Source organism: Anoxybacillus sp. CHMUD (assembly GCF_013096965.1).
Lineage (GTDB): Bacteria > Bacillota > Bacilli > Bacillales > Anoxybacillaceae > Anoxybacillus > Anoxybacillus kestanbolensis_A.
Map to the genome: position 1 here is coordinate 1 of NZ_SDLG01000002.1, position 57,671 is coordinate 57,671.

A 57,671-nucleotide genomic window follows, 5' to 3' on the forward strand; every position below is an offset into this window, starting at 1 on the left:
TTTCACGGTCAAAGTAGTAGTTTCGCTTCACTTCCACCTCTCCAAATAGCGTTTGGAGTCGGATCGTCCGCTTATCTTTGAGCGCATATCGTTTCTTGTCCCGCTGTTCTGCCAATGTGCGGTCGATCTCCTCCAACACCTGTTGAAGGAGATGACCATATTGTTTTTGCATATGTCTAAATAAAGACTGTTCGATCTCTTTTAATGTCAAGCCGTTTGTGATATAATCCTGCATGGGCTCCACTCCTTTCTTTGGTTGTATTTTTTTCGCACTTACTACCTTACCAGGAGGAGAGCCCGTTTTTCATCTATTTTGCTTACATATCTGACAGGTTCCTTATTATACCAAATCAGGAACCTGTCTTTTTTTCTCCCACAAACATTTTACTCATACTTTTTGCTTAAAAATCAAAACGATTGCATATTTCTTCATTTATTGTTTGTGAAGGACTTTTCTTTATAAGTGAAGAATGATAAAAAGTAAAGGGGGAATGATGTGTGAACTGGAACACGAGAGTAACGGAGTTGTTAGGTATTCGTTATCCGATTATTCAAGGGGGGCTTGCGTATTTAGCATATGCCGATTTAGCGGCGGCGGTGTCGAATGCTGGGGGACTAGGGCAAATTACGGCGATGTCGCTTGAGACACCTGATGAGCTGCGAGAAGAAATTAAAAAAGTGCGCGAAAAAACGGACAAACCGTTTGGTGTGAATTTTGCGATCGGACAACATGGGCGTCCGTTTGCGCACATGCTTGAAGTAGCGATTGAAGAACAGGTGCCGGTCATTTCGATGACGGGCGGAAATCCTGCGCCTATTTTTGAACAGTTAAAAGGCGTATCTGTGAAAAAGCTTGTGCTCGTGGCGGCGGTACGCCAAGCAGTGAAAGCAGAGGAGCTTGGGGCAGATGCGGTTATGGTTGTCGGTCAAGAAGGAGGCGGACATCTCGGCAAGCACGATATCGGAACGTTTGTCCTAGTGCCGCGCGTCGTCGATTCCGTATCGATTCCTGTCATCGCGTCAGGTGGCATTGGCGACGGGCGCGGGCTGATGGCTGCCCTTGCGCTTGGAGCGGAAGGCATTGAAATGGGCACGCGCTTTATTGCGACGAAAGAATGCATTCATGCGCATCCTGTGTATAAACAAATGCTTGTGGAACGCACAGAAAGCGACACCGTCGTCATTAAACGATCGCTCGGTGCCCCTGCGCGCGCTTTGTTGAACGAATGGACAGAAAAAATTTTACAGTTTGAACAAGAAGGAAAAGGATACGAACAACTAAAAGAGTACATTAGCGGAAAAGCGAACAAACGATTTATTTACGACGGTCATACAGAAGAAGGATTTGCATGGGCGGGGCAAGTGATCGGACTTATTCACGATGTGCCGACCGTTAGCGAACTTTTTGCGCGCATCATTCAAGAGGCAGAACAAATTCGCGCACGTTGGGCAAACTAAAACGAAACAGCAAACAAAGAAAGGTGAACATCATGAAATATGCTTATCCGATTGATTACAGTTGGTCAACCGAAGAAATCATCGACGTTATTAAATTTTACGAAGGCGTTGAACAAGCGTACGAACAAGGGATTGAACGAGAGCAATTCATGAACTTATATCGCCGCTTTAAACAAATCGTTCCAAGCAAAGCGGAAGAGCGAAAACTATGCGATGAATTTGAAAAAGTAAGCGGCTATTCCTCTTACCAAACAGTTAAAAAAGGAAAAGAGTTGTCCAACGGAGAGATTGTGAAAATGTAAAGTTGCATATCCCCCTTTCGCTACATAGTATATAAAAAAGAATTTTCAGAAAAAATAAGAGCGGAAGGGGTGCACAAATGTGAGAAAAACAGCCGATGGATTTAGAAAAATGGATGGAGAACGCCGAATAAAAGTATTAAAGCTCGAAGTTGATTATGAACTAGCCACCCTTTATGAAGCGATGTTAGAAAATAATGAAGCGAAAAAAAATGAATGTAAACGAAAACTCGAAAGACTGCGCCAAGAACTTATTCGTCTGTCGAACTGAAAGGCGGCAAACGCCGCCTTTTCTACATAAATATATGCAGGAGGTTTTTTATGTGGAACGAAATTGATCAACATATGCAGCATTGGATTCGCGAAGCAGGGGAACGCATACGCGATGCGTTTCAAACGAAACTAAAAATCGAAACGAAATCAAGCCCGTCCGATTTAGTAACAAACGTCGATCGCGAAATTGAACAATTTTTTATTGAACGCATTCGCCAAACGTATCCGACGCATCGCATTTTAGGAGAAGAAGGGCTCGGCGATGAATTACAAGCGCTAGATGGTATCGTTTGGATTATCGACCCAATTGACGGGACGATGAATTTTATTCATCAACAGCGCCATTTTGCGATTTCTGTCGGGGTGTTTCAAGACGGTGTCGGCATGCTTGGCTACATATATGATGTGGCGTTTGACGAGCTATATTACGCCCAAAAAGGAAAAGGGGCGTTTTTAAACGGCACGCCGCTTCCACCACTTGAGAAAACGACGCTTGAACGTTCAATCATTTCGCTAAATGCAACGTGGGTGACAGAAAACCGTCGCATCGACCCACATGTGCTAGCCCCGCTTGTGAAAAAAGCGCGCGGCACGCGTTCATACGGTTCTGCGGCACTTGAGATGGCGTACATCGCATCAGGTAAACTAGATGCGTACATTACGCTTCGGTTGTCGCCGTGGGATATTGCTGGTGGGATGGTTATTGTTGAAGAAGTAGGCGGTGTGGTGACAAATTTGTACGGTGAGCCGCTCAATATGATTGAAAAAAGCTCGGTGTTTGTTTCAAAACCGGGATTGCATGAAGAAATACTTGCGATGATCAAGCGCTAACTATCGCTCGTTAGCGCTTTTTCTTTTTTTTTAGTGAAAAACTAAGCCCCATCACGCCAAAAAAGGCAATAAGAGAACCGACGATCGCTGGCACATGTCGATAAGCGATCGCAATGCCGGTGCCTATTAACGTTATCGTCGCAAGTAGCGCCATTATAAAAAAAAGCGGTTGAAATTTATTCATATGTTTTCCTCCTCTTTCCTTTAGATTACAACAAAACATTCCGCTTTTCTACTATGTTTGTGCTATAATAGACGCGCAATGTTGAAAAATAGGAGTTGAAACCATTGAGAAACGATATTCGCAACATCGCGATTATTGCGCACGTTGACCACGGAAAAACGACGTTAGTCGACCAATTGCTTCGCCAATCCGGCACGTTTCGGGCGAACGAACAAGTGGAAGAACGGGCGCTTGATCGCAACGATTTAGAGCGTGAACGAGGCATTACGATTTTAGCAAAAAATACAGCCATTCAATACAAAGGCACGCGCATTAACATTTTAGATACGCCGGGACATGCCGACTTCGGTGGAGAAGTCGAACGCATTATGCGGCTCGTTGATGGGGTGTTGCTCGTCGTCGATGCGTACGAAGGATGTATGCCACAAACGCGCTTCGTGTTAAAAAAAGCGTTAGAACAAAACTTAACGCCGATTGTTGTCGTTAATAAAATTGACCGCGAATTTGCGCGCCCACACGAAGTCGTCGATGAAGTGATCGATTTATTTATTGAGCTCGGGGCATCAGAAGACCAGCTTGAGTTTCCGGTCGTGTACGCTTCAGCGATTAACGGAACGGCAAGTTTAGATGCAGACAAACAAGACGCCGACATGACGGCGCTATTTGAAACGATTATTGAACATATTCCGGCTCCAATCGACAATAGCGATGAGCCGCTTCAATTTCAAGTCGCCCTTCTCGACTATAACGATTACGTCGGTCGCATTGGAATCGGCCGTATTTTCCGCGGGCGCATGCAAGTGGGACAACAAGTCGCCCTTATGAAGCTAGACGGCTCTGTGAAAACGTTTCGCGTCACAAAACTGTTTGGCTTCCTCGGATTAAAACGCATCGAAATTGAAGAAGCGAAAGCGGGCGATTTAGTGGCTGTTTCCGGCATGGAAGATATTAACGTAGGTGAAACAGTATGTCCGCTTGACGCGCAAGAAGCATTGCCTCCGCTTCGCATTGACGAACCGACGTTACAAATGACGTTTCTTGTGAACAATAGCCCGTTTGCAGGACGAGAAGGAAAACATGTGACCGCAAGAAAAATTGAAGAACGTCTTCGTTTACAGTTAGAAACAGACGTCTCGCTTCGCGTTGAGCCGACCGATTCGCCAGATGCATGGATCGTGTCAGGTCGTGGGGAGCTTCATTTATCGATTTTAATTGAAAATATGCGCCGTGAAGGTTTTGAACTGCAAGTATCAAAGCCAGAAGTCATTATGAAAGAAATCGATGGCGTCATGTGCGAGCCAGTTGAGCGTGTACAAATTGACATTCCAGAAGAATATACAGGGGCGATTATGGAGTCGCTTGGGGCGCGCAAAGGGGAAATGATCGATATGGTCAATAACGGAAACGGGCAAGTGCGCCTTATTTTCCTCGTGCCTGCGCGCGGATTAATCGGCTATCGGACGGAATTTATGTCGCTTACGCGCGGATACGGTATTTTAAACCATTCGTTCGACAGCTATCAACCTGTCATCCAAGGGCAAATTGGCGGCAGACATCAAGGGGTGCTCATTTCGATGGAGACAGGAAAAGCGACGGCTTATGGCATTATGCAAGTCGAAGACCGCGGCGTTATTTTCATCGAGCCGGGAACGGAAGTGTATGAAGGGATGATCGTTGGCGAACATAGCCGCGACAACGATTTAGTCGTGAACGTATGCAAAATGAAACATGTGACAAACGTTCGCTCATCGACAAAAGAACAAACGGTGACGATGAAAAAACCGCGTCTCATGACGTTAGAAGAAGCGCTCGAATATTTAAACGACGACGAATATTGCGAAGTGACGCCACAATCGATTCGCTTGCGCAAAAAAATATTAGATAAAAACGAACGCGAAAAAATTGCGAAAAAGAAAAAACTCGCTGAGCAAAAGAAATAGGGGGAAGTCGTCATGGATGTGATCGGTCGCCTGTCATTTTTCGCTTCGCTATACAACGTGCACGAACAGCCGATAACAGGGATGTGGTTGTTGTACGCGACGATCGTCGTGTTAGCGATCATTGTGTATCGTCTCGGCTTTGCGCGTAAATTACCGATGTTAAAAAACGTCGTCATTTATACGCTACTTGTGCTCGGCTGTACGATTTTAACGTTTTTTGCTGTCTTTTTACCTGTGGCGGAAGGATTGCTTGTCGCTGCCGTCGTATTAATCATTTATAAATGGCGTCTTCGTCGCGAGGGGGAAAATGCGTGAAATTACAAGATGCGGTATACAATTGGCTGACAATTAAAGTGGTTGCGCAGGCGCGCCCAGACGATACGGCAGCACAAGAGACGGAACAATTTTTTTCTGATTTGTTGCGTGAAGATCATGCGATTGAGGAAATCGCATATACAAAAGAAGATGACGTCTATACGGTCGCGTTTACTGTAAACAACGAATCACGCACGTTTCGCTTTCCAGCCGAGCTCGTCGAAACGATGCTCGATCAAATCAATCGCGAACCTGAAAAATATGTCAATTACGAATAAGCGCCCACGCTTCGTGCAGGGCGCTTTTCTTACCATTCTGTTTCATGTTTGCTCGTGCGGAAAAAGCGAAATTTGCCCGTTGCAAGCCGTTCTTTCGTTTTTTGCGCAATGCGCTCATGGCACGTTTCACACATATACGTATGAATCGGGCGATTGCGCAATCGTTTTGCAAGCAACGTTTCATCGTTTAACGTATCTATTTTTTCACAAAGAATGCATCGTACTCTCATCGTCAAACCTCACATGTTTTTTTAAAAATTAGTATATCATATCATTTGAAAGTGTGTGAAAAAAAGGTATGATAAAAATAAGGAGGGATACATATGCCAAATGCGGTAGAGCCAACATTAATTGAACCGTTGTTCCAAGCGTTACAAAAAGAACGATATGTCATTGTATGTACGATTGACCACGAAACAGGTGCACCAAATGCAAGTGCGATTTCATGGGTGTATGCGCCTGCCCCTGACAAAGTATATTTTGCGGTCGATCAACGTTCCCGCATCGTTGCGAACGTGAAAGCGAATCCAGCGATTTCGATCGTTTTAATCGCCAACGAATCGACGTACTCCATTAGCGGAAAAGCGCACGTGAAAGTTGAAAAATTAGAAAATGTTCCGTTGAAGCTTGCCGCGGTTCAAGTCGATATTGAAGAAGTGCGTGATGTCATGTTTTACGGAGCGAAAATTTCCGTTGAGCCGAAATATGAAAAAACGTACGATGCGCAAGCTGCTGCCAAGCTCGATCAACAAGTAATGAGCGCGTTAAAACAAGCATAAGCCGGGCGAGATCGCTCGGCTTATTTCATATGGTCGTTTGATTGTTTTTGTTGTTCGTTTTCGAGTTGCTGCTGTTCCCCTTCATTTAGCTGCTTATCGTTTTGTCTTGTTGAGCGCGGATTTGTCGTTTGTAAAAAGTCGCTTGGAATTTCAGGCATGACCCGTCCGACGATGGCGGCGAGTTCATCCATAAATCCTTGAATCGGCTTTCCTTTCTCCACTTGTTTTTGAATGGCTTTTAACCTCGTATTCAAATCCGCATCAGCGATGACGATCGCATTCGCCCCGTACGGATCTTTTTGTAAGCTCTCCACGACAGAATATTTCACCGTCCCCACCCGCGACGGATCGAGTTTAGCGTTGACGTCGATGCCGACTAACGCATATTTCCCGACAACTAATACGGTCGCATCGTTGACATTCGGCACGCTGCTCGCAAGATGGGCGAGATGACGGGCAATTTGTTGTCCTGATTTATTGACGATTTTTTCATTTGTCGTATTTTTCACATGAATGAGCGAATCGCGATCGTTCGGCTGTGCTTGTTGTCCGCAGGCGCTTATAAAAAGCAACATGAAGATGAAGATATATTTCAATCGTTCCACCCCTTTTCGTCTTTAACTTTATTTTGCAAAACTTCTTCTATCTTTATACGCCCGTTCATATATATAAACAACAATCCCGTCCAACGACGGTCGTCAAGGGGGAAAAAGCGTGAGCAAAAAAATATACGTATTAGATACAAACGTATTGTTACAAGATCCGTATTCCATTTTTTCCTTTCAAGATAATGAAGTTGTCATCCCGGCTGTCGTGTTAGAAGAAGTGGACTCAAAAAAGCGATATATGGACGAAGTAGGGAGAAACGCTCGACAAGTGTCGAAAATTATTGATAACTTAAGGAAAAACGGAAAATTGCATGAAAAAATCCCGCTTGATAACGGTGGGGTGTTGCGCATTGAATTAAACCATCGCTCCTTTCAGCAACTCCAAGAAATTTTTGTAGAAAAAACGAATGATAATCGCATTTTAGCTGTGGCGAAAAATTTATCGTTGGAAGAACAAACGAAAGAAAATGGACGTCCGGTCATTTTAGTGAGCAAAGATGCGCTCGTGCGCGTCAAAGCTGATGCGATTGGGCTTGAGGCGGAAGATTTTTTAAGCGACCGCGTCGTGGAAATTGACCATATTTACACCGGCTTTTTAGATTTGTACATAAGTCCAGAACATTTGGCGCGCTTTTATGAAAAAGGTGAGCTTGTGCTAGCGGAAATTACAAACCACCCGTTTTATCCGAATCAGTTTATTATTATGAAAGATGCGCTTGGCGGTTCGTCATCAGCGCTTGGGATGGTTGATCATACCGGGAAAAAAGTGCGCAAACTCATCTTTCACTACGATCACATTTGGGGCATTCGTCCGCGCAACGTGCAACAAACGATGGCATGTGAACTGTTGCTTCGCACCGACATTCCGCTCGTGACGCTCATCGGAAAAGCAGGAACAGGAAAGACGTTGCTGGCGTTAGCGGCAGGATTGATGCAGACGGAAGATTTACGGCTATATAAAAAGCTGCTTGTCGCCCGCCCGATTGTACCGGTTGGAAAAGATATCGGCTATTTGCCGGGGGAAAAACAAGAGAAATTACGCCCGTGGATGCAACCGGTTTTTGATAACTTACATTTTTTATTTGATACGAAAAAGCCGGGTGAGCTTGATGCGATTTTATCAGGCATGGGGTCGATTGAAGTCGAGGCGCTTACGTATATACGCGGCAGAAGCATTCCAGAGCAGTTTATTATTATTGATGAGGCACAAAACTTAACGAAACATGAAGTGAAAACAATTTTAACGCGCGTAGGGGAACGAAGTAAAATTGTATTAATGGGTGATCCTGCCCAAATCGACCATCCGTATTTGGATGAATACAATAATGGGCTCACATACGTCGTTGAGAAATTTAAAGAACAAAAAGTCGCCGGGCACGTGCGGTTAATTAAAGGGGAGCGCTCGTCGCTGGCGCAGCTTGCTGCCGATCTTTTATAAGAAAAGAGGCGAAGCGCCTCTTTTCACTCGACGATAAACGCCCGCACGTGTGTGATCGGATTGTCGCGATTAGAGCCGTCGCCGAAATAAATATGGACAGGTCCATCTTCTTTGAGTGGTTTGCCTTCTTTTGCAAAACATAATAACAGCTCATATGCTTCCGTAAGTGGGATCGTCGTATCACCGTTTTCTGTGACGATAGTGACACGTGTTGCATCGTCGTTCGGTTCCGCGTTGCGCAAAAACGGGGCGAACGGCATGCCGAACGTGCCTGTTAATATTTTTTCTTTTTCAAATTGCTTTTCTGTTTGCAACGTTGGAGGGGACACAGCTCCTTCTTGAATTTCGCGATCCCAATATGCTGAAATTTTTTGAATGTCGTCGCTGTCTTCCCGTTGTTCTATTTCTGGATGGCGTGTAAAATAAGTATGTACATCTACTTTGCGATCGTCAAAAATCCACACGCTCGGGTCGAGTGTAATCGTAAACTTAACGTTCCCTTTGATGATCATGATCATTTTTATTCCCCCTATCTCGTTTCCATTATATGATGGAAGCGCTTATTTGTAAAACGAATCGTCCGAGGCGTGATGCTTGCATTTTTCTCGTATTCACGATAAGATGAAAAAACAGGAACGTACGGAACGGAGGGGTCAACGTGACGCCTGAAGTGGCGATAAACTTTCGAGAAAGAGCCTATTCGTTATTGCAAGCGGATGCGGAGAAAATTGTGAAGCTGATTCAAGTGCAAATGGATCATTTAACGATGCCGCAATGTCCGCTATATGAAGAAGTGCTAGATACGCAAATGTTCGGGCTATCCCGTGAAATTGACTTTGCGGTCCGCTTAGGGCTTGTCGATGAAAAAGACGGGAAGGCGATTTTAGACCGACTTGAGCGGGAGCTTTCGGCATTGCATGAAGCGTGCACGAAAAAGAAGAAAAAATGACAAAAACTCAAACGAATTTCGTTTGGGTTTTTTCTGTTTTGTAGTACAATGCAAGTAAGAAAGAGAAAAGGAAGATGGAGCAGATGCGCTTGAAAACGTTTTTGAAGTATCATGATTATCCATTAATCATCTCGGTGCTGTTATTATCGTTGTTCGGGCTTGTCATGGTATATAGCGCGAGCATGATTACTGCAGTCGTCCGCTTTCATACAACGAGCGATTATTTTTTCAAAAAACAAACATGGGCGTGGATGATTGGTGTCGTCGTTTTTTTATTGACTGCATTTGTTCCGTATAAACATTATGCGCGCAAAAAGTTTTTGCAATTCATTTTTTTCGTTATGCCTTTGCCGCTCATTTACGTTCTTTTACTTGGACATACAGTGAACAATGCGACAAGTTGGATCAAACTCGGTCCGGTGAACGTTCAGCCCGCAGAGTTTGCGAAAATCGGCTTAATTGTATATTTAAGCGGGGTGCTCGCAAACAAACAAAAAAAGCTACAAACATCGCCGCAAGAGGTGCTTTTTCCGATTTATTACATGCTGTTTATTTGCTTGCTTATTTTTTTACAGCCGGACGTTGGAACGATGGTGATTATCGGAGTCATTTGCGTGGCGATCATCTTTTCTTCTGCGGCAAGCAAACGGCTGTTAATGAAACAGTTTTTATTGTTCAGTTTGATCGTTGGACTCGTTGCACTCATTTCTGGTCCGTTTATATACGATCGAGTATTTACAAAAGAGCGACTATCACGCATCGACGGCTTTTTACATCCGTTTAAGTATGCAGATGATGAAGGATACCAACTGACCAACTCGTATATTGCGATCGGAAATGGAGGATTAAAAGGGTTTGGACTTGGACAAAGCATTCAAAAGTACGGCTATTTACCAGAGGCACACACCGACTTCATTATGGCGGTCATCGCGGAAGAGCTTGGGTTATTTGGTGTTTCGTTCGTCCTTCTTTTATTGTCGTTCATCGTCTTGCGTGGTTTTGTTATTGCGAGAAAATGTCACGATGCATTTGGCAGTTTATTAGCCATTGGCATCGCAACGATGATTGGCTTTCAAGCGTTCGTCAACCTTGGAGGGTTAACGGGCATTATTCCAATTACAGGGGTCACGCTCCCATTTGTGAGCTACGGCGGTTCTTCGCTCGTTTTACTTATGATGTCTGTGGGAGTGCTTGCCAACATTTCTGCTGTCGCAAACTACGAAAAATATAAAACAGAAAAACAAAACAATATTCAAAAAAATCACGTTTCTTTTTCGTAATCCTATTTACAAATACAGAAAATTCGTTATAGTTTTTATATAAAGAATAGGGGGAGGATTGCACATGAGGCGTATTGAAAAAGTACTTGTCGCTAACCGTGGCGAAATTGCGATTCGCGTCTTTCGTGCGTGCAACGAGCTCGGCATTCGTACCGTTGCCATTTACTCGCGCGAAGATGCCGGATCGTATCATCGCTACAAAGCGGATGAAGCGTATTTAGTTGGGGAAGGAAAAAAGCCGATTGAAGCGTATTTAGATATCGAAGGCATTATCGAAATTGCAAAAATGCATGATGTTGATGCAATTCATCCGGGATACGGATTTTTATCGGAAAACATCGAATTTGCGAAACGATGCGAAGAAGAAGGCATCATTTTTATCGGACCGCGAAAAGAGCATTTAAATATGTTTGGCGATAAAGTAAAAGCGCGCCACCAAGCGAAACAAGCGGGCATTCCGGTCATTCCGGGAAGCGATGGCCCTGTGCAAAGCTTGGAGGATGTCGTGCGCTTTGGTGAGACATACGGTTATCCGATGATCATTAAAGCGGCATTAGGCGGTGGTGGTCGCGGCATGCGCATCGTTCGCTCGCAAGCGGAAGTAAAAGAAGCGTATGAGCGCGCTAAATCGGAAGCGAAAGCCGCATTCGGTAGCGACGACGTGTATGTCGAAAAATTAATTGAAAAGCCAAAACATATTGAAGTGCAAATTTTAGGTGATGCATACGGCAACATCGTTCATTTATACGATCGCGACTGTTCCGTTCAGCGCCGTCATCAAAAAGTCGTGGAAGTCGCACCGAGCGTGTCGCTCTCGAAGGAGCTTCGCGAAGAAATTTGTGAAGCAGCAGTCAAACTTATGAAAAACGTGCAATATGTGAACGCAGGAACGGTCGAATTTCTCGTTTCTGGCGATGAATTTTACTTTATTGAAGTCAACCCGCGCATCCAAGTTGAACATACGATTACCGAGATGATTACCGGTATCGATATCGTTCAATCGCAAATTTTAATTGCGGAAGGGTATGCGCTACATAGCGAAAAGGTCGGCATTCCGAAGCAAGAAGACATTCATGTTCACGGATATGCAATTCAGTCACGCGTCACAACAGAAGATCCGCTAAATAACTTTATGCCAGATACAGGGAAAATTATGGCGTATCGCTCAGGTGGTGGTTTCGGTGTTCGCTTAGATACCGGAAATAGTTTTCAAGGAGCAGTCATTACCCCGTATTACGATTCGCTATTAGTGAAAGTGACGACATGGGCGTTAACGTTTGAACAAGCGGCGGCGAAAATGTTACGCAACTTGCGTGAGTTTCGTATTCGCGGCATTAAAACGAACATCCCGTTTTTAGAAAACGTCGTGCAACATCCGAAGTTTTTAACAGGGGAATATGATACATCGTTTATTGATACGACGCCAGAGCTGTTTATTTTCCCAAAACGAAAAGACCGTGGTACGAAATTGTTATCGTATATCGGAACAGTAACTGTAAACGGATTTCCGGGCATCGGAAAAAAGAAAAAGCCGGTCTTTGACCCGCCGCGCATCCCGAAAGTGAGCTATATCGAACCGATGCCGAAAGGGACGAAACATATTTTAGATGCGCATGGGGCCGACGGACTCGTTCAATGGATTAAACAACAAAACCGTGTATTGCTTACGGATACGACGTTTCGTGATGCCCATCAATCGCTTTTAGCGACGCGCGTGCGCACAAACGACTTGTTGCGCATCGCTGAGCCGACGGCGCGTTTATGGCCGCAGCTATTTTCGATGGAAATGTGGGGCGGGGCGACGTTTGATGTCGCATATCGCTTTTTAAAAGAAGACCCGTGGGAGCGCCTCATTCAATTGCGTGAAAAAATTCCGAATGTCCTGTTTCAAATGTTGCTTCGCGCTTCCAATGCCGTTGGGTATAAAAACTATCCAGATAACGTCATTCGCGAGTTCGTGGCGAAATCAGCCGAAGCAGGCATTGACGTATTCCGCATTTTCGACAGTTTAAACTGGGTGAAAGGGATGACTGTTGCCATTGATGCAGTACGTCAATCTGGAAAAGTGGCGGAGGCAGCCATTTGCTATACAGGCGATATTTTCGATCCTGCGCGCACGAAATATAATCTCGACTACTATAAAAACTTAGCGAAAGAGCTTGAACAAGCAGGTGCGCACATTTTAGCGATTAAAGACATGGCAGGGCTATTAAAGCCGCAAGCAGCGTATACGTTCATTTCCGCTTTAAAAGAAGTCGTCGACATTCCGATTCATTTGCATACGCACGACACGAGCGGAAACGGCATTTACACATACGCCAAAGCGATCGAAGCGGGAGTAGATATTGTAGACGTTGCGGTTAGCTCGATGGCTGGTTTAACGTCCCAACCGAGCGCCAACACGCTTTATTATGCGCTAGAAGGAACGGAACGTGCCCCGGAAGTCGATATTACATCGCTTGAAAAACTGTCGCGCTATTGGGAAGATGTGCGCCAATATTATGCTGACTTTGAAAGCGGCATGAACGCACCGCATACGGAAGTATATATGCACGAAATGCCGGGCGGACAATATAGCAACCTTCAACAACAAGCGAAAGCTGTCGGTTTAGGAGACCGCTGGGACGAAGTAAAAGAAATGTATCGCCGCGTCAACGATTTATTTGGCGATATTGTCAAAGTGACACCGTCATCGAAAGTTGTCGGTGATATGGCGCTATATATGGTACAAAACAATTTAACCGAGCAGGACATTTACGAACGCGGGGACACGCTTGACTTCCCTGATTCGGTTGTTGAACTGTTTGAAGGATATCTCGGTCAGCCGCACGGCGGATTCCCAGAAACGTTGCAGCGCATCATTTTAAAAGGGCGCGAACCGATTACTGTTCGTCCTGGAGAGCTGTTAGAGCCGGTCGACTTTGAGAAGTTGCGCGAAGAGTTATATCATATCGTTCAACGCGAAGTGACAGACTACGACGTGCTCGCTTATGCGCTATATCCGAAAGTGTTCGTTGAATATGCGCGCACCGTTGAGCAGTTTGGGGATGTATCTGTTTTGGATACGCCGACGTTTTTATACGGCATGCGCCTTGGTGAAGAAATTGAAGTTGAAATTGAGAAAGGGAAAACGTTAATCGTCAAACTCGTCTCCATCGGTCAGCCGCAAGCGGACGGTACGCGAATTGTATACTTTGAATTAAACGGTCAACCGCGCGAAATAGTCATTAAAGATGAAAGCATTAAAACAACAGTTGTCGCGCGCGTGAAAGCCGATCGCAACAATCCGAACCATATTGCTGCGACGATGCCGGGAACGGTCGTAAAAGTGCTCGTTGAAAAAGGGGAAAAGGTGAAAAAAGGCGATCATCTCATGATTACGGAAGCGATGAAAATGGAAACGACGGTGCAAGCGCCGTTTTCAGGTGTCGTTAAAGACATTTACGTTCAAGGCGGCGACGCCATTCAAACGGGCGATTTGTTAATTGAATTAGCGGAAAAATAAAAGAACGAGGCAAGCCTCGTTCTTTTATTTTAATACGGCAGACGGAATGACGTTCGATCGTTGCGGCGCATTTTTTTGTTTTTGACTGCGCGTTGCCAGTAGCACAAAGTAACTTAATACACCGAACAAACAGGAAATAAAAAACGCATGGGCTAAGGCGACGTATAAGTTCAACTCTGTAAAGACGACAAGCGCCCCTGTTGCGACTTGACAGCTGACAAGAACGAGCGCAATCAGCCAGCCCCAGTATATGACAGGCTGTTGTTTATACCGTTTCACAGCATATATCGTCGCTATGAAAATCCAAATAAATAATAATCCCGCAGCGAAGCGGTGACCCATTTGCACCCATTCATGTAATTGGGTTGGGAACAACCTTGTTTGTGCGCAAAACGGCCAGCTCGGGCACGCTAAACTCGCTTGTTTATGGCGCACGAGCGCGCCTGTATATACGACGATATAGCAATACGCAATAATGCCGTAAATATGAAATTTCATCGTACGATCAAGCACGACGGATGCGGCATCAAATTTTTTATCGACTTCAAAAATAAACAACGTCAATAAAAAGACGGCCGCAAATGAAATGAGCGAAATGCCAAAATGAAGCGCTAGCACAACGTCCGATTGGCCCCATACGACCGCGGCAGCGCCGATCAACCCTTGTAAGACGAGAAAAACAAACGACACGATCGCCAAAAACTTCGTTTCACGAATATGACCGATCGCTTTCCAAGCCCAAATCGATAAAATCAATACCATCAATCCAACGACGCCAGAGACAACACGGTGGCTTAATTCGATAAGCAATTCTACCGTAATGTTGGATGGGATGAGCTGTCCGTGACAAAGCGGCCACGAACGACCGCACCCCATGCCTGAGCCTGTTTTTGTGACGAGCGCGCCGCCAATTAAGACGAAAAGCATGCCGATTGTTGTCGCTACTGCAAACCATTTTAAAAGCCGCTGCAATGTATTCACTTCCTTAATGCGAAATTTGATCTAGCAAATGCCTAGTAAAAACTGTATAATAAATGTGAAATACGTGTGAAAAATTCTACTCTCATATTAGCGGAAAATGTCGAAAAGCGCAAAGTTTTATTATTTTACAATATAGCAATCGTTGCAAATATGGTTGAATATTTGTGCGGAGTTTGCTAGAAATATAAATGCGGTGTTTTTTCAATGTTCTCATCGTAACAATATCATTTTGACACAAATTCGACACAATTAAGACAAAAAAAGTTCACAAATTGACGAAGAAATGTGTTTTAATATACAGAGACGACATATCGTTATCGTGTATAGATTGGAAACGCCTTCAAAGGCATAAGGGAGGAGTGGTGGCACATGGCGGATGTAGTCGAAGATGTCAAACCGACAAAGCTACAATCAGGTGTGTTCAAAGATGTATTAGCTGTTGTAAAAATTGGTATCGTGAACTCGAATTTAATTACGACATTTACGGGACTTTGGTTAGCCCTTCATTTTACCGGAAAAGGATTTTTAAGCAATTTGCATATCGTGTTTTTCGCGCTTATTGGATCTGCCCTCGTCATTGCAGGTTCGTGCGCATTAAATAACTTTATTGATCGCGACATCGATCACTTAATGGAGCGGACGAAAAATCGTCCGACGGTAAGCGGAAGCGTAGAGCCGAAGCGCGTACTCTGGTTCGGCATTCTTCTTGTCGCGGTCGGTACGATCAGTTTGCTTATGACGACTGTCACCGCCGCCATCATTGGATTAGTTGGCGTTGTGACGTACGTCTTTTTATATACGATGTGGTCTAAGCGAAGCAATACGTTCAATACGGTCATCGGGAGCATTTCAGGTGCTGTTCCGCCCGTGATCGGTTGGACGGCGGTCGATGACTCTTTCCATATCGTTCCTATTATTTTGTTTCTGCTTATGTTTTTATGGCAGCCGCCGCACTTTTTGGCGCTGGCGATGAAGCGATGTGAAGAATATCGCGCAGCGGGCATTCCGATGTTGCCGGTCGTTCACGGATTTGAAGTGACAAAACGGCAAATCGTCATTTGGATCGTGGCGCTTTTACCACTTCCATTTTACTTATTTTCATTAGGCGTTCCGTTTTTAGTGATTGCCACGTTGTTGAACGTCGGTTGGCTAGCGCTCGGACTAGCTGGTTTTAAAATGAAAGACGATATGAAATGGGCGAAATGGATGTTTATTTATTCGCTCAACTATTTAACGATTTTGTTTGTCACAATGGTGATCGTAACAATTGATTAAAGAGGTTTACAATTCTTTCTTTTTGTAAAGAAAGAATGTATATATTTCACTTTACTTCATAATCGAAAGAGGGGTTTGATTAGGCTATGAAAAAGTGGCTACGAAATTGGCGCTTGGTTTCTCTTATCTCCGCCATGGCGCTTTTGCTAGCTGGTTGCGGCAAGCCGTTTTTATCGACGCTTCAACCAGCAGGAGAAGTAGCTGACATGCAGTACGACCTTATGCTGCTCAGCACGGCCATCATGGTCATCGTCATTGCGGTTGTAACGATCATCTTCCTTTACGTTGTGACTCGCTTCCGTCACCGTAAAGGGGAGGAAAACAAAATTCCAAAACAAGTGGAAGGAAGCCATACGCTTGAAATCATTTGGACAGTTATTCCGATTATTTTACTAATCATTCTAGCTGTTCCAACGGTTTTATACACGTTTAAGCTTGCGGATGTAAAACCGATGAACAAAAAAGAGCGCGACGTCGTTGTCGTCAACGTTCGTGCGAACTTGTACTGGTGGGAGTTTGAGTACCCGGATTATGGCATTATTACAAGCCAAGATTTAGTTGTTCCAACAGACGAACGCGTGTATTTCAACTTAAAAGCTTCCGACGTCAAGCACTCGTTCTGGATTCCAGCGGCTGGAGGAAAAATGGATACAAATACAGATAATACAAACCAATTTTTCCTCACATTTGATGAAAAACGCGCGGAAGAGGCAGGGCGTCTATTTTACGGGAAATGTGCGGAGCTTTGCGGCCCGTCACACGCATTAATGGACTTTAAAGTGAAGGCGCTTCCTCGCGATGAGTTTGATCAATGGGTAGAAAAAATGAAAAATGCAAAACCTGTTGCTTCAACAGATCCAGTTGTGCAACGAGGAGAAGAAATTTTCAATAAAAGCTGTATTGGCTGTCACGCTGTTACGCCAGTTGACGGTCGCTCTGAACAAGCTCGCCTTGCGCCAAACTTAGGCAACTTTGCGGATCGTGAACGCATTGCTGGCATTTTAGAACATAACGAAGAAAACTTAAAAGCTTGGTTAAAAGACCCAGAAAAAATTAAGCCAGGCAACAAAATGACAGGAACATATCCGTCATTATCTGACGAAGAGTTAGAAGCATTAACAAAATACTTAATGACATTATCTGTTGAGTAAGGGGATTATCGATAAAGGGAGGTTAAACTGTGAGTACGTTAGCTCGGAAAAAAGGTGTCGGCGCAGTCATTTGGGACTACTTAACGACGGTAGACCATAAAAAGATTGCGATTTTGTACTTAATCGCCGGCGGAGTCTTCTTCTTGCTTGGCGGTTTAGAAGCGATGATTATTCGCATTCAGCTCGCCGTGCCAAACAACGACTTCATTAGCGCAGGGTTTTACAATGAAGTGTTGACGATGCACGGAACGACAATGATTTTCCTTGCGGCGATGCCGCTCGTGTTTGCGATGATGAACGCCGTTGTACCGATTCAAATCGGTGCGCGTGACGTTGCGTTCCCATTTTTAAATTCGCTCGGTTTTTGGTTATTTTTCTTCGGTGGTGTGTTTTTAAACTTATCGTGGTTTTTAGGTGGAGCACCAGATGCGGGTTGGACATCTTACGCATCGTTGTCGCTTGCATCACCAACACACGGGATCGACTTTTACGTATTAGGTTTACAAATTTCCGGTTTAGGAACGTTAATCGGTGGAATTAACTTCCTCGTTACGATCATTAATATGCGTGCGCCAGGAATGACATATATGCGCATGCCGATGTTTACATGGGCGACGTTTGTCACATCTGCGCTTATTTTATTCGCGTTCCCACCATTAACAGTCGGTTTAATTTTCATGATGATGGACCGTTTGTTCGGTGGAAACTTCTTTGATCCAGCGCTTGGTGGAAATACGATCATTTGGGAGCACTTGTTCTGGATTTTCGGTCACCCAGAAGTATACATTCTCGTATTGCCAGCGTTCGGTATTTTCTCAGAAATTTTTGCGACGTTTTCACGTAAACGTTTATTCGGTTACTCTTCGATGGTATTTGCGACAGTATTAATCGGATTTTTAGGCTTCATGGTGTGGGCGCACCATATGTTTACGGTTGGTATGGGGCCAATTGCGAACGCTATCTTTGCGGTTGCGACAATGGCCATTGCGGTTCCAACGGGAATTAAAATTTTCAACTGGTTGTTTACGATGTGGGGCGGAAGCATTCGCTTTACAACGCCAATGATGTATGCCGTCGCGTTTATTCCGTCGTTCGTCATCGGTGGAGTGACAGGGGTAATGAACGCTGCAGCAGCGGCAGACTATCAATATCATGACAGTTATTTCGTCGTTGCGCACTTCCACTACGTTATTGTCGGCGGGGTTGTTTTGGCGCTACTAGCAGGTGCTCATTACTGGTGGCCAAAAATGTTTGGTAAAATGTTAGATGAAAAATTAGGAAAAGTGACATTCTGGTTGTTCTTTATCGGTTTCCATTTGACGTTCTTTATTCAACATTTCCTTGGCTTAATGGGTATGCCACGTCGCGTATTTACATTCTTGCCTGGTCAAGGACTTGAAACAGGGAACTTAATTAGTACAATCGGTGCGTTTTTCATGGCAGCAGGTACAATCGTGTTATTAGCAAACGTTGTCATCACCACAGTAAAAGGAAAACGAGTAGGCAACGATCCGTGGGAAGATGGACGTACGCTTGAATGGGCGGTATCTTCGCCAGCGCCAGAATACAACTTTGCGCAAACGCCGCTTGTGCGCGGATTAGATGCATATTGGATTGAAAAGATGGAAGGCAAAAAAGGCTTAACGCCAGCAGAGCCGCTTGGCGATATTCATATGCCAAACCCTACAATTTTGCCGTTCGTTATGTCATTAGGTCTATTCATTTCAGCGTTAGGCTTCTTATTCCATAACGACTACGGTTGGGGATTACCTGTTGGTATTATCGGGTTACTGATCACGCTAGTTGCCATGTTCTTCCGTTCAATTATTGATGACCACGGCTTCCACATTCCTAAAGAAGAAGTAATGGAAGCAGAGAAAAAGGGGGCTGGGGCATAATGCATGTGGAAGAAAAATTAACGCCGGAGACGTTCCCGGCAGAGCCAGAAAAAGCGACCCTTGAAGGGAAAAATAAGTTTTTAGGTTTTTGGTTTTTCCTCGGCGGAGAGACGGTATTGTTCGCCTCTCTCTTCGCCACATATTTAGCATTAAAAGATTCTGTGGCAGGCGGTCCATCTGCGAAGGAATTATTCCAAATGCCGATCGTCTTTTTAGCGACGATGTTGCTTTTAACGAGCAGTTTAACGAGCGTATATGCAATGCATCATATGCGCAACTTCGACTTCAAAAAAATGCAGCTTTGGCTCGGCATTACCGTATTGCTTGGTGCAGCCTTTTTAGCGCTTGAAATTTACGAGTTTACAGAGTATGTGCATGAAGGATTTACGTTCTCAACAAGTGCCTTTTCTTCAGCGTTTTATACGCTTGTCGGAACACACGGTGCCCACGTGGCGTTCGGTTTACTTTGGATTGTTACACTAATGATTCGTAACGCGAAACGTGGGTTAAACTTATATAATGCACCGAAGTTTTACGTCGCAAGCTTATATTGGCACTTTATCGACGTCGTTTGGGTGTTCATTTTCACGGTCGTATACTTAATGGGAATGGTGGGGTGATTGTATGGCAAATCATACACATGTACAAAACCCAAAAGTAGATGTAGCGTATCGTCGCAAAAAAAATGCGGAAGAGATGAAGCATCAAATTATCTCGTTTACGTTAATGATTTTCTTAACGCTCATCGCCTTTTTTGCGGTTGGATACGAAGGCTTTTCCGCTTGGTTTTCTGTACCGTTCATCTTATTGTTAGCGGTCGTGCAAGTCATTTTCCAGCTATATTACTTCATGCATATGAGCCATAAAGGGCATGAACTTCCAGCGCTTTTCTTGTACGGCGGGGTAGCCGTGGCGTTTATTACGATTTGGGCGTTTTTAACAATCGTCTGGATTTAAGAAGCTAGCATTGGCTAGCTTCTTTTCTTTTCACGTTTGTTATGTTTGTAGTATAATAAAGTTGGAAAAAAAGCGAGGTGAGTATGATGCCGTTAAGTATATTCGGTTTTGAAGCGATGTGGAGTCCGTACTTTTTCGTTTCTTTAGTCGCTGTAACGATCGTTTATTTTTGGCTCGTAAACCGTTCAAAACAGCCGACGACGACGAAACAAAAAACGTTGTTTGTGACTGCGATTGTTTTGCTTTATATTTGTAAAGGTTCTCCTGTCGATTTGTTAGGTCATTTAATGTTTAGTGCGCATATGACGCAAATGGCTGTTCTTTATTTAATCGTTCCACCACTTCTTATTAAAGGTATTCCTTCATGGATGTTTGAAGCGCTCTTTCGCCTTCGAACAATCCGCTCGAGCGTTACTTTTTTTACGAAACCGTTAATTGCGCTGTTTTTGTTTAATGGTATATTCTCGTTATACCATGTGCCGCTCATTTTCGATGCCGTGAAAACGAATATGTGGCTGCACGCGCTCATGACGACAGCTATTTTTATTGCGGCAATGATGATGTGGTGGCCACTTGTGAACGACGTTCATGGTTTTCCGAGATTATCGGGTGTGAAAAAAGTTGGTTATATTTTCGCTGATGGTGTATTGCTTACACCTGCTTGTGCGCTTATTATTTTCGCCGATACACCGTTGTATGCCACATATTACGACCCAGCGGCTTGGATGAACGCTTTGGCGCTTTGTGTGCCGCAAACGACATTAGCGTCACTTGAATTGAGCGGACCGGAAATGTTTAGCTCGATGTCTCTGTTACACGATCAACAGCTCGGTGGCGTTTTAATGAAAATTATTCAAGAAATTGTGTATGGGGTTATGTTATTTTTCATTTTTATTGAATGGTATCGAAAAGAAAGAGATGAAGAACACGTGGCTGTTCAGACGACAAAATGATCAAATAGGAGAGGGAATACGATGGGTTCGTTACCGATTTTACCTACGATTAGTACAAGCTTTATTGTCATTAGTGCGATACTTGTAGCAGTCGGTTGGTATTTTATTCGCCAAAAGCAAGTGAAGAAACATGAAAAAACGATGTGGCTTGCCGCAGCTTTTGCACTAGCATTTTTCATCATTTATTTATCACGTACGATTTTCATTGGAAATACAAGCTTTGGTGGACCGGATCATTTGAAAATTTACTACACACTCTTTTTGTTTTTTCACATTTTTTTAGCGACTGCCGGCGCGGTGTTCGGCATTGTCACGTTGCTTTCCGCGGTGAAAAAAAATTGGGTGCGACATAAAAAGCTCGGTCCAATCACAAGCGTTGTTTGGTTTTTCACCGCGACAACAGGCGTTGTTGTGTATTTGTTGTTATACGTATTTTACCGCGGCGGTGAAACGACATCGGTCATTAAAGCGATTTTAGGATTTTAAAAAGAGGGTGACAGTTCACCCTCTTTTACAATTTAAAGTTAAATTTAATGATGCCTGCTTCTTTCGCTGATTTTAGGGCGATGAGTAAAAGCGGGAATAAAATAAGCCCGAGTGCCCCCATCATTTTCACACCTAAATACATGGAAATAAGCGTTGCGAGTGGCGATAAACCGATATGCGCCCCCATCACTTTTGGCTCAATGGTTCGACGTAAAATAAGCAAAATGACGCCGAGAATCGATAGTTTAGTTGCTAGTACTGTATCGCCTGTGACAAAGTGGAAAATCGCCCAAGGTGCCATAATAATGATCGAGCCGATAATTGGAATAAAGTCGATCACCCAAATAATAAAGGCAGTAAATAACGCAACTTTCGGTGTAATCAACAACAATCCGACTAACGAAACGGCAAAAATAATTAAACTCACGAGAAATTGCGCTTTCCAAAAACCGAATACGACATACGATAGCCGCGACAACATAAAATACACTTTTTCTTTCGTTTCCTCTGTTAAATGTGAAAAAATCGCTTCGCGTATTTTCGGTAAGTCATGCATAAATAAAAATAAAGTAATTAAATACACGAGAAAGTTAATTAAAAACGTTGGAACATTCGCCACGAGCGCACTCACTTTATGAAAGCTGAGCGAAGCCGTTAGTTGCATCTTTAACTTTGTTAAAAATAAATCGACTTGTTGGCTCAGTTCTGCTACAACGAACGGCGGCAATTTTTCTGTCTGCTTGTACCAGCGTGCGACAAGTTCGTTCCAACCTGCAATCATTTCATTTAAGTATAGTGGTGAATGTCTAAAAAAATGAAACGCTTCCGTCACAATTTTTGTAATAATAAAGTAGCCGCCTAAAAGCATAAACAACGTAAATAAGCTAAATACAAGAAGCGTGGCAGACTGTCGTTTGAACCCGATCCGCTGTTGTGCCACTTTGACGGCAGGCTCTAAAAAAATAGCTGTAATAAACGCAAATAAAATCGGAACAGCAATTGGAGCGACCCAGTATGTCAATAAGACGATCGCAAGTAAAATAAGGACTATGTATACGGACCGCTTTGGAATTTTCTCAAACAACGAAACGACACCTGCTTTCATTTCATAAATCGTATGGAGGATGTATATGCATAAACCTATTATAACGATTGCTGCAATGAGCGTACAACTATTTGATGATGTCATATTAGAAGAAACGAAAGTATATGCCCTGCATAACGGACTGACGATTCATATGACCGTCTCTTTCAAAGTGTGCGATCATATGCTCACCTTATGTGAACGTATTCAAAAACAAGTGATCGATGACATATACGACATGACAGGAAAAGAGGTTGTTTCTGTTCACCTGTACGTCCGTCGTCTCGTTGACGGAAAAAACGCATGAGCGCGCTCATGCGTTTATAGTTGCAAGACCTTCTTTCACTTTTGCTAAAAGAGCTTCACATTGGTTTACTAATGATGAAGGGAAGTTCTCTCCCTCACCATATTCGACACCATGTGGATAATAATGCTTGCCAAGCAACGGCTTCATCAGTTTAATGACCGCATGGCGACCACCAACGTCTCCTTCAATCGCATAACCTTGCACACGTAAATAAAAGACGTCATTTTTAATTTCAAATTTGCGGTCATATGTGACACGATCGTAATCCCATTGACCGGCACGTACGAAGCCGAGGCTTTCCATTAAGTCATCTAAACGTGTTAATGGCGCTGTTTGATTTTCAATACCTGTATTTTCGAAGCGCATCGTTTAAGTCCCCCTTATGTAAAATAAAACATTCCTCCATTAATAATAGTACGAAAGCGCATAACTTTCAATGACGAGCTTTATAATTGTTCCGATTTTGGTGAAACTAATGTACGAAAGGAGAGATGCACATGCCAAAAGTAAAAGAAATGATGACAACAGAAGTCGAATGTTGTACACCGCTAGATAATATGTACGAAGCAGCGGTAAAAATGCGCGATTATAACGTCGGCGCTATTCCGATTACAGATGGAAATCGTCTCATCGGCATTGTGACGGACCGCGATTTAGTCATACGCGGTATCGCAGAAAAGAAACCAGGTTCAACAGCGGTGACAGAAGTGATGAGCGAACAGCTCGTGACGATTTCACCAAACGCGTCCGTAGAGGAAGCGGCTCGGTTGATGGCAAAACATCAAATTCGTCGTTTGCCTGTTGTCGAAGGCGAGACGTTAGTTGGCATGATGTCGCTTGGCGACTTAGCGATTCATGAAGCAAGCGACGAACAAGCAGGGGAAGCGTTATCTGAAATCTCACAATATCACTAAGCACGAAGGCTATGTTTTTTGCATAGCCTTTATTTTTTAGTGTTGCAATGTAGACAAGCTGTATATAATGGAAGTACATACAATAGCTAAGGGAGAATGATGAATGCGCTGGATCATTGCTCTAATTACGATCTTTATTTTTATTTTTTCTTTTTTCCCAACAGATGAACAAGCCCCTTTAAACGATACATCGATCATGAGTGAACAAACGAGCGAGAAAACTGTCGTACAAGGGCTTGGTACATGGATTGGAAAAACAGAAGAAGAAGTGAAACAAACATTCGGACAACCAGCACGTATCGATCCGTCCGCTTACGGTTACGTATGGTGGGTATATAACGACCCGAAAACGTATATGCAAATCGGTATTGTTGACGGACGGGTTGTCACAATTTATGCATGTGGACCGGAAGTCAACGTTGCCCCGTTTCAGTTCGATCGCTCGATTAACGAGCTATTACAAACGATGCCGCTTCACGATACAATTCATGTGCAACTGGACGATGGGGTATATCGCTTTCAACTGACAGAAGAAGATTTACTCATTCAACCGCTTCTTTCGTTTGACGACGTTTACGTACAATTGTATATTGATCGTTTTACCGGCAAATTATCAAGCATTCGCTGGGTCGACGGAGAAACGTTAGTGAAGCTTCGTCCATATGAACTTGAATATCGCGGTCCGTTACCGAGCATAGAAATGGATGAAACGCTCGAAAAACAAGTCGAGCAAGCAAATGCACAACAAATTTTTGAGATTACAAACGTCATGCGCATTCGTCACGGTGTTCCACCGCTTAAATGGGATGAGCGCGTGGCGGAAGTGGCGTACGGACATAGTAAAGATATGGCAGAAAATGATTTTTTTGCGCACGAATCGCCAACGAACGGAGATTTACAACAGCGGTTGACGAAAGCAAACGTTCGTTTTGAATTAGCGGGAGAAAATATCGCCTCGGAATATGTCGATGGACCGGCGGTTGTCGAAGCGTGGCTTAACAGCCGTAGTCATCGGCAAACGTTGTTAAATGCTGAGTTGACGCATTTAGGCGTTGGTGTATATAAACGTCATTATACGCAAAACTTTATTCGTCCTTTTTCTGAGCCAAAATAGGCGCACGCATTGGCTGTTCGGTCGTAATATATGATAGGCAAACAAACAAGGAAGGAGCGACCGATATGTCCATCGAACAATTTAAACAGTTTGTGAAAAACCATCCGAAACTGATTGAAGAGGTGCGCCAAGGGAAAAAGACGTGGAAAGAGTTATATAACGATTGGTATGTGTTTGGCGAAGACGATGACATGTGGGACGAATATCGCTCAAGCGATGTCAAACAAGATCAAGGGGATTTGATGCAAAAGCTAGCCAGTTACGTCAAACACCTTGATGTTAATGAACTTCAAACGTACATTACAAACGTTCAACAAGCGATTGCATCTATCCAAGAAGTCGTCCGCCAAATGCAACAGACGAAAAAAGATCCGTTTTCGTTTCGAAAAGATTAAGGAGATAGGCGATGAGAAAAGACGTATACGAATACATTGTAGCGAAGCCAAAGCTTCATCAATTTTTACGCGAGCAACCGATATGGTATCGCCGGCTAGCAAGACGCCCGCTGGATATAAAAGAGATGGAAAAACAAATGCGTCACTATTATAAACAAACGTTGCCGCATAAAGTCGAACAAGTCGTTCAAACGATCGAAATGGCAAACATGATGATGGCGATGATGAAACTGATGAAGGACACTCATAATTAAGCGAGAAACGCAAACACTATCACTATGAAAGGATGGTGAAAGTGTTGCGCTTCTTTTTTTTATGTATTGCGCTTTTGTTTTCTACGTATGTTCATCATGACAGCACAATCGTTTTTGCTGAGCAAAAACAAACGTTATTTGTGAAACATCTCGTCAAAGGAAATAACGTATTTGTCGAATGTATTGTCGATCAGTTTACGTTTACAAAAGGAACGCATCCGAAAAAAGACGGACAAGGACGCATATATATTTACGTGAACGGGAAACGAGTGGGCGAAACGACAACGGCGGCTTTTGTTATTCGTGGGTTGCCTGTTGGAAAACATGTGATTCGGTTGGAACTTGTCCATAACGATGCAAGTAAATATAACATCTCACATGAATTTACGGTGACGATTTCATAAGTCTGGGGCAACCAGACTTATTTGTTTTGTTGGCGAAATCATGTTATGATACCGTTGTGGAGGTGTTGCTCGTGATTGTAGCAACGATCGAACGATTACAGTTGTTAGACTTTGCTGAAGAGCTTGGCAAAATGATTGTCGAATCAGACGTGGCGGAGGAATACCGTCGCTGTTTTTATCATATGCAACAAGATGAAAAAGCGCAGCAACTTATTCGCCGATTCGTTCAGCTAAAAGAACGGTACGAAGAGGTGCAGCGTTTTGGCAAATATCATCCAGACTACAAAGAAGTCACAAAGCAAGTGCGTGAGGCAAAACGCGAACTGGATTTATACGGTCCGATTGCCGCGTTTAAACAAGCAGAAAAAGACATGCAGTCGCTGTTAGATGAAATTAGCACGATGATCGGTCGAGCCGTATCTGAAAACATTAAAGTGCCGACAGGAAATCCGTATTTCGATTCTTTATCTTGCGGTGGAGGATGCGGATCTGGTGGCGCGTGTGGCTGTCGGACGAAGTGAAAAAGGGGGATGGGACTTTTATGTTTCCAATGCGTCAAGGCATTATCGTTTGGCTGTATTCGTTAAAACATAGTAAACAGTTGCGGAAATACGGAAACGTTCATTACGTATCGAAACGGTTAAAATACGCCGTTTTATATTGCAACATGGACGAAGCAGAAGAGACGATGCGAAAACTCGCTTCGCTTCCGTTTGTTAAACGCGTCGAACCTTCATATCGCCCGTATGTGAAAGTTGAATTCGAATCAAAAGCAGACAAAGAGAGAGAATACGAATACGGCATATAAAAAAAGGATGTCAATCGCTGACATCCTTTTCGCTTTTCTTACTGTAGTGGCGGAATAAATCGATTCATGCGCATAATGCCGATTAAATGCTGATAGTACAATTGTAAGTCCGCAAAAAAGTTAGACGGTTTGACGTCCAAATGAATGATTTCTTGATTCAGTTCCTTCGCTAAATCGAGGAACAACTCATATCGTTTTGTCACTTTCACAGACGGGTGTGGAATGCCTTCACGGCAAATGTATAGCGGTTGAAAATCGCCAGGATCTGTCGGATGAAGCACGACGACGAACGACGTGAGCGCCTTGCCGTCTTTCATCGTATGAAAAGCAAACAAACCCGATAAACGATGACGGTTTGATTTCGCAATTTCAATTAACTCATAAATGTCAGAATATCCTTCCCCTAATTCAATAAAACGTTGAATCATCACCATTCCCTCACTTTATGTTGTATTCCCTCATTTACTTTAACACGTTCAACTTTTTTCGACAATTAGTGAAAACGGTATATGACAATGCAGCGAAATTTTGCTATTGTTATAATATAAACTGCTGAATGAGGAGCTATCGTATGTGGAAAGTAACTTTTATTTCAATGCTCCTTTTCCTTGGCGTTAGCGCAGGAGCTTTATATTACCAATGGGACGAATATCATACGGAAGCGACGAAACAATCAGTGTTGCAACATGATATTGAAGCAACATTTACTGGAAAAACGATCGAAGTCGTTCATCATATACGCGGTGCGGTTGCTGACACATATGAAGTGACGGTGCCAAAAGAAGTGACAAACATTTCTTGTGCGAAGAAAAAAACGTGCGTCGAACAAAAAAATGGGAAAACGATCGTCGACGCATCGAAAACAAATACACTTTCGCTCACTTATCGCGTGTCGATTGTTCCAAAAGAACCGCTTTTCATTCAACAATGGCTCGTTTATTTTCATACGACACAGCCGCAACAAACGAACGTATCGCTCACCGATGTTGTTCATCCGAAAGGGGTATGGGCAGCAGACGGAAAGCTCGTTGGTTACGTCTATAAACCGTCTTTTTCTTTTTTCATGTGGGAGAAAAAAGGCGGACAAACCGTTCCGCTTTATTTTCAATCGCAACCGTTGCAGCCAACGTTTAACGGTGATTTAGTCATATACGCGACAAAACCGCTTCACGAAACAGCGTTATCGTTTTGGAAAGAAAGCGATGTGCAAACGTTAATTGTTACTTCATCGCGTCTGCAATATATGACGCCGACGTTCGTCATTATCTCGGATACAGCTTCCGTTTCTGACACACAGCGCGCTTACGTTCGCGTGCAGTTACAGCATCGGTTTCCAAATAGCACTGTTCCCGATTGGATATGGGACTTGCTCGTTTCATATATGACGAAAACGGAGCCGATGACAAAAAGAGCGAAACTTGTTTTTCAGCAATTGCAACAAACGTTAACGAAAGAACAACAACAAACGTTTTGGACGCTAGTCACTAAAAATGACGGTCAGCCGTTGACGTTGAAAAAATTAGACGAATGGCTAGGCGAAGCATACGAAGGAAACACGACATTTTTTCAAAACGAGGAACCATACATGACGTTTACAGAGCGAAAAATGCTCGTCGTCAATGACGTGAAATTGCCAAACGCTCACGTTTTATTAAAAGACGATCAACAACTGTTTCCGTTTATTCCGATTATGCGCACGCTCGGCTATACTGTTCAACGTTCGGGAGAAGCGGTATTTATTGAAAAAGGGAATGCTCGTTGGAGATTTTTTACAAACAGCACAAATGCAGTCATTCGAGAATGGAACGGGACGCTATACATTGAACGGACGGAATTTCCGAAATGGTTTTCCGTCTACATTAGCGAAACGGCTGAAGAAATACACGTGGTTGGTCAGTAAGGCAAAAAAATGCCCTGTGGCATATGCCGCAGGGTCCCTTCCATTCTTTTTCGGACAAGCCGAAAAAGAGAAGGAAAAAAGGGAGAGGAGAAACCGGAGGAAGAACTTATGGGGAACGTAAGTCTTCTCCGTGGTTGGCAACAACATCATTAACGATGTTGTTACTAACAGTATGACCATTGTTTTTCATTGTATACATGATCATCATATTTTTCTTCTCTTCGGTTATGTTACGATAATAAGAAGTGAGGTGAAAGTGATGCGAGTCATATCAGGGAAGTGTAAAGGTAAATCGCTTCAAGCCGTTCCGGGAATGACGACACGTCCAACGACAGATAAAGTGAAAGAAGCGATGTTTAATATGATCGGTCCGTATTTTTCCGGCGGACTTGGGCTTGATTTATTTGGCGGAAGCGGTGGACTTGGCATCGAAGCGTTAAGTCGCGGATTAGATCGCGTTATTTTCGTCGATCATGACGCAAAAGCGGTGCAAACGATGAAAAAAAACGTCGCTGCCTGTTGTTTGACCGATCAAGCGGAAATTTATCGCAACGATGCCGAACGCGCGTTAAAGGCAATTATAAAAAGAGGGTTGACCTTTCGTTTAATTTTTCTTGATCCGCCTTATAAAAATAAACAGTTGGAAGCGCTTATCGCGATCGTTGATGCGCATCAGCTTTTACAACGAGACGGCTTTCTTGTTGCGGAACATGATGCGGAAGTCGAGCTTCCCATTCACATCGGTCGTTTAACAAAAGTGAAACACGAAACGTATGGCATTACGGCTGTATCGATTTACGCTTACGTAGATGAGGAAGGAGAATAAACGTGGCAAGTATTGCGGTATGCCCAGGAAGCTTTGATCCTGTCACATATGGACATTTAGATATTATTCGCCGCGGAGCGAAAGTGTTTGACAAAGTGTATGTTGTCGTATTAAACAATTCATCAAAAAAACCGTTATTTTCAGCAGAAGAGCGAGTGCAGCTGCTAGAAGAAGTAACAAAAGATTTACATAACGTCGTCGTTGACAGTTATCAAGGTTTGCTTGTTGACTATGCGAAAAGCAAACACGCAAGCGCCATTTTGCGCGGCTTGCGTGCTGTTTCCGATTTTGAATACGAAATGCAAATTACATCGATGAATCGCATATTAAATGAGCAAATTGAAACGTTTTTTATGATGACAAACAACCAATACTCCTTTTTAAGCTCAAGCATCGTGAAAGAAGTCGCGAAATATAACGGCAACATTTCCGAGCTTGTGCCAAAAGTTGTCGAAGAAGCGCTCCGAAAAAAGTTCGCTCATGCAGAAAACCACCTTTAAACAGGTGGTTTTTCACGTCGGAAAGCCGAAAAGACATATAGGAAACATGCGATTGCAGTCACAAAAAAGCCATATTGCTCGATCCAATGTATGTACAATATCGGCCAACGGATCGTCGCTTCCGGAAGCCAAACAGGCAACGTTTCTGCCGACTCAAGCGGCTGAACATATAGCGGTTTCCAAAGAATGAATGCGAAAAAAGCAGCGAAAAAACCGTGAAATATACGAGCGATAAAAAACGGTTGAAAGCGAATATGCGCTTCCGCTAAAATGCTTGCGACTTGAGCTTGGACGGAAAAACCACCAAAAGCAAGAATAAAGCTTGTAATAATGACTTTTTGTAATAACGTGGCGTTTGTTACCTCACTTGCCATTTGGCTGCCGAGCGTAATTTCAAACAACCCGGCGATGAATGGAACGCTTAATTCGCTAGGTAAGTGAAAGAATGCCAAGGCGTATTGTACGATGTCGGCTAGCCATTTCGTTATGTTTGTAATATAAAGTAGCTTATTCAAAACAGAAAATAAAATAATAAATCCACCGATCATTAAAAGCGTTTGAATGGAGGAACGAACCGCATCCCCAAGCAGCTTTCCGATGGCTTGGCTATGTTTTAAGCGCGTTTCATGCATGGCGCGAAACGCTTGGCCCAAAAGGCTTTTTGTTTGTTTTTGAACCGCGTTGCTTTCGTCTTTTCCGTAAAAGCGCATCATCAGCCCGACGCAAATGTTGCCGAGATAATGAGACAAAGCAAGAATGATGCCGATGTTCGGATTATGAAAAAAACCGACGGAAATCGCTCCGAAAATAAAGAGCGGATTAGATGAGTTTGTGAACGAAACGAGCCGTTCCGCCTCGATAGCGGAAAGCTGTTGTTGCTGTCTTAGGCGAGCAGTCAGTTTTGCACCGGCAGGGTATCCCGAAGCCATGCCCATCGCCCAAACAAATCCGCCGATGCCCGGCACTTTAAATAGCGGACGCATGAACGGCTCAAGCAATACGCCGAGAAAATGAACGACGCCAAAGCCGATCAAAATTTCTGATACAATAAAAAAAGGAAGAAGAGATGGGAAGACGACATCCCACCACATATGCAATCCACGCACCGCCGCTTCAAATGAATGTTGCGGATAGCGAAGTAATGCGATACATAAACAAATAATGATCGATGATAACAGCAATGTTTTCCATTTTTCTTTCATCGTTCGTTAGCCTCCTCATTTGCCGATCGTACTCGTTTTAATATACGAGTATATGTGGACATTTTAGACCATAGTATTGAACAGGAAGGGGGAGCAGGAATGAAAATCGGGTTGGCGTTAGGTTCGGGCGGTGCGCGCGGCTTTGCGCATGCCGGGGTCATTAAAGTGTTGGAAGAAGAAAACATTCCGATTCATATGATCGCCGGAAGTAGCATGGGGGCGCTCGTTGGTGCGTTGTACGCATCAGGCATGACAACGGAACGATTATATCGGCTCGCGACAGCGTTTCGACGCAACGATTACATCGATTGGACAGTCCCGAAAATGGGACTCGTTGCCGGGCGTCAAATTAAACATTTCATTTCGGTCATGACAAAACAAAAGCGTATTGAAGACGCCCGTATTCCGCTTGCGATCGTGGCGACCGATTTACAAAAAGGGGAGAAAGTTGTGTTTCGCAAAGGAAGTATAGCAGATGCGGTGCGCGCCAGCATTTCCATTCCGGGCATTTTCGTGCCAGAGCGATGGAACGGGCGTCTGCTCGTGGACGGCGGAGTGATCGATCGCGTACCAGCGGCCGTCGTACGCGACATGGGAGCTGACGTCGTCATCGCTGTCGACGTCGCTTCCGTGAAAAAAAACGATACGATCACCTCGATTTTTGATGTCATTTTACAAAGTTTAGATATTATTCAAGCTGAACTTGCTTCCCACCGTATCGCCCAAGCGGATGTCGTCATTCGTCCATCGCTTGAGCGTTATAGCTCGTATGCGTTTACCCATGCGAAAGAGATGATTCAAATGGGAGAAGAAGCAACGCGCCAACAGCTTCCGATCATTCGTCAATTGCTTGCAGAGAAGGGGTTTAAACAATGAATAAAAGACGGTATATTCGAATTACGATCATCGTTGCACTACTACTCGCTTTTGCGACTTTTTTTCACTTGCCGTATTACGTGACGATGCCTGGAACGGCGGAACCGTTACGTCCGCTCGTTGAAGTGCAAGGCGGCTATAAAGAAAAAGGACAATTTATGTTAACGACCGTTCGCATGGGGCAAGCCAATCTTTTTTCGTTTATGCTTGCGCATGTGAGTAAATATAACGAGTTGTACCGCATGGATGAAGTAAGACAAGAAGGGGAAAGCGACGAAGAATATACGCATCACCAATTAAAAATGATGGAAAATTCAAAAGAAACGGCGATTGCCGTTGCCTATAACAAAGCAAACAAATCGTTTTCGTATCGAAATAAAGGGGTGTATGTGTTATATGTCGTTGATGGCATGCCAGCTTCAAACGTGCTGAAAAGCGGCGATCAATTAGTTGCGATTGACGGGCAACGTCTCAACGACGCAGACGAATTTATTCAATACGTAAGCGGAAAGAAAAAAGGAGATCGCGTCCGAATTACGTATAAACGATCAGGAAAAGAAAAAACAGCAACGTTGACGCTTGCGCCGTTTCCAAAAGAAAAGCATCGCGTCGGTCTCGGACTTTCCGTCATGACCGACCGCGATATCGTTACCGATCCGCCTGTCCGCATTGAATCCGATCAAATTGGCGGACCGTCCGCTGGGCTTATGTTTGCGCTTGAAGTGTACAATCAATTGATCCGAGAAGATTTAACGAAAGGGTATCGCATCGCTGGTACCGGAACGATCAACATCGACGGCGAAGTCGGACCGATCGGCGGCATTTCTCAAAAAGTGATCGCTGCTCATAAAGCAGGAGCGGACATTTTTTTCGCGCCGAACGAACGCGGAGCGAAACATTCCAATTATAAAGAAGCGGTCAAAACAGCGAAAGATATTGGCACAAACATGAAAATTGTACCTGTTGATACGTTTGATGATGCCGTTCAATTTTTACAAAAATTATCGTAACGGCGGAGTTTTATACTCGCGCTGTAACGCTTCCGAACAAAGCGGCTCAGGCAAAATCGAAAAATACGCCTGCGTCGCTTTTTTTTCTATTTGATATATCGGATCGTGTCTCATTTGTTTGGCGCTTGTCACAAGCGGCAACGTCATGCGCTTTTTAACTTCTTGCAAATACGCTCTCCCTGTTTCGTTCATCGCTAGCGGACGAACGTATGTTGCACGCTTGTTTTCGATTGCTTTCGCTATTTCTTTTTTCGTGACGTTCGTTAATATATGGGTGCATATACGTTGCAATCGTGTCCACGTATATCGTTTCGTTTTGACAGCCGAAAGAAAATCGTGAAATGACGTGGCGTGAATGATTGCTTTTTTTAGTCGATATTCAATTCCTTCTTCCACTTCAGCAATTTGTTGAATGTCGTCTACTTCCATCGTCAATAGTCGGTATTTTAAAAACGGAAAATATTTTTTCCAATCGTGCCACGTCATATACGTATGGCGATACGTTTGTAACGTTTCATATGTTGTATGCGGAACGTAGCGTGCGACATCGTCATAACTAACCTGTAAAAAGCGACGAATGCTCGTTGCGCTCGCAATGTTATCGTTTGCTGGAAGCGTTTCATCGTGATAATGAGCAACCGTTCGTTGAATCGTTTCTGGCATCATCTTGCTTCGTTGTTCGATAATCGCCTTGACGTAATGTAACCCTAAAATGTTGTTCGGTTGTGAAACGTCAAGCGTATCGTGACCAATGTCATGAAGGGCCAGCGTATACGCTTTTGCATAGTTGATACCTTGTTGCATATATTGTTTTACTTTTTCGTTATGTTGCTCTTTTTCATAAACGAGAAGTTGAGCCGTTTTTATAAACGGTTCGATGCTTCCATCCTCGCTTCCGAAACATAATTGCTCGCAAAAAAGCGCATCGAGAATCGAAATAGCCCCTTGAGCGAACCATTCAGCTGTTTGAACAGCAAACGTATAAGGAAGTTCAACGACGAGATCGACGCCGCCTGCAAGCGCCATGCGAGCGCGCTCCCATTTCGGTACGATCGCCGGTTCGCCCCGTTGTGTAAATGAGCTACTCATGACGGCGACGACGCAATCTGCGCTCGTTTTTTTTCTCGTTTGTTGCACATGATATAAATGCCCGTTATGAAACGGATTGTATTCGACAACGATGCCGACCGCTTTCATGTATTGTCCACCTTTCTTTTTTATGTAAAACGTGATACAGTGGGTATAAGCTGATTATAATGGAAGTAGTGTAAAGAAAAAATATTGACAAAACCGTTGTTCAAACGTATAATTTTCTTTGTTGTCTTGAGGTGATTATCATTGAGATGGTCTATTCATCAACTTCATCAGTTGCAACATAAAGGGCTGACGATTGACGAAATGGCTGATGTGTCCGAATTGAAAGAAGTGGACGACTCGATTCGCGACATTTCCCCTGTGCGTGTGCACGGACGGGCAGATGTGAGCGCGAAAAAGTTCACGTTCCACTTAACGATCGAAGGGACGATGAAACTCCCTTGTTCTCGTACACTCGTGGACGTATCGTATCCATTCGCCATCGAAAGCACAGAAACGTTTTTTTTGAACGATTATGATGCAACCGATGAAGAGTCACATGTTGTTCAAGGAGATGCGATCGACTTAATGCCGATCGTCAAAGAACTTATTCTTCTTGAAGTGCCGATGCAAGTGTTTAGCGAGCAGCCGGATCATCCAGATGCCGTTCCACAATCAGGAAAAGGATGGACGGTCATTTCGGAAGAAGAACATGAAAACAAAATCGATCCGCGCCTTGCGAAGCTAGCAAAGTTTTTCGAAAACAAAAATGAATCTTAAGGGAAGATCCGGAACTACACCGGCCTCCATATTCGCCTAAATCTCTTTAAGGAGGTGGAAATGATGGCAGTACCTTTTAGAAGAACATCGAAAATGAAAAAGAGACTACGTCGTACGCACTTCAAATTGCGCGTACCTGGTATGGTAGAATGCCCAAACTGCGGTGAAATGAAACTTGCTCATCGCGTATGTAAAGTTTGTGGAACATACAAAGGAAAAGACGTTGTAAACAAATAAGAAAAGCGTAAGGGTCACTCCCTTGCGCTTTTCTTATTTGGAAGGAAAAAAGAACGGGAAAGCGAATAAAAAAGATGGAGATGCAGTAAAGGGGAGAGGGAAAATGATCGAAAAACAACATGGCATCGTCTCGTTTACCATTTGTCGTCCGGCAAGACGAAATGCGATTGATTATGCAGTCATGGATGAACTCGAGCAAGCGCTGACGCTCGTTGAACAAGATGATGAGGCGAAAGTGCTCGTCATTACAGGGGAAGGAGAAGAGGCGTTTTGCGCGGGTGGCGATTTACAAGTGTTTCATCAGCTGAAAACAAAAGAAGAAGCGCATGCGATGTTAGCGAAAATGGGAAACATTTTATATCGTTTATTGACGTTATCGAAGCCAACGGTTGCGTTAATCAATGGAACTGCGATCGGCGGAGGTTGCGAATTAGCGACCGCATGCGATTTTCGTTTCGCGCGTGCCGGGGTGCGCCTCGGATTTGTGCAAGCGAATTTAGCGATCACGACCGGCTGGGGCGGCGCGACGATGTTATTTGAAAAAATGCCGTACGATCAAGCGCTCAATATATTGTTGCGCGCGAAAACGATGACAGCGGAAGAAGCGGAGCATATCGGCTTTGTCCATCGCGTTTTTCCTGACTCGTTGCGCGAACGATGTGAAAAAGAGTTAAGGGAGTATACGAATAAATCAACGGCTGTATTGCGCGCTTATAAAGAAGCCGCGGTGGCACGTTGGAAAACAGAGCAGTTTCGCCAACGGTTTTTCGCTGAAATCGAACGATGTGCATATTTATGGGAAAGCGAAGAACACGATCAAGCGGTGCAATCATTTTTAATGAAACGAAACAAATAGTCTTCTATCTTCTCTATTAGCTGCATACTCATATAGTAAATGTAGCGAGGAGGGATAGAAATGACGCGCCAAGATGCATGGACAGAAGAAGAAGATGTATTGCTCGCTGAAACGGTGATAGCTTTTGTGCGCGAAGGAAGCACTCAATTACGCGCGTTTGAAGAAGTAGGGAAAAAACTATCACGAACGGCCGCCGCTTGTGGTTTTCGTTGGAACGCATATGTGCGGAAGCAATATGAAGAGGCGTTAGAGCTTGCTAAACAGCAACGAAAAAAGAAAAAAGAACCGCAACCAGCCGAGCGAAACATGACGTTGCAAGATGTGATCTCTTTTTTACAAACGTTACAACAACGCGGGGAAGGGCAACAAGAAATCGAACAGTTGCGCGAACAAGTACGGACGCTCCAAAAAGAAAAAGAAGAGCTTGAAAAGAAACTGCAAGCGGTGCAACAAGAATATCAGACGGTGATGCACATTTTAGAACGCGCACGTCAATTGTCTGTGTAGTAGCTGATAGACGCCAGCTACTTTTTTTTATACAATAAAACATAGGAAAAAAAGAGGAGGATCGCATTGTGCGCATCGGAATTATAGGGGGCGGAGCAGTCGGCTTATTGACGGCAGCGTATTTCAGTAACCACTATGACGTGACGGTTTATACGCGTCGGCAAGAACAAGCAGAACAATTATGTACGCATGGGCTGACGGTCATTTGTGGCGATGAACGGACGACGCATCGTGTTCATGCTGAACCGTTCGTTCGTGAAACGAATGTAGATGTGTTATTTATAGCGGTGAAACAATACGACTTAACAAACATATTGAAAACAAACATGCATATGCTTCGAGCGGACGCTGTGATGTTTTTGCAAAACGGCATGGGGCATGTGTCCCATTTACCGCACATGCCTCATCATCATATTGCGCTTGCGGTTGTTGAACATGGCGCGTTCAAAATCGACGATACGACGGTTTCCCATACGGGTGTCGGTAAAACGAAATGGAGCGTATGGCGCGGAAAAAAAGAAACGTTTTCTTTTCTATATACGACAGATGCCCGTTTTCCGTTCCAATATGTCGGCGATTGGGAAACGATGTTAATTGAAAAATTAATGGTGAACGTTGCTATTAATCCGCTTACCGCTCTATTGCAAGTACCAAACGGCATGTTAGTGACACATGCGCCGTATCGGCAAGCGATGGAACAGTTGTTTCATGAAGTCACATCTATTTTTCAGATTGAACAGCGAGAACGTATATGGCAGCATATTGAAACGGTTTGTCAACAAACGGCTGCCAATCGCTCATCGATGTTGCGTGACATCGAGGCGGGGCGAATGACGGAATTAGATGCGATTTTAGGCTATGTGATTGAGCGAGCGAACGAGCGATGCGTCCCAGCCCCAATTAGCGCGTTTTTATATGCGCTTATGAAAGGGAAACAATTAGAGGGGGAGACGGAGAGATGAAAGATATACTCACCTCTTTCATTGCTATCATGATTGTTATGCCGTTTTTGTCGTTTTTTTTTATATTTACACTTGCCAAAGCTATTTTTAAACGAAAAGGAAAACGGGCGTTTCATTTCGCTGTGAACGGATCGACCATTTTTTTTATTTTTGCTGTTCATGTTTTATTGCAAGCCGTTTTTCAACGATCGTATATCGTTGAATTGCTTATTTTTTTTATTGTAACATTTATGATTGGGATGATTTTATATTGGAAAAAAACGGGCGATGTATCGTTACAACGAACGTTTAAGTTATATTGGAGAATGCAATTTTTATTATTTGCAACTGCTTATATGGGATTATTTATATATGGGGTCATCCATCGTGTCATGATCGCATTTTCATCATGAATGAGAAAGGAAGTTTACAATGGAAGTTATCGAGCTGTCTTTGCCAGCAACGAACCGTTTAGCTACGGAATATATTGAAGGGACGTTTCCTGTTCACGAGGCGTTCCATCCTTGTTCTTTTGAAGAACGTTTGCATGAGTTACAAAAGCGGACGTATGCCCGCGATGCGCTCGTTCATCATTTACTTGCGTATCATAAACAGTTTCAAGCAAGTGAAGAAACGATTGCAAACATTGAAAAATTGCGTCATCGAGAAAGCGTCGTCGTCATCGGCGGGCAACAGGCAGGTCTTTTAACCGGACCGCTCTATACGATATATAAAATCATTTCCATCATTACATTAGCAAAACAGCAAGAACAACAGCTTCGTGTGCCGGTCGTTCCGGTATTTTGGATGGCATCTGAAGACCACGACATTGCAGAAATTAATTACGTCCATGTCGCACAACGTGGAAAAGTGAAAAAATATGTGTATTCGCCACTCGCGAAAGAAAAGCGAATGGCTGCTCGCATCGATCTTGATGCAGATACATTGAAACAATGGATAGATGACATATTCAAAACATTTGGCGAAACAAATGTAACAAACGAATTGCGTACGTACATATACGAATGCATGGCAACGTCAAAAACGGTGGCCGACTTTTTCGCGACGATCGTACTTAAGCTGTTTGCGAAAGAAGGAATCGTAATTGTCGATGCAGCACATCCGCATTTGCGGACGATTGAGCGCGAATGGTTTATGACGCTCGCTCGTGAACACGAAGCGATTACAACTGCGTTGCAAACTCAACAACGACATCTCGCCCAACTCGGCTATGAGCAAGCGATTGATGTATCGCCGATGTGCGCACATTTATTTTATGATGACGGTCAACGTCGCTTGCTATATTATGACGATGATCAACATTGTTTCTACACAAAAGATGGGGTGTATCGTTTCACGCGAGACGAATTAAGACAGCGAATCGAAAGTGAGCCGCAATCGTTTAGCAACAACGTTGTTACACGACCGCTTATGCAAGAATGGTTATTTCCGACGCTCGCTTTTATCGCTGGTCCGGGGGAAATTGCTTATTGGGCGGAATTAAAACGAGTATTTGAGCATTTCCATTGGCATATGCCGCCGATCGTGCCGCGCCTTTCGCTCACGCTTGTCGAGCGTCATATTGCTACGGACTTGGCGGATGTGCAAATGACAGTAGCAGAGGCGTTGACAAACGGCACGAAGCAAGCGTTAGAGGAATGGGTGCGCAACAATCAACCTGTGGCGTTTGATGAGACGTTTCATGAAGCGAAAAAACAGATAGCGCACATTCACGAGCAACTTCGCCAACTCGGCATGCAAGTCGATCCGCATCTTGAAAGAGTGATGTTGAAAAATGCCGAACGAGTCGAGACACAAATCGATTATCTTCAACAATTGATTACACGGCGCATGTTGCAAAAACATGACGTACATGTGCGCAAATATGAACGCATTGAACTGTCGCTTCGCCCGAACAATATGCCACAAGAGCGGGTTTGGAACGTGCTTTACTATATGAATCGCTACGGCTTAGACTTTGTTGACCGTCTTCTTCATGTCGATTATCGTTGGAACGGAATGCATAAAATTGTATATCTTTAACTATTTTCGTCGATAAAAAAATCCTGTCGCGTACAGGATTTTTTTTATGTACAATAGAATAGTTCGGAAGTAAGTAGTGAATTTTGTGAAATGATGGTACAATACAATTGCACTCATTTTTTATGTATATGTTGTTTAGGTAGGTGACATCATTGTTTCATCACGTAACCGTATTATTGAAGGAAACAGTTGACGGATTAAATATTAAAAAAGATGGCACATATGTAGATTGTACGCTCGGGGGAGCTGGACATAGCGAATATTTATTATCGCAATTATCGCCAGAAGGAAGACTATTTGCCTTTGATCAAGATGATATCGCGATTCGTCATGCGCAACAGCGACTTGAACGATATCGTGGTCAGTTTACGATCATTAAAAGCAACTTCCGCTATTTGAAACAACAGCTGGCGCTTTACGGTGTGCATGAAGTCGACGGCATTTTGTTCGATCTTGGTGTATCGTCCCCGCAGTTAGATATGCCTGAGCGTGGCTTTAGTTATCAACATGAAGCACCGCTCGACATGCGTATGGATCGTGACCAAACGTTGACAGCATACGACGTTGTCAACACATGGCCGTACGAACAGCTCGTGAAAATTTTTTTCCAATATGGTGAAGAAAAATTTTCAAAAGCGATCGCTCGTAAAATTGAGCAAACACGCAAGCAAAAGCCAATTGAAACGACAACAGAACTTGCGGAAGTCATTAAAGAAGCGATTCCCGCACCAGCGCGTCGAACAGGGGGACATCCAGCCAAACGTGTGTTCCAAGCGATTCGCATTGCAGTCAACGACGAATTGCGCGCGTTTGAAGAAGCGATTGAACAAGCAATTGATCTATTAAAGCCCGGAGGAAGAATTAGCGTCATTACGTTCCATTCACTAGAAGACCGCATTTGCAAAATCGCATTTAAACAAGCAAGTGAAACACCGCACTTGCCGCCAGGATTGCCGATCATTCCAGATGAATATAAGCCGAAATTAAAAATCATTACAAAAAAACCGATCGTCCCGTCTGAAGAAGAATTGCAACATAACCATCGTGCACGATCTGCAAAATTGCGCATTGCTGAAAAACTGTAAAAAGGGGGAAAATGTATGGCTGCTGTTCGCATTCAACAAAAAGTACAAAAAGTACAACAAGAACAACACGTCCAACGCGCGCCAAAGAAAAAGCGAAAACGAAATATACGTTGGACGATTGGGGAAAAAATGGTGTTCGTTTCGTTTTTTGCCTTCGCTTTATATAGTAGCGTCACAATCGTTTCGAATCAATTTACGATTTATCATGTCAATAAAGAAGTGCAACAATTACAAACAAGCATTGAGGAGCAAGAAAAACGAAACCGCGATTTATACGTACAAGTGCAAGAGTTAAGCACGTATGAGCGCATTTTAGCGAAAGCGAAAGAACTTGGCCTTACATTAAACGAAAATAACGTAAAAGTTGTGCAGGACTGATGCAAAATGAGAAAGCATAAACATACGCATAACGGAGCAGCTATATGTTTTGTTTTTTTTAGCTTGCTCTTTTTTATATTGTTTGTACGTTTCGTTTATTTACAAGCTACAGGTGTTGTAGATGGACAAGTGTTAGCGGTCGAGGCACAAAAACGTTATTTCAAAAAACAAACGCTTGAAGCGAAGCGTGGAACGATTTTCGACCGAAGCGGAGAAGTAATTGCTGAAGACATTCCTTCGTATACAGTGGCCGCCATTCTCGATCCGAACATGCCGCAACATGTGACCGATCCGGAAGAAACCGCACGTAAACTTGCGCCGCTATTAAACATGAATGTAGCGGATGTCGAGCGCATTTTAAAAAGGAAGGCGAAGCAAGTTGAGTTCGGCCCGAACGGCCGCGGCATTAGCCAAACGGTGAAACAAAAAATTGAGGCGTTACAGCTTCCAGGCATTACGTTTATACGCGATTCAAAACGATTTTATCCAAACGGTACGTTCGCGTCATACGTTGTCGGCTACGCCCAAAAAGATGAGACGCTGGAAGAAGTTGTTGGGAAAATGGGCATTGAAAAGCAGTTTAATGAGCAGCTGAAAGAAAAAGACGGAGAGATCACGTATGAAAGCGACCCAAAAGGATTTAAACTCCCATATGCAGATGAACAAATCGTTCCACCGCAAAACGGAAAAAACATTTATTTGACGATTGATAAACATATTCAAACGTTTTTAGAAGACGCGATGAATGCCGTCGAAAAACAATATACACCGAAAAAAATGATCGCCATTGTCGCTGACCCGAAAACTGGGGCGATTTTAGCGATGAGCACCCGTCCGAGTTTTGATCCGAACAAACGAAACATCGAAAACTATTTTAACGATGCGATTTCGTATCCGTATGAACCGGGATCGACGATGAAAATTTTCACGCTCGCCGCTGCGGTGAATGAAGGGGTGTTTGAGCCGAATGAAACGTATCAATCCGGTTCGTATCAAATCGGTCCTCATCGCGTTCGTGACCATAACAAAGTCGGGTGGGGGAAAATTACGTTTCTTGAGGGAGTACAGCGCTCGTCAAACGTCGCATTCGCAAAAATTGTGCGTGAAAAATTAGGGGAAGATCGCTTTTTACAATATTTGCATCGTTTCCGTTTTAACGAACCGACAGGCATTGAATTGCCGGGTGAAAAAGATGGAAACATTTTGTATCGTTATCCGATCGAAAAAGTGACGACAGGATTCGGACAAGGAACGTCAGTCACACCGATTCAACAAATTCAAGCAGCAACCGCCATCGCAAACGGTGGAAAAATGATGAAACCGTACGTTGTTGACCGCATTGTTGACGGAGATACAGGAAAAACAGTGATGAAGCACGAACCTGTTGTTGTCGATACACCGATTTCAAAAGAAACCGCTGAAAAAGTACTAGACATTTTAGAAACGGTCGTCACATCTGAAAAAGGAACAGGGCGTCCGTATCAAATTGAGGGTTATCGCGTCGCAGGAAAAACAGGAACAGCCCAAATCCCAGATCCAGAAGGCGGGTATTTAACTGGGCATCAAAACTACATTTTTTCATTTTTAGGGATGGCGCCGCGTGAAAATCCGCGCTTAATTATGTATGTTGCTGTGCAACAACCGAACATTTCATATACAGAAACAGGGGCAGCACCTGTATCGATGATTTTTAACTCGGTGATGAAAAATAGTTTACAATATTTAAACATTGAACCGACCGTTAAGAAAAAACAAGTGAAAAAAGAAAAAAGCATCGCTCTTCCTTCGTATATTGGTCAGTCGGTGGAGCAAGCAACACAGTCATTGAAAAAACAAGGATTACATGTGACGGTCATCGGAAAGGGAACGAAAGTGCGTGCCCAATTTCCACAAGCAGGCGAATACGTCGTTGCGCCGGATCGCGTGTTGTTGCAAACGGACGGAGATGCGATCATGCCGGATGTGACAGGCTGGTCGTTGCGCGATGTCATGAAGCTCGCTGAATTGTTGCAACTTAAACCGAGCTTTATCGGAAGCGGATACGTATTTAGGCAAAATATTACGCCGGGGGCAGTTATCAAACAAAACGACTATATGATTGTCGAGCTTGCGAAACCGTCAGACATCGATGAAAAACAACGAACAAGCAATGAACAGCAAGAGATAGACGGCCCAGTCGATTAGTTCTATATAAAACGGTACAAGCATATAGTGGAACGAGCCGAAATAGATGAAGGAGGTTCCGCTGTATGCGTGCAGTAACTGTTCGAAAGCGATTGACGGCTGTTTTATTGGTCGGATTTTTCATTTTTGCGATTATTGACATTCGTCTCGGTTATGTACAATTTGTTTTAGGAGATATGTTAACAGAACGAGCGAAAGATTTATGGAGTCGAAACATTCCGTTTGAACCAGAGCGTGGGGAAATCGTCGATCGTAACGGAGTGCCTCTCGCAACAAATATGAGTGCCCCATCCGTGCTCGTCGTTCCACGACAAATTGAAAACCCATCGGAAGTGGCGAAAGAGCTTGCGCGCATATTAAATATGCCGGTAGAAAAAGCGTATAAACATGTGACGAAAAAAACGTCGATTGAACGTATTCATCCAGAGGGGCGAAAAATTTCAAACGAACAAGCGAAACAAATTCGCGATTTAGGGATGAAAGGAGTATACATTGCGGAAGATTCGAAGCGTTATTATCCGTTCGGGAGCTATTTATCACATGTACTCGGCTTTGCAGGTATTGACAATCAAGGATTAATGGGACTTGAACTTTACTACGATAAACAGCTAAGCGGAAAACCGGGTTCCGTTCAATTTTATTCCGATGCGAAAGGAAAACGCATGCCTGGGATGGCGGATGCGTACACGCCACCCGTGGATGGACTTGATTTAAAATTGACGATCGATACACGTGTACAAACGATTTTAGAGCGCGAGCTAACGATTGCGGAAGCGACGTATCGCCCTGACGGAATTATTGCGATTGCGATGAATCCGAACAACGGAGAAATTTTAGGGATGGCAAGCCGTCCGGCATTTGATCCCGCTGATTTTCAAAACGTGCCACCTGAAATTTTTAACCGAAACTTACCGATTTGGAGCACGTATGAACCGGGATCCACGTTTAAAATTATTACGCTCGCGGCAGCGTTAGAAGAAAAAAAGGTCGATTTATTGAAAGAACATTTTTATGATCCAGGACATGTGAAAGTGGCAGGAGCGACGTTGCATTGTTGGAAGCGAGGAGGACATGGCGACCAAACGTTTTTAGAAGTAGTACAAAACTCGTGCAACCCGGGATTCGTTGAACTTGGTGATCGACTCGGCAAAGATAAACTATTCGAATATATTCGCGCGTTTGGTTTCGGTGAGAAAACGGGCATCGATTTGCAAGGGGAAGGAAAAGGAATTTTATTCCCACTTCATCGCGTTGGACCGGTCGAACAAGCAACGACTGCTTTCGGTCAAGGGGTAGCTGTTACACCGATTCAACAAGTGGTAGCGGTCGCTGCTGCGGTAAATGGAGGGATTTTATACCAACCATACATCGCAAAAGAATGGCTCGATCCGGTTACAGGAGAAGTAATTCAACGACAAACACCGAAAGCAAAAAGAAGGGTTATTTCCGAGGAAACGTCTAAACAAATTCGTTATGCCCTCGAAAGCGTGGTAGCCCAAGGAACAGGGAAGGGAGCGTTTGTCGACGGTTACCGCGTTGGCGGTAAAACCGGAACAGCTCAAAAAGCGAAAGACGGTCAATATTTAAAAGACAACCATATCGTTTCATTTATCGGTTTTGCGCCAGCAGACGATCCACAAATTGTTGTATACGTGGCGGTCGATAATCCGAAAGGCACAGTACAATTTGGTGGTGTCGTCGCCGCTCCGATTGTTGGAAACATTATGGAAGATAGCTTGCGCGCGCTCGGTGTCAAACCGCGCAAACAGCAAATTGAAAAAGAAACGACATGGCTCGACCCACGCTATGTAGAAGTGCCAAATTTAATCGGTTTAACAAAAAAAGATTTGCAACAGCAACTTTTTAACTTAAAATTAGATGGTAGTGGCGAAGGCGATACGGTTGTTGAACAGGCGCCGAAGCCTGGAGTCAAAGTGAAAGAAGGAGCGACGATCCGGGTTTATTTTGGAACGAAACGGTAAAGCCTAGAGGAAGTATCCTCATGGCTTCTTTTTCTGTTTAGATAAGAAAAAAAGAAAGGAACGATCGGTATGAAGTTACAAACGTTACTTCAACATTTACATAGCTTTACCCCACTTGCAACAGAAAATCCAACGATTACATCGATCGAAATGGATTCAAGGGAAGTCAAACAAGGTTCATTATTTGTTTGCATCAAAGGATTTACAGTAGACGGACACGATTTTGCGGAACAAGCTGTCGCGCGCGGAGCAGTTGCAGTCGTGGCAGAAAAACCGCTCACATTGCCTGTGCCGGTCATTTATGTGAACGATAGCCGACGTGCCCTCGCTGTATTAGCCGACGCCTTTTACGGTCAGCCGACGCACCACCTTCATTTAATTGGGGTAACAGGAACGAACGGAAAAACGACGACGACGCATCTTATCGAACGCATATGCCGTCACGCTGGAAAAAAAACCGGACTCATCGGTACGATTAACATGAAAATTGGCGATGATACGTATGATGTAAAAAATACAACACCTGAATCGCTTATTTTACAAAACATGTTTCGGAAAATGGTTGATGCGCACGTGGACGTCGTTGCGATGGAAGTATCGTCTCATGCGTTACATATGGGGAGAGTACACGGATGCGATTTTGATGTCGCGGTGTTTACAAACTTAACGCAAGACCATTTAGACTATCATCAAACGATGGACCATTATCGTTGGTCGAAAGGGCTGTTGTTTGCGCAACTCGGTAACCGTTTTGATCACCGACGTCCAAAATTTGCGATATTGAATGCAGACGATGCTGCCTCAGAAGAGTATAAAAAAAGTACGGCCGCAACAGTTGTGACGTACGGCATTCATCATAAAAGCGACATTATGGCGAAACAAATTGAAATAACTACAAGTGGTACGACATTCCAACTTGTTACCCCAATCGAAACGGTACAAGTGAGAACGAAGCTTATTGGCATGTTTAATGTTTATAATTTGTTAGCTGCAGTAGGCGCTTGTCTCGTTTCAAACATTCCGCTCTCTACGATTGTCGAAGCGATTGCCGATATCGAAGGTGTTCCCGGTCGCTTTGAAGTTGTCGATGCCGGACAACCGTTTACTGTCATCGTCGATTATGCACACACACCAGATAGTTTAGAAAACGTATTGCAGACGATTCGACAGTTTGCGAAAAAACGTGTATTTGTCGTCGTCGGCTGCGGTGGAGATCGCGATCGGACGAAGCGACCATTGATGGCGCAAATCGCAGTCAAATATAGCGACGTACCGATTTTTACATCCGACAATCCGCGTTCAGAAGATCCGCTCGTCATTTTAAACGATATGAAACAAGGGGTAGCCGAAGACGTCGTATGTATTGTCGATCGAAAAGAGGCGATTACATACGCCATTGAGCAAGCCGAAAAAGACGATATCATTTTAATCGCTGGAAAAGGACATGAGACGTATCAAATCATCGGGAAAGATGTGTTCCATTTTGATGATCGTGTCATCGCACGCGAAGCTATTCAACGAAGAAAAGATAAATAGGAAATGAGGAAGGTGCAACGATCATGAACGAGAAAGTCATTTTGTTCACGGCAGGGCTTGCCTTTATTATTACCGTTGTGTTATCGCCCATTTTCATTCCGTTTTTAAGACGATTAAAATTTGGGCAAAGCATCCGTGAAGAAGGACCACAATCTCATCAAAAAAAATCAGGTACGCCGACGATGGGCGGGTTAATGATTTTATTGTCGCTTTCTATCACCACATGGATCATGAGCGATATATTTTTTGAACGCACAGCGCACACATACATGTTGTTGTTCGTTACGGTTGGCTACGGCTTGCTCGGATTTATTGATGATTTCATTAAAGTCGTCATGAAGCGCAATCTCGGTTTGACGAGCAAACAAAAACTAGCTGGGCAATTGCTTATCGCGCTCGTATTTTACTTTTTCTTTCAACGTTACAACATGTCAACCGTCGTCTCCATTCCCGGAACAGACGTGTCCATTGATTTAGGTGTCGCTTATGTTTTGCTTATTATTTTTATGCTTGTTGGCGGTTCGAATGCAGTCAATTTAACGGACGGCTTAGACGGGTTATTAGCGGGAACAGCAGCGGTTGCGTTCGGTGCATATGCTGTCTTAGCATGGAACCAAGGGCAATATGACGTGGCTATTTTTAGCGTTGCGGTTGTCGGTGCGGTGCTTGGATTTCTCGTGTTCAACGCGCATCCTGCGAAAGTGTTTATGGGGGATACCGGTTCCCTTGCGCTTGGTGGGGCGATTGTGACGATTGCCATTTTGACGAAACTTGAAATATTATTAGTCATTATCGGTGGCGTATTCGTCATTGAAACATTATCTGTCATCATTCAAGTCATTTCGTTTAAAACGACAGGAAAACGCGTGTTTCGTATGAGCCCGCTTCATCATCATTACGAGTTAATCGGCTGGTCGGAGTGGCGTGTTGTCGTGACGTTTTGGGCAGTTGGCTTATTGTTTGCCATCTTAGGAATTTATATTGAGGTGTGGGTATAATGTACAACGGAAAAAAAGTGTTCGTATTAGGTTTAGCGAAAAGCGGATTGGCAGCAGCAAAACGACTTCGTGAACTCGGTGCGGATGTCGTTGTCAACGATCGCAACGAACCGAGCGAGCCAGAAAAGCAACAGTTAGAAGCGCTCGGCGTTCGTCTCGTATGCGGAGGACATCCGCTTGAGTTGCTTGATGAGCCGTTCGATTTCGTCGTAAAAAATCCGGGCATTCCATATACAAACGCGCTCGTTCAAAAAGCGCTCGTCAAACACATTCCGATTATTACGGAAGTCGAAATTGCGTATGAAACGTCAGAAGCGCCGATTATCGGCATTACAGGTTCAAACGGAAAAACGACGACAACGACCTTGATTTATCACATGTTACAAGAAGCGAAACGTCGTCCTTTGATCGCCGGAAATATCGGAACAGTTGCATGCGAAGTCGCGAAACAGGCGACAAAAGATGATGTTATCGTCATGGAATTATCTTCGTTCCAACTGCTCGGGACGATTCGCTTTCGTCCGCATATCGCCGTGTTGTTAAACATTTTTGATGCACATTTAGACTATCACGGAACGAAAGAAGCGTACGCAGAAGCGAAAGGAAACATTTTTAAAAACCAAACGGAAACGGACTACGCGGTCGTCAACGCCGATGATCCAATTGTCATGCAATTAGCGAAAAAGAGCCGTGCGCAACACGTGCCGTTTTCTGTGAAAACACCATTATCGTACGGAGCGACGGTGAAAGAAGGAGCCATTTATTTTCATGACAAGCGCATCATCGATATTACAGATGTAGCGCTACGTGGAACACACAATCTCGAAAACATATTGGCCGCTGTTGCGGCTGCAAAACTCGCAGGTGCAGACAACGAGGCGATTCGCCGTGTCTTAACGACGTTTACAGGCGTTCCTCATCGCTTGCAATTTGTCGCTGAAATCAACGGAAGAAAATTTTATAACGACTCAAAAGCGACAAACATATTAGCGACGCAAAAAGCGTTAAGCGCCTTTCATGAGCCGGTCATTTTACTTGCCGGTGGGTTAGACCGCGGCAACGAGTTTGATGAGTTATTGCCGTACTTCAAACATGTGAAAGCCGTCATTACATTCGGGCAGACGGCACCAAAAATTGAGCGCGTTGCGCGCGAAGCAGGAATACAGCAAGTGAAACGTGTCGATAATGTGGAACAAGCAGCTTTTGCCGCATATGAATGGTCGTCACCGGGCGATATTATTTTACTTTCCCCAGCGTGTGCAAGTTGGGATCAATATAAAACTTTCGAACAGCGTGGGGACATGTTTGTACATGCGGTGCATAAGCTTAAATAAGACGAATTTTAAGTAAATTGAGGTGTTCTGCATTGCATGGAAAAAAGTCTGCACCTGATTTTTTGTTAATGATCATCACGTTTTCGTTGTTGGCGATCGGGCTTGTTATGGTGTATAGCGCTAGCGCCATATGGGCGGATTACAAGTTTCATGATTCGTTTTTCTTTGCCAAACGCCAACTATTGTTCGCAGGGGTTGGCATCGTCGCAATGTTTTTTTTCATGAACATCGACTATTGGACGTGGCGGACGTGGGCGAAAGTGTTGCTTATCGTTTGTTTTATCCTTCTCATTCTCGTCTTAATTCCGGGCATCGGCATGGTGCGCAACGGCTCGCGTAGCTGGATTGGTGTTGGCGCGTTTTCCATTCAGCCATCTGAGTTTATGAAAATGGCGATGATCGCGTTTTTAGCGAAATATTTATCTGAAAACCAAAAAAAAATCGCGTCATTTAAACAAGGTTTACTTCCGTCTTTAACGCTCGTATTTATTGCGTTCGGAATGATTATGTTGCAGCCCGATTTAGGGACGGGAACGGTCATGGTCGGCACGTGTGTTGTTATGATTTTTGTCGCTGGTGCGCGTATGAGCCACTTTGTTCTTCTTGGCTTGCTTGGTTTGGCTGGTTTTGCTGGGCTTGTGTTATCCGCTCCGTATCGCATCAAGCGCATTACGTCATTTTTAAACCCGTGGGAAGATCCGTTAGGAAGCGGTTTTCAAATCATTCAATCGCTTTATGCGATCGGGCCGGGCGGGCTATTTGGGCTCGGGCTCGGACAAAGCCGCCAAAAGTTTTTTTACTTGCCTGAGCCACAAACGGACTTTATTTTTGCCATTTTAGCAGAAGAGCTTGGCTTTATTGGCGGCTCGCTCGTTTTGCTTCTTTTCAGTTTACTGCTTTGGCGTGGCATTCGTATCGCTTTAGGAGCACCGGATTTATACGGCAGTTTTTTAGCTGTCGGTATCATTGCGATGGTGGCCATCCAAGTGATGATCAATATCGGGGTCGTGACCGGACTTATGCCGGTAACGGGGATTACGTTGCCGTTTTTAAGTTATGGCGGCTCGTCATTGACGCTCATGCTTATGGCGATTGGCGTCTTACTAAACATTAGCCGTTATGCGCGATATTAAGGCTGACTTCCCGGAAGTCAGCTTCTTCTGTTACTTTCGATGAGGGGGAAAAACGATGAAAATTGTAGTAAGTGGTGGCGGAACAGGAGGTCATATTTATCCTGCGCTTGCATTTATTCATGAAGTAAAAAAACAACATAAAAATGTCGATGTATTATATATCGGGACAAAAAAAGGGTTAGAAAGCACGATCGTTCCAAGAGAAAACATCCCATTTCATGCGATCGACATTAGCGGATTGAAACGTAGCCTATCATTTGAAAACGTCAAAACGATCGTACGTTTTATAAAAAGTGTGCGCGCATGCAAAAAACTGTTGAAACAATACAAACCGGACGTTGTGCTCGGCACAGGGGGATACGTGTGCGCACCTGTCGTATATGCGGCAGCTAAACTAGGTATTCCAACGATCATTCATGAACAAAACAGCATTCCGGGGCTGACGAATACTTTTTTAAGCCGTTATGCCGATAAAGTCGCTATTTGCTTCGAAGAAACAAAACAATATTTCCCACAAGAAAAAGTGGTGTTAACAGGAAACCCGCGCGCTTCAGAAGTCGTAGGAAAAGACGGACGAGAAGCGAGACGGTCGCTCGGATTAGATGAGAAGAAAAAAACGGTGCTCATTGTCGGGGGGAGTCGCGGCGCACGCCCGATCAATGAGGCGTTTTTGCAAGTGCTACATGAAGTTGAACAAAAGCCGTATCAATGTTTATATGTTACAGGTGACGTTCATTATGATAAAGTAATAAAGGCGGTAAACGATGTCGGCAATCCTTCAAACGTCATCATCCGTCCGTTTATTCACAACATGCCGGAAGTATTGGCAGGGGTTGATGTCATCGTCGCTCGTGCAGGCGCAACGACACTCGCAGAAATTACAGCGCTCGGCATTCCAAGCATTTTAATTCCGAGCCCGTATGTGACAAATAATCACCAAGAAAAAAATGCGCGGGCGCTTGAAAAAAAGGGAGCAGCGATCGTTCGTTTAGAAAGCGAATTGACAGGCGGGCGCTTGCTTGATGATATCGACCGCATATTGTTAGACGAACAAACGTTGAAAAATATGAAAGAAGCAGCGTTTCAATTAGGCATTCGTGACGCGGCAGAGCGTTTATATCGCGTCATGGTGGAGATGATTTCATAAGTTGCATACGATATAGGAAAGAGGTAGAGGAGGTAGACCATTGGAAAAACTACGTGAAGAGCTCCTGCAAGCTAACGTGGGAACAGTAAAAGAAAACGAACGCATGGCTAGTCATACAACGATTAAAATCGGTGGGCCTGCTGATTTGTTTGTGGAACCGAAACATATAGATGGTTTAAAAAAGACGATAGAAATCGTACGAAAATATAATGTGCCTTGGCGTGCGATCGGTCGCGGCTCCAACTTACTTGTGCGAGACGGAGGCATTGAAGGGGTCGTCATTAAACTTGGCGAAGGATTAGATGATCTATACATTCATGATACAGAAGTGACAGTCGGCGGGGGATATTCGCTCATTAAACTAGCGACGGTCATTAGTAAGCAAGGATTGTCTGGGTTGGAGTTTGCAGGAGGCATTCCTGGCACAGTTGGCGGAGCGGTGTATATGAACGCTGGTGCTCACGGATCGGATATGTCGCGCATCGTAAAAAAAGCACAAATTTTATTTGAAGACGGAACGATTGAATGGTTAACGAATGAAGAGATGGAGTTTTCGTATCGCACATCCGTTTTACAAAAAAAGCGCAAAGGAATTTGCATTGCAGCAACGCTTGAAATGAAAAAAGGAAACCGTGATGAAATTGTCGCAGCGATGCAAAAAAATAAAGATTACCGCCGCGAGACGCAACCGTGGAACTACCCGTGTGCGGGAAGCATTTTCCGCAATCCGCTTCCGCAATACGCTGGGCAGTTAATTGAACAAGCAGGGTTAAAAGGATATACGATCGGCGGGGCGAAAATATCTGAACAGCATGCGAACTTTATTGTCAACGCAGGCGGGGCAACAGCAAACGACGTGCTCGAGCTCATCGATTATGTGAAAAAGACGATTCACGACTTATATGGCGTGTCGTTGCAAACAGAAGTTGAAATTGTTGGGCGGAAGTAATACATTTTCCCCATCCTAATTTTTCTATACTATGCTATAATAGAAATGGAGATGATGAACTAACGGTGGCTGACATGCGCCGTTAGTTTTCTTGTTATTTTGATTTGGTCCATCGACCGAGGTGGAGTGAATGGGAAAAGAAAAAGGAAAAGTTGTTGTTCTTGAAGAACGTGTACCAAAATTAAAGGAGCAGCGACGACAGCGTGCTAATCGCTTACTTGTTGCATATATCGCTTTATTTTTTATGCTTTTATTAGGCGTTGTTTATGCCCAGTCGCCACTTAGCAACGTCGCAGTCATCCACGTCGAAGGAAATCATCATATCGCTTCGCAACAGATCATCCAATTAAGCGGTATAACGAAACAAACGAGCTTTTGGAAAGTAAAAAAAGACGAGGTCGAACAGCGAGTGAAACAACATCCAGAAGTGAAAGACGTCAGTGTAAAAAAACGAATTCCGAATCGTATTGACATCGTGATCGTCGAGCGAAAGCGCATCGCTTACATTTTGGACAAGCATTCCTTTTTGCCGATTTTAGATAACGGAAAAGTGTTGACGCATGCGAAACAAGTGATTCCGAGTGATGCTCCGATTTTAGTCGGGTGGAAAGAAGGAGAGGCTATTCAAGACATGGCTGCCCAATTGGCGAATACGCCAAATTCGATTTTAAACCTTATCTCAGAAATTCATTATACCCCAAACGCATTGGATGCAAGGCATATTACTGTCTATATGAATGACGGCATCGAAGTGAGTGCTACAATCGATCGTTTTGCGAAAAAAATTGTGCATTATCCTTCGATTGTCAGTCAGTTACAGCCGGGGGTGAAAGGCGTCCTTCATTTAGAGATGAGCACATATTTCAAACCGTACAAAGCGGATGAAGGGGATGACAAAGACGATGAAAATGAACGGTAGCCACGTCATTTTGTCGTTCGTTTGTTTAGTTTTAGGATTTATGTTGGCTTTTTCTTATCAGATAACGAAAAAAGAGACGGCCAATCGCGAGCTAGAACGTCAATGGGATAAAGAGTACGAATATCGTCAACAGCTCATTGAACAACAAGAGCAAAACAAAAAGTTGCAAGCTGAATTGTTTAAAAAACAACAACGCGTACGCGAAATGGAAAAACAATTAGCAAGCGAAGAACAAATTTATTTTAACCTCGCTGAAGATGCAGAACGGTTGCGCATGTATCTTGGCAAAGTGAAAGTGAAAGGAAAAGGGGTCGAAGTGACGCTATCTGATGCTTCATACATTCCTTCAGAAGCGAACGCCACAAACTACATCGTCCATGAACAACATGTGTTTCAAGTTGTCAATGAACTATTGATTGCGGGGGCGTCTGCAATATCGATTAACGGACAGCGATTATCGCACCGATCGTATATTTTGTGCAATGGTCCGGTCATTGAAATCGACGGGACACAACATCCAGCCCCGTTCGTTATTCAAGCGATCGGCGACCCAAACGTACTTATTCCGGCGTTAACGATTGCTGGTGGGGTGAAAGATCAACTGACGAGCGACCGTATTATTGTTGACATTACGGAAAAATCGGAAATTACAATGGAACCGTTGATGCAAAAATAGAGGAGGAGCGATGTTGACGCAAAAAACGATATGGCATTTCACGCTTGTGTCGCTCATTATTGGCTTTATGTTAGCTGTCCAATTCCAGACGAACAACGAGCCAGATGTGCGCGATACACGTGACATATGGGAAATTAGACAAGATTTAAAAAAAGAACAAGAGCTACATAAACAACTATTAAACGAAATACGAAAATATGAAGAAACGTTAGAAAAATATGAACAGCAACGTTCAGAAAGCAAAGGAGCGATTCTTCGCCAAACGGTAGAAGAACTAAAAAAAGAAGCTGGGTTAACGGAAGTTGTCGGGGAAGGTGTCGTGCTTTATGTCGAACAAATGTATGATGAATCGTACGTTGGCCCGATTAGCGATACGGTGTCAGCAGAGTTGCTTCGCCGACTCATGAATGAATTAAACATGTATGGCGCCCAATATGTAGCGATTGCAGATCAGCGCGTCGTCAACACGACGGTCATTCGCGACATTAACGGTGTGACGAAAGTCGATTCGTATCCGCTTCGCTCTTCCCCATTTGAAATTAAAGTCATTGCAGCGGACGCCGAAAAAATGTACAACCGGTTAAAAGCTTCAACGATTGCCGATGACTTTGCCATTGAAAATTTACTTCTGACGATTTCAGAACCGCAACAACGTGTCGTCATTCCTCCGTACGATGGAGTAGTGCGTGTGAAACAAATGGAAGCAGTTGAAGAGGATAGGAGGTGAACGTGATGTGGCTTCCGTTGCTCGGCCTCGTCATTGGCATATTGCTCGGATTGTTGACAGATTGGCGCATTTCGAGCGAATATGCTAACTACTTATCGATCGCGGTGCTCGCAGCGTTTGATACGCTCATAGGTGGTATTCGCGCACATTTGCAAAATATTTACGATGAGCACGTGTTTGTATCTGGATTTTTTTTTAATATTATTTTAGCAACAAGTTTAGCTTTTCTCGGTGTGCATCTTGGTGTAGACTTGTATTTAGCAGCTGTATTTGCGTTCGGTGTGCGCCTGTTTCAAAACATCGCTGTCATCCGCCGAATTTTGCTAACGAAATGGTTAGAAAGCCGCCAAAAAAATCGTTTATAAAAAAGGGAATGCTGTTCGAATGTGGAATATAGTGTTGATATACATAGTAACGTTCATTTTGTAAAGGAGGTGCCACCAGAATGAACAGCAACGATTTTTATGTTAGTCTTGACATCGGTACATCGAGCGTGAAAGTGATCATTGGTGAAATGATGAACGATCAGCTAAGCATTATCGGTGTCGGCAATGTGAAATCGCAAGGGCTGAAAAAAGGCTCTATCATTGATATAGATGAAACAGTACAATCCATTAAACGAGCGGTTGACCAAGCGGAACGGATGGTCGGCGTAACGATTAAAGGCGCCATTGTCGGAGTAAACGGCAACCACATTCAACTTCAACCGTGCAATGGGATTGTCGCTGTATCAAGCGAAAATAAAGAAATTACAACTGAAGACGTCACACGCGTTATTGAAGCGGCACAAGTCGTCTCCATTCCACCAGAGCGCGAAATTATTGACGTCATTCCGAAACAGTTTATCGTTGACGGCCTTGATGGCATTAACGACCCGCGCGGTATGTTAGGTGTCCGATTGGAAATGGAAGGAACGATGATTACTGCATCGAAAACCGCTTTACATAACGTGCTTCGCTGTGTCGAACGAGCGGGGTTAGATGTGCTTGATGTGTGCCTTCAACCACTAGCGGCCGCCTCAATTGCATTATCGAAAGATGAAAAAAATTTAGGTGTGGCACTTATTGATATCGGTGGTGGTTCAACGACGGTCGCTGTGTTTGAACAAGGCTTTTTACAAGCAACGACCGTACTTCCGATCGGTGGTGAACATATTACAAAAGATTTATCGATCGGCATGCGTACGTCGACAGAAGATGCAGAGCGCATTAAACTTAAGCATGGACATGCTTTTTACGACCTCGCTTCTGACGAGGAAGTGTTTAGCGTTCCGATCATTGGCACCGACCAACAGCAACAGTTTAGTCAATTGGAAATTGCGGATATAATCGAAGCGCGTGTCGAAGAAATTTTACTCATGGCACAAACGGAAATTCGAAAACGCGGATTTCGCGATTTGCCTGGCGGATACGTGTTAACCGGTGGAACAGTCAATATGCCGGGTGTATTGGAACTTGCCGAAGCCATTTTTGAAAATACTGTACGCGTGGCGATGCCGGATTATATTGGCGTCCGCGATCCACGATATACAAACGGTGTTGGCTTAATTCAATTTGCTTATAAAAATGCGAAGCTACAAGGAAGACACGTTCCTGTTCTTACTTCGAGCGCGACAGACGATTTCCAATCGGAGAAAAAGGTGCATAAAGCGCCAGCAAAGCCAAAACAAAAAGAAGAACATTTAGGGCATAAAGTAAAGAAATTTTTCGGATACTTTTTTGAATGACAATTTGAATGGCTAGGAGGATTATCATGTTGGAGTTTGACACGACTGTTGATCAGTTAGCAACAATTAAAGTAATTGGTGTCGGCGGCGGCGGAAATAACGCTGTCAATCGCATGATTGAACATGGTGTACAAGGTGTTGAATTTATTGCGGTTAATACAGATGCTCAAGCGCTAAACTTATCCAAGGCGCCAACTAAACTACAAATTGGTGCAAAATTGACGCGCGGATTAGGTGCAGGAGCAAATCCAGAAGTAGGAAAAAAAGCGGCCGAAGAAAGTAAAGAACAAATTGAAGAAGCGCTCAAAGGTGCCGATATGGTATTCGTCACAGCCGGCATGGGTGGGGGCACAGGAACAGGAGCGGCGCCAGTTATTGCTCAAATTGCACGCGATTTAGGTGCGCTTACTGTCGGCGTCGTCACACGGCCGTTCACGTTTGAAGGAAGAAAGCGCGCGATGCAAGCGGCAAGCGGTATCGCAGCGATGAAAGAAGCCGTTGATACGCTCATCGTCATTCCGAACGACCGTCTATTAGAAATCGTTGATAAAAATACGCCGATGTTAGAAGCGTTCCGCGAAGCAGACAACGTGCTTCGTCAAGGGGTACAAGGCATCTCCGACTTAATTGCGGTGCCGGGATTAATTAACTTAGACTTTGCCGATGTGAAAACGATTATGTCGAACAAAGGTTCAGCCCTCATGGGAATCGGCGTAGCAACGGGGGAAAATCGCGCCGCGGAGGCAGCGAAAAAGGCGATCTCGAGCCCGCTATTAGAAACATCGATCGACGGTGCCCAAGGCGTATTAATGAACATTACAGGCGGTACGAACTTAAGCTTGTACGAAGTGCAAGAAGCAGCCGATATCGTCGCATCTGCTGCTGATCAAGACGTCAATATGATTTTCGGTTCGGTTATTAACGAAAACTTAAAAGACGAAATTGTCGTTACGGTTATCGCGACAGGATTTAACGAAGAAGTGAATCAAGCGAAAGCGACGCGACAAGCGGTTGTCAAACCGACAGT

66 protein-coding genes (1 of these 66 running past the window's edge) are annotated in these 57,671 nt (G+C 43.9%); 55 read left to right on the top strand and 11 right to left on the bottom strand.

The genetic code is table 11. The annotated features are described in order from the left end of the window. Positions 1–235: UPF0236 family transposase-like protein (locus tag ETB99_RS01255; protein ID WP_035019221.1), on the bottom strand; the 235-nt coding region annotated here is incomplete at its 3' end. A 263-nt stretch (positions 236–498) separates the two neighbouring features. Here ETB99_RS01255 and ETB99_RS01260 point away from each other — a divergent pair. The 4 genes from ETB99_RS01260 (at position 499) to ETB99_RS01275 (ending at position 2,861) form a co-directional block, all read left to right on the top strand. Further along, positions 499–1,458: an NAD(P)H-dependent flavin oxidoreductase gene (locus ETB99_RS01260; RefSeq protein WP_171699733.1), complete on the top strand. Its 960-nt coding sequence runs from the start codon at positions 499–501 to the stop codon at positions 1,456–1,458. Between the two features lie 32 nt (positions 1,459–1,490). Further along, on the top strand, positions 1,491–1,760 hold the full coding sequence (locus ETB99_RS01265) for a UPF0223 family protein (protein ID WP_035020273.1): 270 nt from the start codon (positions 1,491–1,493) through the stop codon (positions 1,758–1,760). Between the two features lie 79 nt (positions 1,761–1,839). Continuing rightward, on the top strand, positions 1,840–2,028 hold the full coding sequence (locus ETB99_RS01270; protein WP_077429533.1) for a hypothetical protein: 189 nt from the start codon (positions 1,840–1,842) through the stop codon (positions 2,026–2,028). Between the two features lie 50 nt (positions 2,029–2,078). Next, positions 2,079–2,861 (top strand): inositol monophosphatase family protein, encoded by a 783-nt coding sequence (locus tag ETB99_RS01275; protein ID WP_171699734.1) that lies wholly within the window; start codon positions 2,079–2,081, stop codon positions 2,859–2,861. 10 nt (positions 2,862–2,871) lie between these two features. Here the strand turns inward: ETB99_RS01275 and ETB99_RS01280 are convergent, their stop codons facing one another. Further along, a complete protein-coding gene (locus ETB99_RS01280; protein ID WP_171699735.1) occupies positions 2,872–3,045 on the bottom strand; it encodes a DUF5325 family protein in 174 nt (57 codons plus the stop codon). Positions 3,046–3,149: 104 nt separating this feature from the next. Between ETB99_RS01280 and typA the strand changes: the two genes are divergently transcribed. The 3 genes from typA to ETB99_RS01295 are packed head-to-tail and all read left to right on the top strand — an operon-like array spanning position 3,150 to position 5,578. After that, complete coding sequence (gene typA, locus ETB99_RS01285) at positions 3,150–4,985, top strand: translational GTPase TypA (RefSeq protein WP_004891288.1); 1,836 nt, start codon at positions 3,150–3,152, stop codon at positions 4,983–4,985. Between the two features lie 12 nt (positions 4,986–4,997). Continuing rightward, positions 4,998–5,300, top strand: coding sequence for a YlaH-like family protein (locus ETB99_RS01290; protein ID WP_006321349.1), 303 nt, complete (start codon positions 4,998–5,000; stop codon positions 5,298–5,300). Next, entirely contained in the window at positions 5,297–5,578 is a 282-nt protein-coding gene (locus ETB99_RS01295; RefSeq protein WP_004891286.1) for a hypothetical protein, read from the top strand. The genes ETB99_RS01290 and ETB99_RS01295 overlap by 4 nt, the downstream gene beginning before the upstream one ends. A 29-nt stretch (positions 5,579–5,607) precedes the next feature. On the opposite strand, the gene ETB99_RS01300 is transcribed toward ETB99_RS01295, so the two are convergent. Further along, positions 5,608–5,808, bottom strand: a complete 201-nt coding sequence (locus ETB99_RS01300; RefSeq protein ID WP_004891284.1) for a YlaI family protein — start codon at positions 5,806–5,808, stop codon at positions 5,608–5,610. Between the two features lie 93 nt (positions 5,809–5,901). Here ETB99_RS01300 and ETB99_RS01305 point away from each other — a divergent pair, with 93 nt between their 5' ends. Next, positions 5,902–6,357, top strand: coding sequence for a pyridoxamine 5'-phosphate oxidase family protein (locus ETB99_RS01305; protein ID WP_171699736.1), 456 nt, complete (start codon positions 5,902–5,904; stop codon positions 6,355–6,357). A 20-nt stretch (positions 6,358–6,377) separates the two neighbouring features. Here the strand turns inward: ETB99_RS01305 and ETB99_RS01310 are convergent, their stop codons facing one another. Next, positions 6,378–6,962 carry a YhcN/YlaJ family sporulation lipoprotein gene (locus tag ETB99_RS01310; protein WP_171699737.1) on the bottom strand — a complete coding sequence of 195 codons (585 nt, stop codon included), beginning with the start codon at positions 6,960–6,962 and terminating at the stop codon, positions 6,378–6,380. Between the two features lie 109 nt (positions 6,963–7,071). Between ETB99_RS01310 and ETB99_RS01315 the strand changes: the two genes are divergently transcribed. After that, the gene (locus tag ETB99_RS01315; RefSeq protein WP_171699738.1) at positions 7,072–8,403 is read left to right on the top strand and encodes a PhoH family protein; all 1,332 of its coding nucleotides are present in this window, start codon (positions 7,072–7,074) and stop codon (positions 8,401–8,403) included. Positions 8,404–8,426: 23 nt separating this feature from the next. On the opposite strand, the gene ETB99_RS01320 is transcribed toward ETB99_RS01315, so the two are convergent. Then, the gene (locus tag ETB99_RS01320; RefSeq protein WP_077429527.1) at positions 8,427–8,921 is read right to left on the bottom strand and encodes a molybdopterin-binding protein; all 495 of its coding nucleotides are present in this window, start codon (positions 8,919–8,921) and stop codon (positions 8,427–8,429) included. A gap of 140 nt (positions 8,922–9,061) precedes the next feature. On the opposite strand from ETB99_RS01320, the gene ETB99_RS01325 reads away from it, so the two are divergent. From ETB99_RS01325 to pyc, 3 genes are all read left to right on the top strand, one after another. Further along, positions 9,062–9,352 (top strand): Fpa/YlaN family protein, encoded by a 291-nt coding sequence (locus ETB99_RS01325; protein WP_004891276.1) that lies wholly within the window; start codon positions 9,062–9,064, stop codon positions 9,350–9,352. A gap of 74 nt (positions 9,353–9,426) precedes the next feature. Beyond that, positions 9,427–10,632, top strand: coding sequence for a putative lipid II flippase FtsW (gene ftsW / locus ETB99_RS01330; protein WP_171699739.1), 1,206 nt, complete (start codon positions 9,427–9,429; stop codon positions 10,630–10,632). Between the two features lie 64 nt (positions 10,633–10,696). Beyond that, positions 10,697–14,137 (top strand): pyruvate carboxylase, encoded by a 3,441-nt coding sequence (gene pyc / locus ETB99_RS01335; RefSeq protein WP_171699740.1) that lies wholly within the window; start codon positions 10,697–10,699, stop codon positions 14,135–14,137. Between the two features lie 24 nt (positions 14,138–14,161). On the opposite strand, the gene ETB99_RS01340 is transcribed toward pyc, so the two are convergent. Beyond that, entirely contained in the window at positions 14,162–15,109 is a 948-nt protein-coding gene (locus ETB99_RS01340) for a COX15/CtaA family protein (protein WP_164970104.1), read from the bottom strand. A gap of 378 nt (positions 15,110–15,487) precedes the next feature. Between ETB99_RS01340 and cyoE the strand changes: the two genes are divergently transcribed. From cyoE to ETB99_RS01375, 7 genes are all read left to right on the top strand, one after another. Further along, complete coding sequence (gene cyoE / locus ETB99_RS01345) at positions 15,488–16,393, top strand: heme o synthase (RefSeq protein WP_129000066.1); 906 nt, start codon at positions 15,488–15,490, stop codon at positions 16,391–16,393. 86 nt (positions 16,394–16,479) lie between these two features. Continuing rightward, positions 16,480–17,544 carry a cytochrome c oxidase subunit II gene (gene coxB / locus ETB99_RS01350; protein ID WP_171699741.1) on the top strand — a complete coding sequence of 355 codons (1,065 nt, stop codon included), beginning with the start codon at positions 16,480–16,482 and terminating at the stop codon, positions 17,542–17,544. 29 nt (positions 17,545–17,573) lie between these two features. Continuing rightward, positions 17,574–19,442, top strand: a complete 1,869-nt coding sequence (gene ctaD / locus ETB99_RS01355) for a cytochrome c oxidase subunit I (protein ID WP_171699742.1) — start codon at positions 17,574–17,576, stop codon at positions 19,440–19,442. Further along, entirely contained in the window at positions 19,442–20,062 is a 621-nt protein-coding gene (gene ctaE, locus ETB99_RS01360) for a cytochrome c oxidase subunit III (RefSeq protein ID WP_171699743.1), read from the top strand. The genes ctaD and ctaE overlap by 1 nt, the downstream gene beginning before the upstream one ends. Before the next feature lie 4 nt (positions 20,063–20,066). Further along, positions 20,067–20,399 (top strand): cytochrome c oxidase subunit IVB, encoded by a 333-nt coding sequence (gene ctaF, locus ETB99_RS01365; RefSeq protein WP_171699744.1) that lies wholly within the window; start codon positions 20,067–20,069, stop codon positions 20,397–20,399. Between the two features lie 83 nt (positions 20,400–20,482). Continuing rightward, entirely contained in the window at positions 20,483–21,352 is an 870-nt protein-coding gene (ctaG, locus tag ETB99_RS01370; protein WP_171699745.1) for a cytochrome c oxidase assembly factor CtaG, read from the top strand. 21 nt (positions 21,353–21,373) lie between these two features. Further along, entirely contained in the window at positions 21,374–21,838 is a 465-nt protein-coding gene (locus tag ETB99_RS01375; protein WP_171699746.1) for a DUF420 domain-containing protein, read from the top strand. Between the two features lie 25 nt (positions 21,839–21,863). Here the strand turns inward: ETB99_RS01375 and ytvI are convergent, their stop codons facing one another. Continuing rightward, positions 21,864–22,943 carry a sporulation integral membrane protein YtvI gene (gene ytvI / locus ETB99_RS01380; RefSeq protein ID WP_171699747.1) on the bottom strand — a complete coding sequence of 360 codons (1,080 nt, stop codon included), beginning with the start codon at positions 22,941–22,943 and terminating at the stop codon, positions 21,864–21,866. Positions 22,944–22,968: 25 nt separating this feature from the next. Here ytvI and ETB99_RS01385 point away from each other — a divergent pair, with 25 nt between their 5' ends. After that, positions 22,969–23,229, top strand: a complete 261-nt coding sequence (locus ETB99_RS01385; RefSeq protein ID WP_077429515.1) for a hypothetical protein — start codon at positions 22,969–22,971, stop codon at positions 23,227–23,229. A 6-nt stretch (positions 23,230–23,235) separates the two neighbouring features. Here ETB99_RS01385 and ETB99_RS01390 read toward each other — a convergent pair whose 3' ends face one another. Then, entirely contained in the window at positions 23,236–23,595 is a 360-nt protein-coding gene (locus tag ETB99_RS01390; protein ID WP_077429514.1) for a YugN family protein, read from the bottom strand. 131 nt (positions 23,596–23,726) lie between these two features. Here ETB99_RS01390 and ETB99_RS01395 point away from each other — a divergent pair, with 131 nt between their 5' ends. The 7 genes from ETB99_RS01395 to ETB99_RS01425 all read left to right on the top strand — a co-directional run bounded on the left by ETB99_RS01395 (position 23,727) and on the right by ETB99_RS01425 (position 27,118). Next, complete coding sequence (locus ETB99_RS01395) at positions 23,727–24,143, top strand: CBS domain-containing protein (RefSeq protein ID WP_077429513.1); 417 nt, start codon at positions 23,727–23,729, stop codon at positions 24,141–24,143. Between the two features lie 103 nt (positions 24,144–24,246). Continuing rightward, positions 24,247–25,257, top strand: coding sequence for a CAP domain-containing protein (locus ETB99_RS01400; protein WP_171699748.1), 1,011 nt, complete (start codon positions 24,247–24,249; stop codon positions 25,255–25,257). A 65-nt stretch (positions 25,258–25,322) separates the two neighbouring features. Beyond that, positions 25,323–25,652 (top strand): YlbD family protein, encoded by a 330-nt coding sequence (locus ETB99_RS01405; RefSeq protein WP_077429511.1) that lies wholly within the window; start codon positions 25,323–25,325, stop codon positions 25,650–25,652. Between the two features lie 11 nt (positions 25,653–25,663). Further along, entirely contained in the window at positions 25,664–25,906 is a 243-nt protein-coding gene (locus ETB99_RS01410) for a YlbE-like family protein (RefSeq protein WP_077429510.1), read from the top strand. Positions 25,907–25,941: 35 nt separating this feature from the next. Continuing rightward, a complete protein-coding gene (locus ETB99_RS01415) occupies positions 25,942–26,310 on the top strand; it encodes a hypothetical protein (protein WP_077429509.1) in 369 nt (122 codons plus the stop codon). A 71-nt stretch (positions 26,311–26,381) separates the two neighbouring features. Further along, the gene (locus ETB99_RS01420) at positions 26,382–26,831 is read left to right on the top strand and encodes a YlbF/YmcA family competence regulator (protein WP_035020289.1); all 450 of its coding nucleotides are present in this window, start codon (positions 26,382–26,384) and stop codon (positions 26,829–26,831) included. Between the two features lie 20 nt (positions 26,832–26,851). Continuing rightward, positions 26,852–27,118, top strand: coding sequence for a YlbG family protein (locus tag ETB99_RS01425; RefSeq protein ID WP_004891246.1), 267 nt, complete (start codon positions 26,852–26,854; stop codon positions 27,116–27,118). A gap of 38 nt (positions 27,119–27,156) precedes the next feature. Here ETB99_RS01425 and ETB99_RS01430 read toward each other — a convergent pair whose 3' ends face one another. Next, positions 27,157–27,546 (bottom strand): DUF7147 family protein, encoded by a 390-nt coding sequence (locus tag ETB99_RS01430; RefSeq protein WP_004891245.1) that lies wholly within the window; start codon positions 27,544–27,546, stop codon positions 27,157–27,159. A gap of 143 nt (positions 27,547–27,689) precedes the next feature. Between ETB99_RS01430 and ETB99_RS01435 the strand changes: the two genes are divergently transcribed. The 3 genes from ETB99_RS01435 (at position 27,690) to coaD (ending at position 30,344) form a co-directional block, all read left to right on the top strand. After that, a complete protein-coding gene (locus tag ETB99_RS01435; RefSeq protein ID WP_077429508.1) occupies positions 27,690–29,018 on the top strand; it encodes a hypothetical protein in 1,329 nt (442 codons plus the stop codon). A gap of 259 nt (positions 29,019–29,277) precedes the next feature. Next, the gene (rsmD, locus tag ETB99_RS01440) at positions 29,278–29,844 is read left to right on the top strand and encodes a 16S rRNA (guanine(966)-N(2))-methyltransferase RsmD (RefSeq protein WP_216366024.1); all 567 of its coding nucleotides are present in this window, start codon (positions 29,278–29,280) and stop codon (positions 29,842–29,844) included. Between the two features lie 2 nt (positions 29,845–29,846). Continuing rightward, positions 29,847–30,344 (top strand): pantetheine-phosphate adenylyltransferase, encoded by a 498-nt coding sequence (gene coaD, locus ETB99_RS01445; RefSeq protein WP_006321418.1) that lies wholly within the window; start codon positions 29,847–29,849, stop codon positions 30,342–30,344. Here the strand turns inward: coaD and ylbJ are convergent. Next, positions 30,341–31,546, bottom strand: a complete 1,206-nt coding sequence (ylbJ, locus tag ETB99_RS01450) for a sporulation integral membrane protein YlbJ (protein ID WP_171699749.1) — start codon at positions 31,544–31,546, stop codon at positions 30,341–30,343. The two genes, coaD and ylbJ, sit on opposite strands and share 4 nt — an antisense overlap. A 99-nt stretch (positions 31,547–31,645) precedes the next feature. On the opposite strand from ylbJ, the gene ETB99_RS01455 reads away from it, so the two are divergent. Beyond that, positions 31,646–32,422, top strand: a complete 777-nt coding sequence (locus tag ETB99_RS01455; RefSeq protein WP_035020294.1) for a patatin-like phospholipase family protein — start codon at positions 31,646–31,648, stop codon at positions 32,420–32,422. Beyond that, entirely contained in the window at positions 32,419–33,432 is a 1,014-nt protein-coding gene (locus tag ETB99_RS01460; protein ID WP_171699750.1) for a SepM family pheromone-processing serine protease, read from the top strand. The genes ETB99_RS01455 and ETB99_RS01460 overlap by 4 nt, the downstream gene beginning before the upstream one ends. On the opposite strand, the gene ETB99_RS01465 is transcribed toward ETB99_RS01460, so the two are convergent. Continuing rightward, positions 33,424–34,629, bottom strand: a complete 1,206-nt coding sequence (locus ETB99_RS01465) for a nucleotidyltransferase (protein ID WP_171699751.1) — start codon at positions 34,627–34,629, stop codon at positions 33,424–33,426. The two genes, ETB99_RS01460 and ETB99_RS01465, sit on opposite strands and share 9 nt — an antisense overlap. A 141-nt stretch (positions 34,630–34,770) precedes the next feature. Between ETB99_RS01465 and ETB99_RS01470 the strand changes: the two genes are divergently transcribed. From ETB99_RS01470 to ftsZ, 23 genes are all read left to right on the top strand, one after another. Beyond that, positions 34,771–35,286, top strand: a complete 516-nt coding sequence (locus tag ETB99_RS01470) for a YceD family protein (RefSeq protein ID WP_006321425.1) — start codon at positions 34,771–34,773, stop codon at positions 35,284–35,286. A 63-nt stretch (positions 35,287–35,349) separates the two neighbouring features. Then, positions 35,350–35,523 carry a 50S ribosomal protein L32 gene (rpmF, locus tag ETB99_RS01475; RefSeq protein WP_003395111.1) on the top strand — a complete coding sequence of 58 codons (174 nt, stop codon included), beginning with the start codon at positions 35,350–35,352 and terminating at the stop codon, positions 35,521–35,523. Positions 35,524–35,545: 22 nt separating this feature from the next. Continuing rightward, positions 35,546–36,379: an enoyl-CoA hydratase/isomerase family protein gene (locus ETB99_RS01480; protein WP_077429502.1), complete on the top strand. Its 834-nt coding sequence runs from the start codon at positions 35,546–35,548 to the stop codon at positions 36,377–36,379. Between the two features lie 60 nt (positions 36,380–36,439). Then, positions 36,440–36,886 carry an RsfA family transcriptional regulator gene (locus tag ETB99_RS01485; protein WP_077429501.1) on the top strand — a complete coding sequence of 149 codons (447 nt, stop codon included), beginning with the start codon at positions 36,440–36,442 and terminating at the stop codon, positions 36,884–36,886. A gap of 68 nt (positions 36,887–36,954) precedes the next feature. Continuing rightward, the gene (locus ETB99_RS01490) at positions 36,955–37,848 is read left to right on the top strand and encodes a 2-dehydropantoate 2-reductase (RefSeq protein ID WP_129000078.1); all 894 of its coding nucleotides are present in this window, start codon (positions 36,955–36,957) and stop codon (positions 37,846–37,848) included. Next, on the top strand, positions 37,845–38,240 hold the full coding sequence (locus ETB99_RS01495; RefSeq protein WP_077429499.1) for a DUF3397 domain-containing protein: 396 nt from the start codon (positions 37,845–37,847) through the stop codon (positions 38,238–38,240). Before ETB99_RS01490 ends, ETB99_RS01495 begins: the two co-directional genes overlap by 4 nt. Positions 38,241–38,259: 19 nt before the next feature. Then, positions 38,260–39,870 (top strand): bacillithiol biosynthesis cysteine-adding enzyme BshC, encoded by a 1,611-nt coding sequence (gene bshC / locus ETB99_RS01500; protein WP_129000079.1) that lies wholly within the window; start codon positions 38,260–38,262, stop codon positions 39,868–39,870. Positions 39,871–40,022: 152 nt separating this feature from the next. Continuing rightward, positions 40,023–40,955, top strand: a complete 933-nt coding sequence (gene rsmH / locus ETB99_RS01505) for a 16S rRNA (cytosine(1402)-N(4))-methyltransferase RsmH (protein WP_035020299.1) — start codon at positions 40,023–40,025, stop codon at positions 40,953–40,955. Positions 40,956–40,970: 15 nt separating this feature from the next. After that, positions 40,971–41,333, top strand: a complete 363-nt coding sequence (ftsL, locus tag ETB99_RS01510; protein ID WP_006321443.1) for a cell division protein FtsL — start codon at positions 40,971–40,973, stop codon at positions 41,331–41,333. A 6-nt stretch (positions 41,334–41,339) separates the two neighbouring features. Then, entirely contained in the window at positions 41,340–43,517 is a 2,178-nt protein-coding gene (locus tag ETB99_RS01515) for a penicillin-binding protein (RefSeq protein ID WP_171699752.1), read from the top strand. Positions 43,518–43,582: 65 nt separating this feature from the next. Continuing rightward, positions 43,583–45,499: a stage V sporulation protein D gene (locus tag ETB99_RS01520; RefSeq protein WP_077429496.1), complete on the top strand. Its 1,917-nt coding sequence runs from the start codon at positions 43,583–43,585 to the stop codon at positions 45,497–45,499. Between the two features lie 69 nt (positions 45,500–45,568). Next, the gene (locus ETB99_RS01525; RefSeq protein ID WP_077429495.1) at positions 45,569–47,035 is read left to right on the top strand and encodes a UDP-N-acetylmuramoyl-L-alanyl-D-glutamate--2,6-diaminopimelate ligase; all 1,467 of its coding nucleotides are present in this window, start codon (positions 45,569–45,571) and stop codon (positions 47,033–47,035) included. A 23-nt stretch (positions 47,036–47,058) separates the two neighbouring features. Next, positions 47,059–48,033, top strand: a complete 975-nt coding sequence (mraY, locus tag ETB99_RS01530) for a phospho-N-acetylmuramoyl-pentapeptide-transferase (protein ID WP_077429494.1) — start codon at positions 47,059–47,061, stop codon at positions 48,031–48,033. Then, on the top strand, positions 48,033–49,367 hold the full coding sequence (gene murD / locus ETB99_RS01535) for a UDP-N-acetylmuramoyl-L-alanine--D-glutamate ligase (RefSeq protein WP_171699753.1): 1,335 nt from the start codon (positions 48,033–48,035) through the stop codon (positions 49,365–49,367). Before mraY ends, murD begins: the two co-directional genes overlap by 1 nt. A gap of 68 nt (positions 49,368–49,435) precedes the next feature. Next, complete coding sequence (spoVE, locus tag ETB99_RS01540; RefSeq protein WP_049754165.1) at positions 49,436–50,500, top strand: stage V sporulation protein E; 1,065 nt, start codon at positions 49,436–49,438, stop codon at positions 50,498–50,500. A gap of 55 nt (positions 50,501–50,555) precedes the next feature. Next, positions 50,556–51,647: an undecaprenyldiphospho-muramoylpentapeptide beta-N-acetylglucosaminyltransferase gene (gene murG / locus ETB99_RS01545; protein ID WP_077429492.1), complete on the top strand. Its 1,092-nt coding sequence runs from the start codon at positions 50,556–50,558 to the stop codon at positions 51,645–51,647. A gap of 40 nt (positions 51,648–51,687) precedes the next feature. Continuing rightward, a complete protein-coding gene (gene murB, locus ETB99_RS01550; RefSeq protein WP_064220849.1) occupies positions 51,688–52,596 on the top strand; it encodes a UDP-N-acetylmuramate dehydrogenase in 909 nt (302 codons plus the stop codon). 130 nt (positions 52,597–52,726) lie between these two features. Beyond that, a complete protein-coding gene (locus tag ETB99_RS01555; RefSeq protein WP_171699754.1) occupies positions 52,727–53,515 on the top strand; it encodes a cell division protein FtsQ/DivIB in 789 nt (262 codons plus the stop codon). Next, positions 53,499–54,191, top strand: coding sequence for a DUF881 domain-containing protein (locus ETB99_RS01560; RefSeq protein WP_129000085.1), 693 nt, complete (start codon positions 53,499–53,501; stop codon positions 54,189–54,191). The genes ETB99_RS01555 and ETB99_RS01560 overlap by 17 nt, the downstream gene beginning before the upstream one ends. A gap of 10 nt (positions 54,192–54,201) precedes the next feature. Next, positions 54,202–54,918, top strand: coding sequence for a DUF881 domain-containing protein (locus ETB99_RS01565; protein WP_171699756.1), 717 nt, complete (start codon positions 54,202–54,204; stop codon positions 54,916–54,918). A gap of 5 nt (positions 54,919–54,923) precedes the next feature. After that, a complete protein-coding gene (locus ETB99_RS01570) occupies positions 54,924–55,283 on the top strand; it encodes a small basic family protein (RefSeq protein ID WP_004891201.1) in 360 nt (119 codons plus the stop codon). 80 nt (positions 55,284–55,363) lie between these two features. Further along, entirely contained in the window at positions 55,364–56,644 is a 1,281-nt protein-coding gene (ftsA, locus tag ETB99_RS01575) for a cell division protein FtsA (RefSeq protein WP_171699757.1), read from the top strand. Between the two features lie 26 nt (positions 56,645–56,670). After that, positions 56,671–57,671 carry the 5' portion of a cell division protein FtsZ gene (ftsZ, locus tag ETB99_RS01580; protein WP_077429487.1) on the top strand. It continues 118 nt past the right edge of the window, so 1,001 of the gene's 1,119 nt are visible here — the first part of the coding sequence; it begins with the start codon at positions 56,671–56,673; the stop codon falls past the right edge of the window.

Coding starts and splice junctions, on each gene's coding strand:
- ETB99_RS01265 (WP_035020273.1), top strand. CDS start 1,491: ATGAAATATGCTTATCCGATTGATTACAGTTGGTCAACCGAAGAAATC.
- ETB99_RS01275 (WP_171699734.1), top strand. CDS start 2,079: ATGTGGAACGAAATTGATCAACATATGCAGCATTGGATTCGCGAAGCA.
- ETB99_RS01280 (WP_171699735.1), bottom strand. CDS start 3,045: ATGAATAAATTTCAACCGCTTTTTTTTATAATGGCGCTACTTGCGACG.
- ETB99_RS01290 (WP_006321349.1), top strand. CDS start 4,998: ATGGATGTGATCGGTCGCCTGTCATTTTTCGCTTCGCTATACAACGTG.
- ETB99_RS01300 (WP_004891284.1), bottom strand. CDS start 5,808: ATGAGAGTACGATGCATTCTTTGTGAAAAAATAGATACGTTAAACGAT.
- ETB99_RS01305 (WP_171699736.1), top strand. CDS start 5,902: ATGCCAAATGCGGTAGAGCCAACATTAATTGAACCGTTGTTCCAAGCG.
- ETB99_RS01320 (WP_077429527.1), bottom strand. CDS start 8,921: ATGATCATGATCATCAAAGGGAACGTTAAGTTTACGATTACACTCGAC.
- ftsW (WP_171699739.1), top strand. CDS start 9,427: ATGGAGCAGATGCGCTTGAAAACGTTTTTGAAGTATCATGATTATCCA.
- pyc (WP_171699740.1), top strand. CDS start 10,697: ATGAGGCGTATTGAAAAAGTACTTGTCGCTAACCGTGGCGAAATTGCG.
- cyoE (WP_129000066.1), top strand. CDS start 15,488: ATGGCGGATGTAGTCGAAGATGTCAAACCGACAAAGCTACAATCAGGT.
- coxB (WP_171699741.1), top strand. CDS start 16,480: ATGAAAAAGTGGCTACGAAATTGGCGCTTGGTTTCTCTTATCTCCGCC.
- ctaE (WP_171699743.1), top strand. CDS start 19,442: ATGCATGTGGAAGAAAAATTAACGCCGGAGACGTTCCCGGCAGAGCCA.
- ctaF (WP_171699744.1), top strand. CDS start 20,067: ATGGCAAATCATACACATGTACAAAACCCAAAAGTAGATGTAGCGTAT.
- ctaG (WP_171699745.1), top strand. CDS start 20,483: ATGATGCCGTTAAGTATATTCGGTTTTGAAGCGATGTGGAGTCCGTAC.
- ETB99_RS01375 (WP_171699746.1), top strand. CDS start 21,374: ATGGGTTCGTTACCGATTTTACCTACGATTAGTACAAGCTTTATTGTC.
- ytvI (WP_171699747.1), bottom strand. CDS start 22,943: ATGAAAGCAGGTGTCGTTTCGTTGTTTGAGAAAATTCCAAAGCGGTCC.
- ETB99_RS01385 (WP_077429515.1), top strand. CDS start 22,969: ATGCATAAACCTATTATAACGATTGCTGCAATGAGCGTACAACTATTT.
- ETB99_RS01390 (WP_077429514.1), bottom strand. CDS start 23,595: ATGCGCTTCGAAAATACAGGTATTGAAAATCAAACAGCGCCATTAACA.
- ETB99_RS01395 (WP_077429513.1), top strand. CDS start 23,727: ATGCCAAAAGTAAAAGAAATGATGACAACAGAAGTCGAATGTTGTACA.
- ETB99_RS01400 (WP_171699748.1), top strand. CDS start 24,247: ATGCGCTGGATCATTGCTCTAATTACGATCTTTATTTTTATTTTTTCT.
- ETB99_RS01405 (WP_077429511.1), top strand. CDS start 25,323: ATGTCCATCGAACAATTTAAACAGTTTGTGAAAAACCATCCGAAACTG.
- ETB99_RS01410 (WP_077429510.1), top strand. CDS start 25,664: ATGAGAAAAGACGTATACGAATACATTGTAGCGAAGCCAAAGCTTCAT.
- ETB99_RS01425 (WP_004891246.1), top strand. CDS start 26,852: ATGTTTCCAATGCGTCAAGGCATTATCGTTTGGCTGTATTCGTTAAAA.
- ETB99_RS01430 (WP_004891245.1), bottom strand. CDS start 27,546: ATGATTCAACGTTTTATTGAATTAGGGGAAGGATATTCTGACATTTAT.
- ETB99_RS01435 (WP_077429508.1), top strand. CDS start 27,690: ATGTGGAAAGTAACTTTTATTTCAATGCTCCTTTTCCTTGGCGTTAGC.
- rsmD (WP_216366024.1), top strand. CDS start 29,278: ATGCGAGTCATATCAGGGAAGTGTAAAGGTAAATCGCTTCAAGCCGTT.
- ylbJ (WP_171699749.1), bottom strand. CDS start 31,546: ATGAAAGAAAAATGGAAAACATTGCTGTTATCATCGATCATTATTTGT.
- ETB99_RS01455 (WP_035020294.1), top strand. CDS start 31,646: ATGAAAATCGGGTTGGCGTTAGGTTCGGGCGGTGCGCGCGGCTTTGCG.
- ETB99_RS01460 (WP_171699750.1), top strand. CDS start 32,419: ATGAATAAAAGACGGTATATTCGAATTACGATCATCGTTGCACTACTA.
- ETB99_RS01465 (WP_171699751.1), bottom strand. CDS start 34,629: ATGAAAGCGGTCGGCATCGTTGTCGAATACAATCCGTTTCATAACGGG.
- rpmF (WP_003395111.1), top strand. CDS start 35,350: ATGGCAGTACCTTTTAGAAGAACATCGAAAATGAAAAAGAGACTACGT.
- ETB99_RS01485 (WP_077429501.1), top strand. CDS start 36,440: ATGACGCGCCAAGATGCATGGACAGAAGAAGAAGATGTATTGCTCGCT.
- ETB99_RS01495 (WP_077429499.1), top strand. CDS start 37,845: ATGAAAGATATACTCACCTCTTTCATTGCTATCATGATTGTTATGCCG.
- bshC (WP_129000079.1), top strand. CDS start 38,260: ATGGAAGTTATCGAGCTGTCTTTGCCAGCAACGAACCGTTTAGCTACG.
- ftsL (WP_006321443.1), top strand. CDS start 40,971: ATGGCTGCTGTTCGCATTCAACAAAAAGTACAAAAAGTACAACAAGAA.
- ETB99_RS01515 (WP_171699752.1), top strand. CDS start 41,340: ATGAGAAAGCATAAACATACGCATAACGGAGCAGCTATATGTTTTGTT.
- ETB99_RS01520 (WP_077429496.1), top strand. CDS start 43,583: ATGCGTGCAGTAACTGTTCGAAAGCGATTGACGGCTGTTTTATTGGTC.
- ETB99_RS01525 (WP_077429495.1), top strand. CDS start 45,569: ATGAAGTTACAAACGTTACTTCAACATTTACATAGCTTTACCCCACTT.
- mraY (WP_077429494.1), top strand. CDS start 47,059: ATGAACGAGAAAGTCATTTTGTTCACGGCAGGGCTTGCCTTTATTATT.
- murD (WP_171699753.1), top strand. CDS start 48,033: ATGTACAACGGAAAAAAAGTGTTCGTATTAGGTTTAGCGAAAAGCGGA.
- spoVE (WP_049754165.1), top strand. CDS start 49,436: ATGATCATCACGTTTTCGTTGTTGGCGATCGGGCTTGTTATGGTGTAT.
- murG (WP_077429492.1), top strand. CDS start 50,556: ATGAAAATTGTAGTAAGTGGTGGCGGAACAGGAGGTCATATTTATCCT.
- ETB99_RS01555 (WP_171699754.1), top strand. CDS start 52,727: ATGGGAAAAGAAAAAGGAAAAGTTGTTGTTCTTGAAGAACGTGTACCA.
- ETB99_RS01560 (WP_129000085.1), top strand. CDS start 53,499: ATGAAAATGAACGGTAGCCACGTCATTTTGTCGTTCGTTTGTTTAGTT.
- ETB99_RS01565 (WP_171699756.1), top strand. CDS start 54,202: ATGTTGACGCAAAAAACGATATGGCATTTCACGCTTGTGTCGCTCATT.
- ETB99_RS01570 (WP_004891201.1), top strand. CDS start 54,924: ATGTGGCTTCCGTTGCTCGGCCTCGTCATTGGCATATTGCTCGGATTG.
- ftsA (WP_171699757.1), top strand. CDS start 55,364: ATGAACAGCAACGATTTTTATGTTAGTCTTGACATCGGTACATCGAGC.